The organism is Synechococcus sp. R50.1, from assembly GCF_047462115.1.
Classification (GTDB): domain Bacteria; phylum Cyanobacteriota; class Cyanobacteriia; order Thermostichales; family Thermostichaceae; genus Thermostichus.
In genome coordinates this window covers 1-57,671 of the sequence record NZ_JANSIN010000009.1, presented here as the reverse complement: position 1 = coordinate 57,671, position 57,671 = coordinate 1, and the positions used below count along the sequence as shown (strand labels likewise).

Here is a 57,671-nt window from a genome sequence, read left to right as displayed (position 1 = left end):
CCGCCACAAGCCTGCAGTTAGGCCGAGCCGGGGGATCCCAGACCATCCAGCCCATAGACGCGCCGCCACATGGAGTCGGCCAGAGAGGCCGGCAGCAGCCGCATCAGCCCCAACGCCACCTTGCCCCCTGTGAAAGCAGTGTAGCGGTCGGAAGGGTGAGGATCGGTCATCGCCCTCAGGATCGGCTCCACCACCTTCTCCACCGGCCAGGCCATTTTGTTAAACGAGCTGGCCAGCTCGGCAGTCTTGTCCAAGATCGCTTTGTAGGGGCCATTGGGGTTGACAACAGCGGCAGAGGTTTCTTCCGCCACGCGGCCAAACTCGGTGGCTACCGGCCCCGGCTCGATCAAGATGACCTTGATGCCGAAGGGGGCCACCTCCACCCGCAACGCATCGCTGAGGGCTTCGACAGCAAACTTGGTGGCGCTGTAAACGCCACTGAAGGGCATCGACATCTGGCCGGCCACCGAGCTGAGGTTGAGGATGCGGCCACTGCCCCGTTCCCGCATTTGGGGCAAGAGGGCACGGGTGAGGGCGTGCAAGCCAAATACATTCACCTCAAACTGGCGCCGCATGGCCGCCACATCCACCTCTTCCACCGGCCCCATCTGGCCATAGCCGGCGTTGTTCACCAGGATATCCACCCGGCCAAAATGATCCAGAGCCTTTTGGGCCAGTGCCTCCACCTGGGCCGTATCGGCCATGTCGGTGGGCACCACCAGCGCCTCCGCTCCCCGACTCTCCACCAAGTCTTTGACGTTTCGCAGCAGCCCTTCCCGGCGGGCCGCCAGCACCAAGCGAGCCCCGCGTTTGGCCGCCTCCAGAGCGACTGCTTCCCCAATTCCAGCAGAGGCGCCGGTAATCAGCACCACTTGATTGGCAAGTGAAGGCATGGTTTCCTTGATCCAAACTCTTCAACATCCTAGAAGAACGACTGGGATCCCTGGAGAGGGGCAGCCTCGCCTTCCGAACTTCTGGATTCGGCATCCGGTATTATGGCTATGATGGGGTGAGCTCAAAAAACAGCCGGGACAAAGCCCGATGGAGAAGCTTCCTCTTGGGCTGAGGTCTTGCGGCGCTTTGACCAAAGTCTAAAGTGTAGAGAATGGGGTATAGGGTGCAGCGACTGTGAAGTACTTCTGCAGACGAATTGGCCGAGGTCGATCTCTGTCGCCGGAAGAGCGTTGGGTTGTTACTGAGGTTCGATTGGCTCAATTGCTCAGGGCAGCGGAAGCCAACTTGCGGGCCAATTCTGAGTTGCGCCAACAGCAGCAGGAGCAGCAAAAGCAACTGGAAGCCGAGCGCCGCCACAGCGAAGCCCTGAGAGACTCGACCGCCGATTTGCGCACCAGCGTGATGGAGCTGCGGGAAGGACAGGCCCTTTGGCAGAGCCATGTGGAAGAGCTGCGCTCTTGTCTGCGGGAGCTGCTCAAGGAACAAAGCGAACTGGTGCAGATTGTTGCCCAGCAGCAGCACATCCTGAAGGATTGTCAGGAAGTCATCCGCGCCATGCTGGAGCAAATGCGAGATGACCACCGAGACTTCCGCTCTGCCATCAGCATTTTGCTGGAGGAGCTGCACCAAACCGTGCGCTGTTTGGTTATCAGGTCAGGTGGCACCCTACCCAAGCCCGTTCGCCATCCCGAAGTGCCGGAGACGGATCCCGGCTCCCCGCCGACCGATTCGGCCTCGCCTGGGGAAGGCTCTTCGTCCTAGGGATCTTCTGCTCCCCCAAGAGCTATCCCACATCGCCTTCCGGCAGCCACTGCGGCCAGAACAGGCGCAACTCCCTGACCCGCTCCCCTTTGACCAGGAGGGATCCGTCCCCGGATCGGCTTTGCAGCGGGATCTCGGCAGGAGAGAAGGAGTACACCTGTTCAGACTCCGTGAGCACATCCAGTTGCAGATGGGGATGCTGCTCCAAATCGGGGGGGAGACCCACCAAGCTCGCCAAGCCATCTCCCCGGTCGGAGAAGTGAAAGGCCGGCACGCCCACTTGACCCCGCTCCAGGATGGGGATCTCCTCCAGAGACAAGCGCTTCAGATAGCCCGACCGGCTGGCCAGAACCAGGATCCCTTGCGGGGGCAGCAGCGCCATACCTGCAATCTGTTCGGCGCGCCCCAGGCGCAGGGCCGGCGATCCCATAGCCGCTCGACCCATCAGGGGAATCTGTTGGACATCCAGCCGCAGCACCCGTCCCCCTGAAGTAGCCAGGACGACGCTGTAGCCTTGGTGGCCGGGATCCCAAAGGGCTGCCCAGCCCAGCTCATCTCCCTCTTTTAGCTTTAGGACAGTGGATCCCCGTTGGGTAAGGCCCATCAACTCTGCCAGGGCCAGCCGCTTGATCCGCCCCTGCCGGCTGAGCACCACCAAACTTGCCTTGCCCGGATCCGGAGCCAACGTGAAGGTGGCAACCATCGGCTCGGGGTTGGGGAGAAGGGTAACCAGAGGCACCCCCCGTGAGGACCCAGTGCTGAGGGGGATCCCTGCGATGGGCACGGTAAAAGCCTTGCCGCCGGCGGTGAGCACCAAGATTTCCTGCTCCAGCGTGACGCATTCCAGGCCGACCAGCACATCTTCCCCCAGTTCCCGTTGCGCCGGGTTGCTGCGGGAGCGACGGCCAGGCAGAGGCAGGCGGCGCACATAGCCCTTGCGGGTGAATTGCAGCAAGAAGTGGGTCTCTTCCGTCTCTTCGCCGCTGGGGATTTGGGCCACTTCCGCTTCCAGCTCCGAGGCCGAGAGGATCTGGGTGCGCCGGGGATCCCCGAAGGTCTTTTTCAGGTGTCGCAGCTCTTTTTTCAAATAATTCAAGAGCTTGCGGCGGTCGCTGAGGAGCCCCTGCAGTTCTTCGATGCGGGTCTGCAACTGGGCGTGTTCCTGGTGCAGCCGTTCCCGCTCCAATCCCGTCAGGCGACGCAGAGGCATGGCCAAAATCGTCTCTGCCTGCTGGGGGGTACAGCCCAGGCGAGTTTGCAATTGGGCTTTGGCCGTGGTGCCATCGGGCGCTTGCCGCAGCAGCTCGATCACCCCCTCCAGATCCGCCAACGCCAGCAACATTCCTGCCACCTCTTCCGCCTTGCGCTGCACCTGCTGCAACTCGGCACGGAACATCCGGTTGAGGGTGGCCTCGCGAAATTGCAAGAAGTGTTGCAGGATGTCCTTGAGGCTGAGCTGCCGCGGTTCCCCGTTCACCAAAGCCAGCAGGATGGCTCCAAAGTTGCTTTGCAAAGGGGTGAGCTTATACAACTGCTGCAAAACCGCCTGCGGGTTGGCTTCTCGCTTGAGCTCCACCACCACGCGAATGCCGCTGCGATCCGACTCATCCCGCAGATCGGCGATGCCGCTGATGCGGTCTTGGTTGGCCAGCTCGGCCACTTTCTCGATCCAGGCGGCTTTGTTCACCTGATAGGGAAACTCGCTGATGACTAGAGCAGGCCGCCGGTGGCGTCCTTTGCCCGGCTGGATCTCCTCAAATCGGGCTACCCCCCGCAGGGTGATGGAACCGCGCCCGGTGAGGTAGGCTTCGCGGATCCCTTGGGTGTCTAAGATTTGGCCGCCGGTGGGAAAATCCGGCCCTGGGATCCACCGCAACAGTTCCTCAGGGCTGAGGTCGGGATGGTCGATCAAAGCCAACAGGCCATCCACCACCTCCCCCAGGTTGTGGGGCGGGATGTTGGTGGCCATGCCCACGGCAATGCCGGAAGAGCCGTTGAGCAGCAAAATGGGCAAGCGGGCCGGAAGAACGGTGGGCTCCGCCTGGGATCCGTCGAAATTGGGCATGAAATCGACGATCTCTTCCGACACCTGCTCCAGAAGCGCTGTGTGGCTCAGCTCCGCCAGCCGGCACTCCGTGTAGCGCATAGCCGCCGGTGGGTCATCATCCACAGAGCCGAAGTTGCCGTGTCCCGCCACCAGGGGATAGCGGCTGGAAAAGTCTTGTGCCATGCGCACCAGCGCGTCATAAACTGCCTGATCCCCGTGGGGGTGATATTTCCCCAGCACATCCCCCACCACCCGTGCGCATTTGCGGTAGGGGCGATCCGGCGTCAGGCCCAGCTCGTGCATGGCGTAGAGGATGCGGCGGTGTACCGGCTTGAGGCCATCCCGCACATCCGGCAAGGCCCGCCCCACGATCACGCTCATGGCGTATTCCAGGTAGGAGCGCTGCATCTCCCCCTGCAAATCGGTTACAATCACCCGCCCTTGACGCGGCCCCCCGTTCGATTCGGATCCCAGTCCGTCGAGAGTCAGTTGCTGAGTCATGGCACAAAGGAGCGGAACGCTTTCCAGGTTACTCTATCCGCTTCTGCGGGCCCCGCGAGAGGGATCCCATCTCATCCCATCTCACATCCCATCTCAATAGAGATAGAGAAGAAGCGAAGAAGTTGAGAGCAGACCGAACCCCGCAACTCCCGCCTCGTGCTATGACTTGAAGCGGCAGCACCCACCGCAACACCACTATGGCCGATACCCCGATCCGTTTTGGCACCGACGGCTGGCGAGCCGTGATTGCCGATGCCTTTACTTTCCAAAACTTGGCCCTTGCAGCCCAGGCCAGCGCCCAAGTCTTGGCCCGCACCTACCCCGGCGAAGGGATCCTGATTGGCTACGACAACCGCTTTCTCTCGGAGCGCTTTGCCGCCCACGCTGCCGAAGTGGTGGCCCGCCTGGGGATCCCAGTTTACCTCTCCACCTGTGTGGCCCCAACGCCGGCCTTTAGCTGGGGTGCCAAGGAGCGGGGCTGCCACGGCGCTTTGGTGATCACCGCCAGCCACAACCCCCCCCACTATTCCGGCCTCAAGGTCAAGGGAGGATTTGGTGGCTCCGTGCCGCCGGAAGTTACCGCCGCCATCGAGCAGGAGCTGCAAAGCCTCCAGCCTCTTGGATCCCACAAGGCCCCCATCCACACCTGGGATCCCTGGCCCGGCTACCTGGCTCAGCTCAGCCGCTTTGTGGATCTGGAAAAGCTCAAGGGATCCCCGGCCAAGATTTGGGTGGATGTCATGTTTGGCTCTGGCGCTGGCGGCCTCAAGCGCCTCTTGGGGGAGAAGGTCATTGAGTTGCAGGCGCATCGGGATCCCTTGTTTGGGGGATTTCCCCCCGAGCCCTTGCCCCAAAACCTGCAGGCTTCTGCTCAGATCATCGCGGCGGATCCCGCCCCCTTGAAAATGGGTTTGGTCTTTGATGGGGATGCCGACCGCATTGCGGCTCTCGATGGGCAAGGCCATTTCCTCAGCCCGCAGATCCTGATCCCCATCTTGATCGACCACCTGGCCGGGCGACGCGGCTTGCGGGGCGAGATTGTCAAAACCATCAGCGGCTCCGAACTGTTTGTTAAAGTTGCGGGGCACTATGGCCTACCGGTTACGGAAATGCCGGTGGGCTTTAAGTACATCGCCGAGCGCATGATGAGCACAGAGGTGCTCTTGGGTGGAGAGGAATCGGGCGGCATCGGCTACTTGGGCCACATTCCCGAGCGGGATGCCCTGCTTTCGGCCCTGTATCTCATCGAAGCGGTTACGGAAACCGGCCAAGATCTCAGCACCATCTACCGGGCTTTGCAGGAACGGGAAGGGTTCACCTCTGTTTACCTGCGCCGCGATCTCCACCTCGCCGATCAAAACCAACAAACCCAGCTCTTCCAACGGCTGCAAATGGATCCCCCGGCTGAGATTTTGGGGCAGAAGGTGATCAAACATTTCGACAAAGACGGCCACAAATTTACCCTTGCCGACGGCAGTTGGGTGATGATTCGCGGCAGTGGCACCGAGCCTCTGCTGAGGTTGTACTCGGAAGCCAAAACCCCGGAAGAAGTGAATCGCCTGCTGGATTGGGCAGCCGGCTTGAACAGCACAACAGCTTAATATCCCAGATAATCTTTTGCGCAAAGCTGGATCCCTTTGACTCTTGAGTGCAGAGACTGAGAGGCTGCCAAACTGCGGCAGCCTACAGGGTTGGCCTCTCCCCCCAAGCTCTGCTGAGCAGCATAGGAATGCTCACAGCTTGACCCATCTGCCTCACTTTTACTTGGGTCAAGGGTAAGAACTCTAATTAAAAGTTACAGTAGCTGGATCTGGAACAGAAGTCACTGGCGGCGCGCCATTGCTCAAGAGAGTAACTGGTGGGTTGGTGTAGATCGCTGATGGTGGTGTCACAGGCAGGGGCGGAGGTTGCCTGACCGATACAGAAACCACGCAGGAGGCACCCGCGGCTAGGCTTCCGTTCATGAGAGAAATCGTGGTCCCACCACCAGTTACTGCCAGCATGCCACCGCAGGTGTTTGAGGTAACTGGTGGAGTCGTAATTTGTAACCCTAAAGCCGGAGTGCTGGGCAAAATGTCGATGAAACTGAGGCCGGTTATGGGAACAGTTGCAGTGTTCGTAATTGTGAAGACAACAGCCACGACGTTGCCGTTTGTAGTCGAGTTAGGAACAAACTGCTTATTAAACCCTGGAGCAGGAACCGACAGGGGGCCTGGAGGCAGGCCAACGATGCTGGGAGAGGGATTGGGAGTGGGCAGGGGCGGGATCGTCGGTGCCGACACAGGAGGGGGCACAAGAGGGCTGGGTTGACCTGGGGGAACAGATCCAATCGGAGGAGTGGATGGCAGCCCTACCCCCGTTCCTCCGGGTTCTGTATTCGGGTTTTGCACAGGGATGATTGGCCCTGGCAGCGAGCTGATTGGATTCCCCTCTTTAGTTTGTTGACAAGCTGTTAACAAGCCCAAACACAGGCAAGCCAAAACCCCAGCTACTTTTCCCGTTTTCATTCCCTCATCCTCCTGCCATTCAACTCTCTCGTGGCACAAACCCAAACAGCCTTACTCAGCTCTAGCTTAGGGGGCTTGGGCGTCCGCTTCCAGACTCAGAGCTTGACCAAATGAATCTCGAATGACCACGATTACCAAAACCCTTTCTCCTGTAGCAACATTGGCAGTATAGGCAGCCGGGTCAGCCGGAAAGGTAAAGCCGCCGGTGAGGGTGATCCCGTTGATTCGGTCGTCGTAGCTATTGCCTCTGCCTATCAGCGTATTTCTAAACTGCTCAATTGCCGTCGGCAAAAAGATGCTGGTAATATCCGTGCCGCGACTGATGTTAAAAAACTGAACCTCTACGCTCCTGATCACTCCTGGAGCAAATAAGCCGCTCAAGGTGATAGTTACAAAGGCGGATCCCACTGATGAAAGATTAAACCCCCCAGTTAGACTAGGCGGATCCGGAAGGTCGGGTTGAACCGGCGGCGGGGTGATGGGGGCAAAGTCCGGCCCTGGGCGAAAGGTGATGGGCGTGAGATTGGGGGCAATCGTGGGGGCAACGGCCACAGGAGGAGGCGTGGCACCGCTAGAAGCCAGTAGAGGCGGCACCCCGCTGGTGGTCTCGCTACTGCAGCCGGTAATCAGCGCAACCGAAGCACAGGTTGCCCAAAGAGAGAGGCCGCCACGGCCAAGGGCTGAGCCAAAACGTCGTCTCATCGAAAAATCTCCACTCACTCACACCACAGCAAACGTCTTAGGCAGCGTCCAGCGGGGATCCACCGAGCTTGCTCAAGTCTTATGCATCTGCACAATTTCAAGGGGGATGCCTGCTGTTAGTTCTACTGCATCCTAGAGCGTTGTCAAGCGAGCGGCAGAGCAAATGCAAGAAATTGTTCTGGAAATGGCCCATCCCCTAGATATGGGGTATCATAGCCTCGAGCAGGGGCGGCCAGCTTACCTGTAGCGTTAGGGGTTGGGTGCCTTCTCCCCATTTTGTGTGGATTTGCCCAGATTTAAGGTGTGTGAGGAAGTGCCGTATGAACTTCAAAGGTCGCTCGTTGGCGGTTTTGTGTGGAGTCTTGCTGCTAGGCGGCTGCGGAGAAGTTAATGAGTCTCCGACCTTGCCTGGGCCCGTCCAGGTAGATCCGGCTGCCTTTGTCTCGGCCCAGGAGTATCGCTTTACCCCCGGCTCGGTGCTGGAGACCACCAGCCTCCGCTTGGACTATGTCAATCCGAGGTTTGACAACGGGATCCCTGTGCGCACCAACCCCCTCCAAGGCAGCGGTGAAGCTCGCATCGCCAATGTTGAAGCCCGCATCTTGCCTGTGAACGAGTTGCCTGTGAACGAGATCCCAGCCAGTGACTTGACGATTGACTCCACCCTTCGCTCCAGCACCCTGGCCATCCAAATTGGGCGAACCACACCGCTGGTGAATATCACTGCCTTTGGACCCAACGACGGCAGGCTATCTACGCAATTCAATATCGCCGGGCTGGTTGCAGTTTCAACCCTCCCCAACGACCAGCGCATTCGGGTGAATACCACCTTCAGGGCTATCCGAGATGACGGCACTGTTTTAACGCTTTTAACGCTCACCGTGCGCCGCATTTTGGTGAACAGGAATGGCAATCAGGTCGTTCTCGAGGGAGATTCTTCTCTCATTGTCCCTACCACAGGGGTACTCTATGAAGATCCTGGCCCAGGTGGCAACCCGCCAGCAGGAAGCTTCGTGAACCCAACAGAAGGAGTATCTGCCATTCTCCAGACAGGTAGTTTCTCCGCCAGCTTTGTGGTGCGGCAGCGGGGGGTTGCGGGCGATGGCACTCCCGAGGATGCCTTGGCCCTGTTTGCACGCCTGAACTTCCGTCCCAACCAGGCGGAGATTGTCTATCGTCCTGCCCAGGTGGGTACGCAGTCGGTGCTGTTTGCTCCGGATCCGACTCGACCGAACATCTTGCCCAATCAGTTGGTTCGCATCCGCCGCCTGTTGAACGGTCGTGTTCAAGCGGAGTTTGATCCGGCCAACACCAGCACAGTTCTCAACTTTGTGCAGGTTAGCCCGCCGCCGCGACCTTTCCCCACCCCGATCCCGCAGTTGCCCGTCCCTGAGCGTCCCGGTGCCCCTACCGCGTTTGACTACTTCTTCTCCTTGCGCACCGAGCGCTCCACAGGTACGTTGCCTGGATCCCCTGTGGAGGGAACTAATCTCAGTCCTGTTATCCTTCAGGGCATTGTCCCCACCACGGGAGATTTTGTCTTCCGCACCTTAGCTGGGGCACAACTGGCCGGGCCGTTTAATAGGGCAGATATTGGCGGTTCTCTGCTGCGAGGCAACTTGAATTTGGTTTTCGATCCAACCACCTCTGGCTCGAATATCTCTGGGCAATTCTTTATTGAGCAAGAGTTCCCCACTGACAACCAAGTTATAGGCCCGAACTCACCAATTGGCGACGGAAATACGGGTACTCCTGATGCAGGGGGAGTTATTCTCATTATTCGTGGATTCTTTGAGGGCACGCAGGTGCGGCTGTAACCCAGGCAACCCGTTTGATCCCAGAGCAGGGATCCGCTCTGGCTTGGCCTTTTCGTCGGTCAGAGCTTGGGTAGATCGCTGAGCACCACCTGTGCGCAGTTGTGGCCAGGGATCCCGGTCACTCCGCCTCCTGGGTGCGCCCCTGAGCCGCAGAGGTAAAGGCCGGGAATGGGGGATCGATAGTCGGCCAGGCCGGAGATGGGCCGCAGGTTGTAGCTTTGATCCGGCGTCATTTCCCCGTGAAAAATGCTGCCCCCCACAAGGCCGAAGCGGGCCTCCAGATCCACGGGCGACAACATCTGCCGTGCGATCACGGCGTTTTTAATGTTGGGGGCAAATTGGGCAATTTTGTCGATCACCCGATCGGCAAATTCCTCCCGCAGGCCATCGTTCCAGTCCCGCCCTTTGGGTTGGTAAGGCACAAACTGGCAGAAGCAGGAGAGAATGTGCTTGCCTGGGGGAGCCATTGTTGGGTCGGTGGGGGATTGGCTGTAGATCTCGATAAACGGATCCCGGGAAGGGATCCCGTACTTGCAGTCATCCCAAGCCCGCTCCAGATAGGCCACCGAGGGAGCAATGTCTACCGTGGCGGAACTGACCACTTCTGGGGGCACTTCAGCAGGGGCCGCCGTGTAGCGGGGCAGTTCCTCCAGGGCCAAGTTGAGCTTGTACACCGGGCCTGAGGTGCGGTAGTGCCGTTCTAGCCGGTCACGCAAGTCTGGGGGCAAAGAGGAGCAGAGCCGCAAAAAGGTGATTTGGGGATGGGCATTGGAGAGAACCGCCCGCGCCCGCACGGTTTCCCCCGATTCGAGGATAACCCCAGCGGCCTGCCCACTCTCCATCAAGATCTCCGCCACTGGAGCAGACGTGCGGATCTCCACCCCCAAGTCCAGAGCTGCCTTGGCCATCGCTTGGGTAATGGATCCCATCCCACCGCGCACATAGCCCCAGACCCCACGCGAGCCAATAGCCCGACCTACCGCATGGACTAGCCAAATGTAGGGCGTACCCGGAGTCATCGGCCCGGCTGAGGTGCCAATCAAAGATTGGGGAGCCATCGCCGCCTTGACCTGCTCCGACTCGAAGAACTCATCCAAAAGATCGGTGGTCGAGAGGAGCATGATGCGGCGGAAATCGTCTTCATAGCCAGCAGCTGCAAAGCGATCCGCCAGTTGGCCCAGTGAAATTGGCGGCTGCATTAAGGTTGGCTCCACCACCTCGTTCACCCGATCCCAAAACTCCTCCCAGCGGTCGTAGGCTTCCGCATCTTTGCGAGAAAACTTGGCAATTTCCGCTTTGCTCTTGGCGCGGTTATCGGCATACAGGAAGAGGTGCTGCCCATCCGGGAAAGGCATGAAATAGGAAGGTTGCTTGGCATAGACCTCAAAGCCATAGTCCGGCAGGCGCAGATCGCGAATGATCTCCGGTCGCAGCAAACTACAGGAATAGGAAGCCACCGACACGCGAAAGCCCGGGTGAATTTCTTCTGTAATGGCAGCCCCACCAACGGTGTGATAGCGCTCCAGCACCAGCACTTTTTGCCCGGCCTTGGCCAAATAGCAAGCGCTCACCAGCCCGTTATGCCCGGCCCCAATCACCACTGCGTCGTAGCTCATCAACAATCCTTTTGCAAATGCTTCCCCACCCACAATACTCCTGCCAGGCAAGACTCGATCTGCCGGCAAGGGATCCCTGCCTTCACCTGATTGAAAAAAACCGATCCAGACTCAGTTCTCCAGCCCGGATCCCTGGGATCCCAACTTTTTCCTTGGGGGTGTAAGCCTCTCTTTTTTGGTAAACTCCCGACTCTATTGGCAAGCTGTACGTCTCTAGGCAGTTCTCTTGCAAGTTCAAGATCCAGTAGTTGGGGATCCCGGCTTTGGCGTAGAGTCCGAGTTTGACTTCCCGATCATAGGTAAGGGAAGAATCAGCCACTTCGATGATGAGATAGATGTCTTCGGGCTGAGGATGCCGAGAGCGGTACTCATCCTGCTGAAAGCGCACAATGGCAAAGTCGGGCTCTGGCTCGTGATTGGGGGGCAGTTGCACCGGATCCTGGGTGCGCACAATAGCTTGCTCCTGCACAAGGCCCACCAACAGTCGGTACAGGCGGCTACAGTAGGCGGCGTGCCTCTCCCCTTTCGTCATCTTTTGAACCAGGAGCCCGTCAATCAGCTCCAACTGATTGGGCTCTTCAATCTGTCCAGACTCAATCAGTCGATGAAACTCCTCAAAGGTATATCGCCTGATATAGGGATCCAATTGGGCAGCTAGAGTCATCGACCAAACTCATCAGACCCTAAACTTCATATCACCACTCTACCAACTCACAAAAAAGGGATCCCTGGACCAGCCGAGGGATCCCTATTCAGCAGGTTATGGGCTTGCTACCCCGACTGAGAGGCTGTCGAGGCGATAACAAAGGCCGCGTAGGTCAGCACGTAACCCACCGTGAAGTGGGCCAGACCCACCAGACGACCTTGGACAATCGACATGGCCACCGGCTTGTCTTTCCAGCGGATCAGCTTGGCCAAGGGAGTGCGCTCATGCGCCCACACCAAGGTCTCGATCAGCTCTTGCCAGTAGCCGCGCCAGGAGATCAAGAACATGAACCCCGTCGCCCAGACCAAGTGGCCAAACAGGAACATCCAGGCCCAAACCGCCAGGTTATTCATCCCGTAGGGGTTGTAGCCGTTGATCAACTGAGCAGAGTTGGCCCAGAGGTAATCCCGCAGCCAGCCCATCAGGTAGGTGGAGTTCTCGTTGAACTGGGCAGTGTTGCCGCTCCAAACCCCAAGCTGCTTCCAGTGCCAGTAGAAGGTAACCCAGCCGATGGTGTTCAGCATCCAGAACATGGCCAGGTAGAAGGCATCCCAGGCGGAGATGTCGCAGGTGCCGCCCCGACCCGGGCCATCGCAGGGGAAGCTGTAGCCAAAGTCCTTCTTGTCCGGCATCAGCTTAGAGCCGCGGGCATCCAACGCCCCCTTGACCAAGATCAAGGTGGTGGTGTGCAAGCCCAGCGCAATGGCGTGGTGCACCAGGAAGTCACCCGGGCCAATGGGCAGGAACAGGGATCCATTGGGATCGTTGATGGCCTGCAGCCAGCCCGGCAGCCACACGTTGCCGTAGTTGGGCCAAGCGGTAGAAGCAAGGCTGTCGGGGTTGGACAACAACACATCCATGCCGTAGATCATCTTGCCGTGAGAGGCCTGGATGAACTGAGCAAACACCGGCTCGATCAAGATCTGCTTCTCCGGCGTGCCAAAGGCCTGCATGACGTCGTTGTGGACGTACAGCCCCAGGGTGTGGAAGCCCAGGAACAGCGATACCCAGCTGAGGTGGGAGATAATCGCTTCCTTGTGATCCAGCACCCGCGCCAGCACGTTGTTCTTGTTGGCCTCAGGATCGTAGTCCCGCACCAGGAAGATGGCCCCGTGGGCAAAAGCCCCCACCATCAAGAAGCCAGCAATGTACTGGTGATGGGTGTAGAGAGCCGCCTCCGTGGTGTGATCCATGGACATGAACACGTAGGGGTTAAGGGCGTACATGTGCTGCGCCACCAGCGAGGTCACCACCCCCAGACAGGCCAAGGCCAGAGCCAACTGGAAGTGCAGGGAGTTGTTGACCGTGTCGTAGAGACCTTTGTGGCCTTCTCCCAGCAGGCCTCCAAAGGGAGTGCCCTTGGGGGGGTTGTGGGCGCCAAGGATCTCCCGGATGCTATGGCCAATGCCCCAGTTGGTGCGGTACATGTGGCCGGCCACGATGAAGATCACCGCGATGGCCAGGTGGTGGTGGGCCATGTCCGTCAGCCACAGGGACTGGGTGTTGGGGTTAAAGCCACCCAAGAAAGTGAGGATGGCCGTGCCCGCCCCTTCTGCCGTGCCCCAGACATGGTTGGCCGTGTCCGGGTTCTGGGCATACACCCCCCAGTTGAGGGTAAAGAAGGGCTTCAGACCTGCCGGGTGGGGCAGAGTGGTAAGGAAGTTGTCCCAGCCTACGTGCTGCCCGCGGGACTCGGGGATGGCGACGTGTACCAGGTGACCAGTCCAAGCCAGGGAACTGACCCCAAACAAGCCGGCCAGGTGGTGGTTGAGACGGGCTTCAGCGTTCTTGAACCAGCTCAGGCTAGGCCGGAAGCGGGGCTGCAGGTGCAGCCAGCCGGCAAACAGAAACACTGCCGCCAACAACAGCAGGCCAATCGCGCCGGTGTAGAGATCGCCGTTGGTGCGCAGGCCAATGGTGTTGAACCAATAGTACAGGCCAGAGTAGGCCGCGTTGACGGGGCCGCCGCCCCCCGGTTGGGTAAAGGCTTCCACCGCTGCCTTGCCAAAGTGGGGATCCCAGATGGCGTGGGCGATGGGGGTGACACCCGTGGGGTTGGCTACCCATTGCTCATAGTTGCCTTGCCAGGCGATGTGGAAGACGTTGCCGGAGGCCCACAGGAAGATGATTGCCAGATGGCCAAAGTGGGTGGCGAACAGCTTTTGGTAAAGCCGCTCCTCCGTCATGCCATCGTGGGTCTCGAAGTCGTGGGCGGTGGCAATGCCATACCACAGCCGACGCGTGGTGGGATCGCTGGCCAGGTCTTGGCTGAATTGGGGAAAACGAGTTGCAGTTGTCATGATTCTCTCTTCCTCCTTGCCTTAGCCGAGTGCGCCGAACCGTGCCAGGAAGAACGCCCAGGTGGTGACGATCCCTCCCAACAGGTAGTGGGCCACACCGACCGCCCGACCCTGAATGATGCTCAGAGCGCGGGGTTGAATGGCCGGAGCGACTTTTAGCTTGTTGTGGGCCCAAACGATGGACTCAATCAGCTCCTGCCAGTAGCCGCGACCGCTGAACAGGAACATCAGGCTGAAGGCCCAGACAAAGTGAGCGCCCAAGAAGAGCAGCCCATAAGCCGACAGAGCCGAGCCGTAGGAGTTGATCACCTGCACCGATTGCGCCCACAGGAAGTCCCGCAACCAGCCGTTGATGTTAATGGCGCTGGTGGCAAAGTTGCCGCCGGTGATGTGCTCAATGGTGCCATCGGCGTTGACGGTGCCCCAGATGTCGCTCTGCATCTTCCAGCTGAAGTGGAAGATCACGATGGAGATGCAGTTGTACATCCAGAACAGCCCCAGGAACACGTGATCCCAGCCGGAGACCTGGCAGGTGCCGCCGCGGCCTGGGCCATCGCAGGGGAAGCGGAAGCCCAATTTGCCTTTGTCCGGGATCAACCGGGAAGAGCGGGCAAACAACACCCCCTTGAGCAGGATCAGCACCGTAATGTGGATGGTCATGGCGTGGATGTGGTGCACCATGAAGTCCGCCGTGCCCAGCACCATCGGCATCATGGAGACCTTGCCGCCCACAGCTACCACGTCGCCGCCAAAGATGGGGCTAACCGAAGCGCCCACATAGGGAGCGGTGCTGGCAATGGCCGAAGTGTGCAGCGACTGGATCCACTGGGCAAAGATGGGCTGCAGTTGGATGCCGGTGTCCGAGAACATGTCCTGCGGACGGCCCAGGGCTTGCATCGTGTCGTTGTGGACGTAGAAGCCAAAGGCGTGGAAGCCCAAGAACAGACACACCCAGTTGAGGTGGCTGATGATGGCGTCGCGGTGGCGCAATACCCGATCCAACACGTTGTTGCGGTTCACCGCCGGGTCGTAGTCCCGCACCATGTAAATGGCCCCGTGGGCAGCACCCCCCACCACGAAGAAGCCGCCTATCCACATGTGGTGGGTAAACAGGGAGATCTGGGTGGCGTAGTCGATGCCCATGTAGGGGTAGGGGTTCATGGCGTACATGTGCTGCGCCACGATGATGCTCAGGGATCCCACCATGGCCAGGTTGATGGCCAGTTGGGCATGCCAAGAGGTGGTGAGCACTTCGTAGAGGCCCTTGTGGCCTTCGCCGGTGAAGGGGCCTTTGTGGGCTTCCAGGATCTCTTTAATGGAGTGGCCGATGCCCCAGTTGGTGCGGTACATGTGCCCGGCCACGATGAAGAGCACGGCAATGGCCAAGTGGTGGTGGGCTTGGTCGGTCAGCCAGAGGGCACCGTTCTGCGGATCCAGGCCACCCTTGAAGGTGAGGAACTCCGCGTACTTGCCCCAATCCAAGGTAAAGAAGGGCACCAACCCGCTGAAGATGCCCCAATCCACGCTGGGGAACATCTCCTTCATCAGGGCCGGCTTAAGGATGAACTCGTGGGGCAAAGGCACCTGATCCGCCGGCACGCCCGCATCCAACATCTTGTTGATGGGAATGGCCACGTGGATTTGGTGACCGGCCCAGGCCAAAGAACCCAGCCCCAGCAGGCCCGCCAGGTGGTGGTTGAGCATCGATTCCACATTTTGGAACCACTCCAGCTTGGGAGCCCGCTTGTGGTAGTGGAACCAGCCGGCGAACAGGCACAGCCCGGCCATCACCAAGCCACCGATGGCGGTGCAGAGGAGTTGAAACTCATTGGTGATGCCGGCAGCTCGCCAGAGGTGAAATAGACCAGAAGTAATGCGGATCCCTTCGAAGCCGCCGCCCACATCCCCATTCAGGATCTCTTGGCCGAAGATGGGCCAGACCACTTGGGCGCTGGGCTTGACGTTGATCGGATCCGCCAGCCAAGCGGAATAGTTGGAGAACTGAGCTCCGTGGTAGTACATGCCGCTCAGCCAGACGAAAACCACTGCCAAGTGGCCGAAGTGAGCGGAAAAGATCTTACGAGAGACGTCTTCTAAGTCGCTGGTGTGACTGTCGAAGTCATGAGCAAGAGCATGGAGGTTCCAGATCCAGGTCGTGGTCTTGGGGCCACGGGATAGGCTGCGGTCGAAGTGCCCCGGCTTGGCCCATTTCTCAAATGAGGTGGGAACCGGATCCACATCAACCGACACCTTGACCTTCGGCTCTCGCTCCTTTGGCGTAGTTGTCATCAAGAACTCCTCTCTTGCGACAAGGAACGAAGCATCCCTACCCCTTGGCAGAAGATTCCCCCAGGGCAGGACTTACCTGGCATTATAGGTCAGGGTTTGTGAGCCCTCAGTTGCTTCACAATAATTAAACGAGGGATCCCTTGTCCCATCGAGGCTGGAGTCGATTGGCAATTGTTCTTTCGATCATAGATGTAAATATATGTAACGAATTTTCAGCCAACCCAATCCGTTCTCAGGAAGGGTTGGAACTGAACAATAGACAGCAAGGGATCCCCTGGGTGGGGATGTGTGGTAAAACCCTGGCAGCCCTTTTGCAGATACCACCCTATGACCCTAGAGATTCCCCGTCGCCAATACGTCAGCAACTACGGCCCCACCGTAGGGGATCGGGTGCGCCTGGCGGACACCGAGCTGATCATCGAGGTGGAGGAGGATTTCACCACCTATGGTGAGGAGATTAAGTTTGGGGGCGGCAAAACCATCCGCGATGGCATGGGGCAATCGCCGACGGCCACCCGCGCCAATGGGGCCTTGGATCTGGTGATCACCAACGCCCTGATCCTGGACTGGTGGGGCATCGTCAAGGCGGATGTGGGCATTCGCGATGGCTACATTGTCGGCATTGGCAAAGCCGGCAACCCCAACATCCAAGCGGGGGTGACGCCGGGCATGGTGGTGGGCCCCAGCACTGAGGTGATTGCCGGGGAAAACCTGATCCTGACGGCGGGAGGGATCGATGCTCATGTGCATTTCATCTGCCCGCAGTTGTGCGAGTTTGCTATCGCTTCGGGAGTGACCACCCTTTTGGGGGGCGGAACCGGGCCGGCCACCGGCAGCAAAGCCACCACCTGCACCCCTGGAGCTTGGAACTTGGGCAAAATGTTGCAGGCGGCGGAGGGGTTCCCCGTCAATTTGGGCTTCTTTGGCAAGGGAAACGCGGCTTTTCCCGCAGCTTTGCGGGAACAGGTGGAAGCGGGGGCCTGCGGCCTCAAGATCCATGAAGATTGGGGATCCACGCCGGCGGTGATCGACAGCTGCCTGCAGGTCGCGGATGAGTACGACATCCAAACCCTCATCCACACCGATACTTTAAATGAATCGGCTTTTGTGGAAGATACCATCGCCGCCATCAATGGCCGCACCATTCACACCTTTCACACCGAAGGGGCCGGGGGTGGGCATGCCCCCGATATCATTCGCATTGCCTCGGAGCCCAACGTGCTGCCCAGCTCCACCAATCCCACCCGCCCCTTTACCCGCAACACCATCGAAGAGCATCTGGACATGCTGATGGTGTGTCACCACCTGAGCAAGAATGTGCCGGAGGATATTGCTTTTGCCGAAAGCCGCATTCGCCCCCAAACCATCGCCGCCGAGGACATCTTGCATGACATGGGGGTGTTCAGCATCATCTCTTCCGACTCGCAGGCTATGGGCCGGGTGGGGGAGGTAATCATCCGCACTTGGCAGACGGCTCACAAGATGAAGGTGCAGCGGGGGCCTTTGCCGCAAGACAGCAGCCGCAACGACAACTTCCGGGCCAAGCGTTACGTAGCCAAGTACACCATCTGCCCTGCCATCGCCCAAGGACTCAGCCACGTCATCGGGTCGGTGGAGGTGGGAAAACTGGCGGATCTGTGTCTGTGGAAGCCAGCCTTTTTCGGGGTTAAGCCGGAAATCGTCCTGAAGGGGGGCCTGATTGCCTACGCCCAAATGGGGGATCCCAATGCTTCCATTCCAACCCCGCAGCCGGTGTACCCCCGCCCCATGTTCGGCAGCTTTGGCCGCGCCCTGACCGAGACCAGCCTGCTCTTTGTCTCCCAGGCTGCTCTAGACTTGGGGATCCCGGAAAAACTGGGGATCCAGCGCCGGGCCGTAGCGGTGAAAAATTGCCGCGAGATCGGCAAAGCGGACTTGAAACTCAATACCGCCACTCCCCACATTGAGGTGAACCCGGAGACCTATGAAGTGCGGGCCGATGGAGAATTGCTCACCTGCGAGCCGGCAGAGGTGCTGCCCATGGCACAACGGTACTTTCTGTTCTAATTTTGGGAGAGTTTGAGAGCTCTATTGAGCGTTTGATCGGTAACCCAAGCATGGGCCACCTTGTTCTCCGCCACCTCAGCAAGCGCTTCCACAAGGGAGGGATCCCTGTCCTCAGGGATTTGTCTTTGAGCGTGGAGGCAGGGGAGATCTTCGCCCTGCTGGGGCCGTCGGGCTGCGGCAAGTCCACCACCCTCAATCTCATCGCCGGCCTGCTGGAGCCGGATCCCTTGCCCTATCCGGGGGAAATCTGGCTGGATGGGATCCCCCTCAACCCTCTGCCGCCGGAACGGCGCGGCGTGACTTTGCTGTCCCAACACAGCCGCCTGTTTCCCCACCTGAGCGTGGGGGAAAACGTCGCTTTTGGCCTGAAAATGCGGGGTATTCCCCGGGCAGAGCGGGAGGCTGCCGCCTTGGGCATGTTGGAGCGGGTGCAATTGGCCGGCTTTGCTCAGCGTCGGCCCAGCCAGCTCTCTGGCGGACAAGCGCAGCGGGTGGCCCTGGCGCGGGCTTTGGTGATTCGGCCCAAGGTGCTGCTGTTGGATGAACCTTTATCGGCCCTGGATGCCAACCTGCGCCAAGAGATGCAGGCTCTCATCCTGGAGCTGCAGGCGGAAACAGGGGTGACGACGGTGCTGGTTACCCACGATCAAGCAGAAGCCACAGCCATGGCCCAACGCATCGGCCTGATGTTTGAGGGGCAGCTACACCAGGTGGGATCCCCTGTGGAGTTCTATCAGCAGCCGCGCTCCGAGCGCATTGCCCGCTTTTTTGGCGGGGTCAATTTTTTCGATGCGCAGGCGGAGGGTCACCAACTTCGCCTCAACGACGGGATCCGCTTGAAAAGCGCCGTGCCACTTCAAGGTCAGGTGCGGCTGACGGTGCGTCCGGAACAGGTGCAGGTGTTTTCGCATCCGCCCGGCTTGGCCGACAATGTTTTCTCCGCTCAAGTGATGGCGGAACGCTTTGCGGGCACCCAGCGACGGCTGACCTTACAAACCCCTTGGGGCAGTCTGCAGGCTTGGGTGGCTCCCCATCAGGTGTTTGCGCCGGGGCAGGCAGTGTGGATCCATTTGCCGCCAGAGGCTCTGTGGCCTGTGGGGGTTGGCGGGGATCCCTCACCCCCGGCCCCTTTCCCCAAGGAAGAGGGGAGAGTTTAAGTTGAATCTGGAACCTGAAAGTTGGATGGGGATGGTGGCAAGGCTATGCAACCCAAAAGCGTTTTCTGGAAGCGGCGGCAGGTGTTGGCCGGCCTGGGATCCCTGGGGGCTTGGGCGTTGAGTCAAGGCTCTCCGTTTGCCCAGAACACCTCCCAGAACATGGTGGATCTGGGATCCGTGAGCTGGGCAGACATTCTGGAGCGGGCGCGGGGCAGCTCTGTCAACTGGGCCATGTGGAGCGGCAGCGAGGCCATCAATGGCTTCGTGGATGGCTGGGTGAAAAGCCAGTTGCAGGAGCGTTATGGCATTCGCTTGAACCGGATCCCGCTCACGGATACCGTTGAAGCAGTCAACAAGGTGATTGGGGAGGTACAGGCCGGGCTGCGCAGCGGCGGCAGCATCGATCTCATCTGGATCAATGGCAACAACTTCCGCACCCTCAAGCAGGGGAATTTGCTCTTCGGCCCCTTTGCTGAGAAATTGCCCAGCTTGACCTTCTATGATCCCGCCGATATTGCAACGGATTTTGGCCTGCCCACTGAGGGCTATTCTGCACCCTACACCGGCAACTACTTTTTGATGGCCTATGATGCCGAACGGGTGCCCAAGCCCCCCCAGAGCCACGCCGAACTGTTGGCTTGGGCAGAGGCCAACCCAGGGCGATTTACCTACGTGGCCCCGCCGGATTTTCATGGCAGCCGCTTTTTGTTGAGCGCCTTCTATGGTGTGACCGGGGGCTATGCCCAGTACAGCGGGCCGGACTTCGATGCCGATCTCTGGGCGCGACAATCCCCTGCCCTGGTGGAATACCTGAGAAAGCTGGATCCCTTCCTGTGGAGACAGGGCCAAACCTACCCGCCCACCTTTGCCCGCCTGGCGGAGCTCTTTGCCAATGGCGAAGTGTGGCTCATCCCCACCTTTATCGATCAGGTGATCTTACGCAAGGGCAACGGCCAATTTCCCCCCAGCACCACCCCCTATGGGATCCCGGGCACCAGCTTGATCGATCCCTCGTTCACGGCCATTCCCATCAATGCGGCCAATCCTTGGGGGGCGATGGTCTTGGCGGAGGTTTTGGCCAGCCCGGAGGGGCAATTGGAAAAGTTCAAGCCGGAGGTTTGGGGGGATCTGCCGCTCATTGATGTCAGCCGGTTGTCTGCCGACTACCAAACAGCTTTTGCCCAACTGGAGGCTGCCGCCGGGATCCCCATTCAAGAGGCCATTGCTGGGGCAGTGCCCATCGTGAACTCCGAATACACGGTGCAACTGGAGGCCCTCTGGCAGCAACAAGTCTTGCCGGGATAGGGGTCACCCAGCCTCTCTCTCTTGGGGATCCGACATTGCGGGCAATGGCGGAGCAGGATCCTCACCTTGGGGCAACCAAACTTGGAAATGCGTCCATCCATCCGAGCTGTTGACGGAGATATTCCCCCCCATGTGCTCCACCAGTTGCTTCACCAAAGCCAGCCCCAGGCCGGTGCCGCCGTGCTTCCAGCGATCCGATTGCGGGATCCGGTAAAACTTTTCAAAGATGCGGGGCAGCTCTGCTGTTGGGATCTCGCTGCTGTTGCTGCAGACGAAGAGGATCCCCTGCCCTTCTGAGACAACCCGCAGGTGGATGGATCCCTCGGGGGCCGTGTACTTGATGGCGTTGTGCAGCAGCTCGCGCAGAATGCGCCCCAAGCAGGTGGGGTCGGCCCAAAGCGAGGGGATCCCTGCCTCCAGGTGCAGTTGCAGGTGTTGATGTTTGGCTTGGGCCAAAGGCTGAGCCCCGTCCAGCAAATCTTGTAAATACCGCGGCAGAAAAATATTCTCTGGTTGCAGCAGATACGTCCCGGCTCCCAGCCGTCGCATATCCAGCAGGTCGTTAATGAGCTCGATTTGCCGGTTGCACTCTTTCAGGGCAATGGTGAAGTAGTGCCGCTGTTTCTCGGGGTTATCGCGGGTCATTTGCAGCATTTGCAAGGCCATGCGCACATTGGTCATGGGGGTGCGCAGCTCGTGGGAGACGGTGCTGAGGAAATCATCCTTCAGCAGATTCAGCCGCTCCAATTCCTTCACCTGCGCTTGGGCTGCTTGGTACAAACGGGCTTGGCGGATGGCCAGGGCACATAGGTTGGCCACCTGATAGGCCAGTTGAATCTCGTCTTGGGAAAACTCTTGCTCCGGCAGCCGCTCCAACAGCAAAGCTCCCAGCCGCTTCTCTTTGTCCCAAAGGGTGCAGACCAGCAGCCGCACCCAGCGTCCCTCTTTCCCTGTGCGACAACAGCAGTGGATTTCCCATTTCTGCTGCGAGGAAGAATGGGACTGCAGCAGGCGCAGGAACTCCGGGTCGCTGGCGTAGTCTGGCCCATGCAAGGGATCCGCCCTGTCGCCCTGAGCTGCATCAGAAGAGAGAAGGGGGGAGTAGCAGTAGCCAGGGATCCAGGTTGACCCATCTTCTAAAAGCAGCAGGATTTGGCAGCAGGTTAGGCCTAGTGCCTCGGCAAGGGCTCTGACCACTTCTTCAAGAATTTCCCCCTCGTTTAGGCTGACCACCATCCGGCTGCTGATGGCGCGCAGCACCCCCTCAAAATGCAAGGCTTGCTGCAGCTTGGCCGTGCGCAGCTCCACCTGGGCTTCTAGCTCCCGGTTGAGGGCTTGCAACTGTTGTTCTGCCCGTTTCTGCTCGGTGATCTCCCGCCCCACCGACAGGATCTCCACCAAGCGGCCTTGGCTGTCGAAAATGCCCTGATCCACCCAGCTAATCCAGCGGGACTGGCCGTTTTCTCCGGGATACTCCCGCTCGCTGCAGTAGAAAGGATGCTCAGGCGTGAGAGCAGCAAAAGCTTGCAACACCTTAGCCTGCTCTTCTTCCGGCAGCCGATCCCGCCAAGGTTGGCCCACCACCTCCTCTGCCCGCCGACCGAAGAAGCGCAAACAGGCAGGATTGACGAAGGTGATGCAGGTATCGGGCCGAAAGCGGCAAATGAGCTCTGTCTGCTGCTCCACCACGGCGCGGTATTCTTGCTGCTGCTGCCAGAGACGATCCAGCAGGGCCTGCTGAGCTGCTGCCGCCTGCTGCCAGGCTTTGGTTAGCGTCTGCACCTCCTGGATGGGGCCGGGATCCAAAGGAGGCCAGGGCTGGAAACCGCTTTGGATAAATTGCTCGGCTACTTGGGTGAGGCGGCGCAGGGGACGGGAGAGAGCTTCGCCGAGGAGGATCCCTGTCCCCAGCATGCTCAGCAATAGCCCACCCCCCAGCAGCGCAGCCTGTTGGGCGCCCCGATGGACTTCGGCCAGAAGGGTTGCCTCTGGGATCCCATGCACAAAATAAAAGCCCAGCCTCCCTTTACTCTGAACGGACTCCACCTCCACCCAGTAGGGGATCCCGCCAACCACGAGGCGCAGCGAATTCTGAGAAGAGGCCGTCTCCCAGGAGCCCACCTGCTCTTGCACAGCCACCAGCAGCGGATGGGGAGCAGGCCCCGCCGTACTGGCCACCACCTGTCCTTCCTCGTCCAGCAGAAAACTCACCTCTGCAGGAGAACGGCCTTCCATCTGTTCCAGAAAGGCTTGAAGCTGCCGGACGGAGAGGGAAGCCACTAAGCTGCCGTAAACCCGCCCCCCCGAGTCGGTCAGGGATAGGGACGTCATGATCAGCCGCTCTGGATCCTGGGCAGGAAGCTCCGCAAAAAATCGGGTTACCACCCAAGTGTCGCGGATCCCTTCCGACTGCAGGAGCTGGGGAAACCAGAACAACCGCCTCAAATCCACAAAGCCTAACTGCCTCCTCAGGCCAGTGGGATCCCCTGTTTCCGGATCCCGTTGGCAGCCCTGGACGGATCCCGGCAACAGGCCGAGTGTATGGTAAGTCCAAATTGATCCGTCGGCGTGACGGCGGGCGATCACAAACCCCCCTTGAGCCGAGACAAAGCCGACATAGCTGAGCTCAGGAAATGGCTGCAACTGGCGGGCAAAGTGAGCTTCCAAAAGCTCTAGATCGGCTGGGCTGGGGGTTGTCAAATCGGGCAGCAGCCCCCCCCTCACTGCCCCTTGATTGAGGACATTGATCTGAAGGGGAATTTGCAAATATCTGGCAAGATGCTCTTCGGTGCGGTCGGTAACTTCCCGCCTCAGTTGCTCCGTCAAGCGCAGCGCCAGGTGTCGCCCGCCCTGCCAGGAGAGATAGGCCACTCCCCCCACTCCCCCTGCTACTGAGAGCACTAGGGGCAGCAGCAACGCCACCCGCAAAGGAATGGAGCGGAAAGGCCACCGGGATCGCACTTCAGAAGAACTAGAGGAAGACAGCATGGGATCCCTCACAGAACCTCAGGCTTGGGGAGGTTCCAAAGCCCGCTGCAGAGTGCCAAGGCCGATCTCGGCCGCAATAGCCAGAAGGGCCACCGGAATCGCCCCCACCAGCAAGATGGCGTTGTCATAGAGAGCAAACCCTAGGGTAATGAAAGTACCCAGCCCTCCTGCGCCGATAAACGCTGCCAGAGTAGCACTGGCAATCACCTCAATGGTAGCCGTTTTAACACCGGCCAAGATCACCGGCAAGGCCAAAGGGATCTCCACGTGCCGCAGTACCTGGGCAGGAGTCATGCCCATGCTCAGGGCAGCTTCCCGTAGGGCCGGCTCAAGGCTGCGGAAGGCCACATCCGTGCTGATCAGAATGGGGGGCAGAGCCAGAAGGGTTAGAGCCACAACTGCCGAACGAAAGCTGAGGCCGAAATAGGGGATGGCCAAAAACAAAATGGCCAAACTGGGGATCACCCGCAGGCTGCTAAACGCATTGATCACCACCAGGGAAAGCATCTGGGAGCGGGAGCTGAAAAAGCCCAGCGGCAAACCCAACAGCAGCCCCATTCCCAAAGGCACCGCCACCAGTTGCAGGTGTTGGACGAAAGCTTGAAACAGCATGTCGCTGTGGTTCTGGGCGTAGCTGAGGGAGCGGGCCAAAAGGCTCATTGCCAATCCGAGTTGCCGTCTGTATCCTGCCTATCTTCCCTAATGGTGTCTGGATCCCTGCTTGGGGCCTGGTTGGCTTCTCGCTCTTGTAAGCGGCGGATTTGGGAGCGCACCTGCAGAGCAATCTGTAAAGCAGTCTCTAGGATACGACCCTGTTCGCTGGCCTGCTCGCTCACCTGCAGAGCTGTCAACGCTGCCAAGTTATCGCCGAAGAACTCGCTCTGCTGCTCGATCAGGTCTTCGTTTTGCCGCAAGATCCGTTCGGTTTTCAAGGCACGGATGAGATCGGCCCGGGTCAGTTTCAGGGCTTCGATCACCTCAGCCCTCTGGGCCAGCTTCACCTCGGGGTTGCCCGCTTCCACCAACTGGTCGTTGACGTGGATGGCCTGGATGATTCGGTTGTAGCGATCCACCTCCCCCAGCAAATTCAACAGCAGCGGCATGCGGCGGCTGCGGAAAATCCAATAGGCTTGGCCCAGGGCGGCAATAGCCGCCAGGATCCCCCATTCCACCAGCCAAGTGCCCCAAGTGGCCTGTAGGCCAGGGATCCAAATCCGCCCCACCAGGGTAAGTAGGGATCCCCCTGTCCAGAAGGTCAAGAAACGCAGGAACAAGTCCAGCGTCACCAGCAAGCGTAGGAGATCCCAGAAAGCGGAGAACTGGCGCAGGCGATCCTTAAAGCGACGAGCAGGCTGAGGCCGATACAACCAAGCCACCGGCACTTGAGAGAGGCTTTCAACTTGAGCTGGGGAGATGATCAGCTCTTGTAAGTCCCGCTGCATCGCCATTTGCTCTGCTGAGGCTGGGAAGTTTTCCCATTGTACTTGCGACCTTGAGCAGCTTGGGCTTGCTCAGGGATCCCTTCCCAGAAGGGAAGCTGCCTGGCCAAGTCTCGATAGAATGGGGTTCGCTGGGCTGTTTGCGTCTTCACGCCCTCGTGCTCACGTTGTAGGGCAACAGTGAGACACAAGACAGCTCGTCAAACGCAAAGGAGAAGAGCAGGGTGACCAGCCAATTGCGCCAACTGAAGGCCCATCTCGCTGAACCGGAAAACTTTGCCCCCTACGGACAGGTCATTTGCCCCACTCCCGATCACAAACCCTTCGACAGTCAAGATGCTCAGTTGTTCTTGAATCAAGGGCAGCCCCGCTTTTACATCATGCGCTTGCCTCGCCGCGGCCTCAAGTTTACTCAGATCACCCACCACATCCGCTGCACCCAGTGCCTGGGATCCCTCAATGGCAAGGAGTGGTTTATTGGTGTTGCACCCCCTGCCGATGAGCTGCGCGTGGATCAGATTCAAGCCTTTCGGGTGCCTGGGGATCGCTTTATCAAGCTGGAGATGGGCACTTGGCATGCCGGCCCCTATTTTGACCACGAAGAGTTCATCGATTTCTACAACTTGGAGCTGGCCGACACCAACATCACCGATCACGAAACCATAAACTTACTCCAAACCTACAACCTGGAGTTCCAGATCACCCCCTGACAAGCTTTTGGGGATCCCTTATCAATCGGGCAAAAAGCAGCATTGATCACAGCAATCTTTCGCTTGAGCGCAAGAAGAGCATGCCTCTAACCCCCAAAACCCTGAACTTTGCTGAATTTACTGAGCTTTAGGCGGTTTGGCAAAAGTCATTGAGAGGGATATAGTAGACCAAGTTTCCCCCTGATCCTTGAGTCCACCGCAACGGTTGCCGGGAAGTGAAGGGGGAAAGCGCTCGGGGGGTATTCCTCAGGGCTTTGCGGGATACCGCCTTCCTGCTTGGACTCCGTCCCGCTGACGCGAACAGAGATAGGCAGGATGCGATCGCTTCTTTCCTGAACCATGTTCAGGAGAGTTCAGCGTGAATGTATCAGTTGTGGGGATCCGTACTCCACTATGGGTGGAGAGAAAAAGTGGGCTTGGATCCCAGTCCTAGTGGATGTAGCCGACTTGGGTGAGCATTCCTTGACTTGGGCTTAAGTTATACCCTTGTCGGCATGAGTTTTGACGCTGTGGCCCACTCGGCCAGGTGATAGAACAGAGTCAAACCCAACAGCATTTGGGAGGTTTGTTGTCATGGCTACGTTGCAACCCAAAGTGACCCACCAGCTTTTGGCGGCCTTAGCCCTGTTTGCCTGTCTGGGCTTGTTGCCTGCTTGTGGCGAGAGCAGCAGCAGCACCGTCAGCCCCCCCAGCATCACCCCCACCCCCACCGGCTCATAATTCGGCTGGTTTTTGCATGCCCTTGCAGCGGTTGCCCAAGTTGGTTCAGCTTTGGGCTTTGAGGATCGCGGGGATCTTTTGTCTTTGTCTGCTGGCGGCCTGTGGAGGATCCCCTACCTCGATGGAGCCACCGCGGGCAGGGGAAGTGCCGATTGCCAGCTTCCTGTGCCGGTTGGATCGCCAGACCCGCAGCTTCACGGGGCCTATTTACGCCGAACAGCCCCAGGTTGCTACCTGCAACCCCGGTCGCCTTACGCCTGCAGCAGCCCAAAAGATGATGGATCGGCTGAATTTTCTACGGCTGTTGCACCAGTTACCGCCGGTGAAGCTCAATCCTCAGTTCCTAGAAGCCGCCCAGCAAGCGGCCTTGATGCAGGTAGCCAATGGTACTCTCAGCCACCAGCCGCCCCCTTCTTGGCGCTGCTTTACCCCTGCTGGGGAGGCGGGATCCCGCTTCAGCAACCTGGCGGTTGGGCCCATCCTAGAGCTGAACGGCCCCGATCCAGGCCGGGTGTTGGCGCGGCAGGTGGACATCTATTTTGCCGAGCCAGGTCGAGAAAACTTTGTGGATGTGGGGCATCGCCGCTGGAACCTGTATCCTCAGTACGCCCAGGGGGCCTACGGCATTGTCTTTGACCCACGGGCTGGACGGGTGACCCAGGCCAACGCCAACTGGATCTTCGGTTTTGACGAGTCCGTGCCAGATCCAGAGTTCATCGCCTTCCCGGAGAAAGACGGCTACCTCTACCGCCTAGAAGGGTTTTCCGGCCAGCCCCTGTCTGCCTACCGCTGGTCTTTCTCGGTGCCCAGCCGTAGCGGCAAGGCTGATCTCAGCCAAGCCCAAGTCCGCATCACCGATGCCCTCAGCGGCGAGCCGGTGCCTGTTGGAGATCTCCGCGTGGGGGATCCCGCCTATGGCCTGGAAACTTTGACCTACTCCGTGGGTTCGATCCAGCCCAATCGCAACTACACCTTTGAAATTAGCGGCATTCGCCTCAACGGTGGCCCCCCCCGCAGCTACCGCTACACCACCGCTCTCTACGACTGCGATCCCCAAACTTCCCAACGGCCCGCACCCCTCACCGAAGGGCTGGGGATCCCGCCCCGTCTGCTCTGGCAGATGGAGCCTTTCAACTCTTTCAACCCTCTCAACTAGCTTTTCCTCACCCCCAGCCCCTTTCCCAAAGGGGAAAGAGGGGTCTGCTGCTCCTAGAAGCCTGACTTTATGCATAAAGCGCAATTCGAGAATGACAAAACTGCATAACTTGTTACAAAGTGTAACGGCCAATACCAAAGTTAACGGTTCGTCATCGCTAGGGTAGCCAGTGTTCACCCCACGGCAGCGATCATGGCGAACCAATTTGAACGCCTCAAAAGCGAAAAGGATGGGCTGGCGGTCAAGGCCGAGCTGGAGGCGTTTGCCCGGATGGGTTGGGAGAACATTCCTGAAGACGACCGGGATCACCGCCTCAAGTGGCTGGGGATCTTCTTTCGCAAGCGCACCCCAGGTCAGTTCATGCTGCGGCTGCGCCTGCCCAATGGGATCCTAACCAGCGGCCAAATGCGGATGTTGGGCGCAATCATCCACCCCTATGGAGAACAGGGCGTAGCCGACATCACCACCCGGCAGAACCTGCAACTGCGGGGCATCCCCATCGAGGAAATGCCCCAGATCCTGGGCTACCTGAAAGAGGTAGGCCTGACCAGCATCCAGTCGGGCATGGACAACGTGCGCAACATCACGGGATCCCCTCTGGCCGGTATTGACCCGGACGAGCTGATCGACGTGCGCGGCCTCACTCGCAAGGTGCAGGACATGGTTACCAACAACGGCGAGGGCAACCCTTCCTTCAGCAACCTGCCGCGCAAGTTCAACATCGCCCTCTGCGGTTGTCGTGACAACTCCGTGCATGCGGAGATCAACGACCTGGCCTTTGTGCCCGCCTTCAAAAATGGCCGTCTGGGCTTCAACGTCCTGGTGGGGGGCTTTTTCTCTGCTCGCCGCTGCGCCGAGGCTATCGGCCTGGATGTCTGGGTGGATCCCCGCGATGTGGTTCCCCTGTGTGAGGCGGTGCTGCTGGTCTACCGGGATCACGGCCTGCGGGCCAACCGGCAAAAGGCGCGGTTGATGTGGCTCATTGACGAGTGGGGCCTAGAGAAGTTCCGGGCGGCTGTGGAGCGCCAGACTGGCCACCCTCTGCTCAGGGCAGCGGAAAAAGATGAGGTGGTCTGGCACAAGCGGGATCTGCTGGGGGTGCATGCCCAGAAGCAGCCGGGCCTCAACTTTGTCGGCCTGCATGTGCCGGTGGGGCGGCTCAACGCCCTGGAGATGATGGAGCTGGCCCGCTTGGCGGAGGTGTACGGCTCCGGGGAGCTGCGGCTGACAGTGGAGCAGAACGTGCTCATCCCCAATGTGCCCGACTCCCGAGTGGCCCCGCTCCTCAAAGAGCCGCTCTTGAAGAAGTTCTCTCCCAACCCAGGGCCATTGCAGCGGGGGCTGGTGTCGTGTACGGGCAACCAGTTCTGCAACTTTGCCCTTATCGAGACCAAAAACCGGGCTGTGGCCTTGATGGAGGAGCTGGAGGCGGAGCTGGAGATCCCCCAAACGGTGCGCATCCACTGGACGGGCTGCCCCAACTCCTGCGGCCAACCCCAAGTAGCCGATATCGGCCTTATGGGCACCACTGCTCGCAAGGACGGCAGGGTGGTGGAGGCCGTGGACATCTACATGGGGGGAGAGGTGGGCAAAGACGCCAAGCTGGGCGAATGCGTGCGCAAAGGGATCCCTTGCGAAGACCTCAAGCCGGTCTTGGTGGAGTTACTCAGGGAGCACTTTGGGGCCAGGCCGCGTCAGCATCCGTCCGCCGCCCAGGCTTCTGTTTTGGTAACCCGCTAGCGGTTCTGTTGCCGTCCTGAAAGTTTTTCTTTCTTCGTCGTTGTAAATCTTGGAGGTTTCGATGTCTAAGCTGTTCAGCACTTCCTCTCCCGTCTCCCGTCGGCAATTTTTGGCCGGGGTGGCTGCTCTCACGGCTGGGGCGGCCACGGCTGGGATCCCGCGCGCCCAATCGCAATCCTTGGGCAAAGGCTACTGGGTGGCGCAGGCCGATACTCCCGAAACCACCAGCGCCAAGCTGGGGTTCATCGCTCTAACCGACGCGGCCCCCCTGATCATCGCCAAAGAAAAGGGGTTCTTTGACAAGTACGGCATGAAGGACGTAGAGGTGGTCAAGCAGGCCTCTTGGGGCACCACCCGCGACAACTTGGTGCTGGGATCCGCCGCCGGCGGCATCGATGGGGCACACATCCTCACCCCCATGCCCTACCTCATCACCACCGGCAAAGTTACCGATGGCAAGCCGGTGCCTATGTACATTTTGGCCCGTCTCAATCTGGACGGTCAGGGCATCAGCATTTCCAACGAGTATCGAGATTTGCAAATCGGCCTGGATAGTTCCCCCCTCAAGGCCAAGTTTGCCGAGCTTCGAGCTGCCGGCAAAGATCCCAAATGCGCGATGACCTTCCCTGGTGGCACCCACGACCTATGGATGCGCTACTGGCTGGCCGCAGGCGGGATCGATCCCACTAGCGACGTCTCCGTCATTGTGGTGCCGCCGCCGCAGATGGTGGCCAATATGAAATCCAGAACCATGGAAGCCCTCTGTGTGGGCGAGCCTTGGAATGCCCAGCTGGTGAACCAAAAAGAGGGGTATAGTGCCCTCACCACCGGCGAGCTGTGGAACGGCCACCCGGAAAAGGCCTTTGCCCTGCGGGCCGACTGGGTGGATGCGCACCCGAAAGCCACCCTTGCCCTGTTGAAAGCGGTGCTAGAAGCCCAGATCTGGTGCGACCAGATGGAAAACAAAGAGGAGATGTGTCGCATCATCGGCGACCGCCGCTGGCTGGGGGTGCCTGTGCCCGATATCTTGGGCCGTTCTCGGGGCACTTTTGACTACGGCACTGGCAAGGTCGTTGAAAACAGCCCCCACCTGATGAAGTTCTGGCAGAACTACGCTTCCTACCCCTTCAAGAGCCACGATCTCTGGTTTTTGACCGAAAACATCCGCTGGGGCTATCTGCCTGCCGACACCGATACCAAAGCCTTGGTGGAGCGGGTGAATCGGGAAGAACTCTGGCGAGAAGCTGCCAAAGCCATTGGTCAGGGGGCAGCCATTCCCCCCAGCACCTCTCGAGGAGTGGAAACCTTCTTCGACGGGGTGCAGTTCGATCCCGAAAATCCTGCCGCCTACCTGGAGAAATTGGCGATTAAGAAGCTGGCCTAATTTCCCAACTTTCCCCAGCAAGTTAGCTGCAAACCCTCTGTCCAGGAGAGAAGGGATCCCATAGTCCCCACAAAGACTGTTCAACTGAAACCCCTTCTCTCTTGGGATCCTCTTAAGTTGACTTCAACCTTACTCCCAGCAAGCCATGAGGATTTTCCACTCTGCCCTACAGTTGGGCTACCACCTCTTTCGGATCCTGCTTCCTCTATTGGTTAACCTAGGCCACTGGCTGCTGAAAACCGGCCAAGGTTCTGTTCTTCAGTCCAGTACCGGAATCGGTTCTCCCGCCAGTTCTGCACCTTCTTCTGCTTGGCGGCAAAGAGTCCAAATCCACAAAGCGCTGCGTCGCATTCTGTTGCCCGCTACGGCCATTTTGCTCGTCCTGATTCTCTGGCAAATCATTTACAGCCGTCCCGGAGCCAATTTGCCCACGCCTCTCCAAGTTTGGCAGGACACCTGGGATCCTCTCATTAAAGATCCCTTTTTTGACTATGGCGGCAATGCCAAAGGGCTGTTCTGGCAAATTTGGGCCAGCTTGCGGCGGGTGTTCATTGGGTTTGCCCTGGCTGGCCTGGTAGGGGTTATGGGCGGCATGATCATCGGGGTCAATCGCTGGCTGTACGAGGCTTTGGATCCCATTTTTCAGGTGTTGCGCACGGTGCCGCCTTTGGCCTGGCTGCCGATTTCTTTGGCTGCCTTTCGAGATGCCAACCCTTCCGCCATTTTTGTAATCTTCATTACGGCCCTCTGGCCCATTTTGATCAACACCGTTGTCGGCGTACAGCAGATCCCTCAGGACTACCGCAACGTGGCCAGAATTGTGCGCATGTCCGGCTGGAAGTACTTTTTCAAAATCGTTTTCCCGGCAACTGTGCCCTACATTTTTACCGGCTTGCGCATTGGGGTGGGCTTGTCTTGGCTGGCCATTGTGGCAGCGGAAATGTTGATTGGCGGTGTGGGCATCGGGTTCTTCATCTGGGATGCCTGGAATAGCTCCCGCATCAGCGAAATCATTCTGGCTTTGATCTATGTCGGGATGGTGGGTCTTCTGCTGGATCGCATCACAGCTTGGATTGGCTCGCTGGTGGTGGCTGAGGATCACTAAATGAGCTTGGCCGAGTTTTAGATTGGTTGCTGACAATTTCTCCATGCTCTCAGAAATCATCTCAGGGGAATCATGAAGACTCAGCCTTACATTGAAGTGGATCATGTCGACAAGGAATATCTCCTCGACAACGGAGAGGTCTATCCTGTCCTGAAAGACATCCACCTGGAGATCCAAAAAGGGGAATTTGTCTCGCTAATTGGCCACTCCGGCTGTGGCAAATCGACCCTGCTCAACATCATCGCCGGCCTGGAAAAGCCTTCCCGAGGGGGCATTCTCCTGGAGGGCCGACAGGTTACGGATCCCGGCCCAGATCGCATGGTGGTGTTTCAGAACTATTCCCTGCTGCCCTGGCTGACCGTGCGGGAGAACGTTGCCCTGGCCGTGGACGAGGTGCTGGGATCCCTTCCCAAAGCGGAGCGGGACCGGATTGTGGAAGAGCACATCCGCCAGGTGGGGTTGCAGGGGGCAGCCGACAAGCGACCGGCCCATCTGTCAGGAGGGATGAAACAGCGGGTAGCCATTGCCCGGGCTTTGGCCATTCGTCCGCGAGTGCTGCTGTTGGATGAGCCCTTTGGCGCTCTGGATGCCTTGACGCGCGGCAACCTGCAGGAGCAACTGATGGAGATTGCCCAGGCGGAGCAGCTCACCTGTGTCATGGTTACCCACGATGTGGATGAGGCGCTGCTGCTTTCGGATCGGGTGGTAATGATGACCAATGGCCCGGAGGCCCGCATTGGCCAGATTTTGCGGATCCCTTTTCCTCGACCCCGCCATCGTTTGGAAGTGGTGCGTCACCCCGACTACTACAGCCTGAGGGGAGAGATGATCTACTTTCTCAACCAGCAAAAGCGGGCTCGCCAAAAAACGCCTGTTCGCGTGGCCATTGCCAAACACGGCCTGGAGAAGGTCAATTTGGAGATTGGCTTTGTGCCCCTCAACGACTGCGCGCCTCTGGTGGTGGCCCAGCAAAAGGGCCTGTTTCAAAAGTACGGCCTGGAGCAGGTCACCCTGGTGCGAGAGCCAGGCTGGAAGACCATCTGGGAAGGGATCCGCTCCGGTCGGCTGGACGCGGCTATGGTGGTGGCCGGGATCCCGTTGGCTTCCACCTTGGGAGTAGGGGGAGTTCCGGTGCCTTTGATTACCGCGCTAACCCTCTCCCGCGGCGGCAACGCCATTACCTTTGGGCGCAGACTTTTGGAGCGAGGCGTTCAAAGCCTGGCGGATTTTCGCCAATACCTCAACCACACCCCCGACACAGTCCACACCCTGGGAGTGGTTCATCCGGCTTCCATGCAAAACTTCCTGTTGCGGCACTGGCTGGCCGGTGGGGGGGTGGATCCGGATCGGGACGTTACGTTGACGGTGATCCCACCCCCGCAGATGGTGGCCCATCTCAAGGCCGACAACATCGACGGCTACTGCGTCGGCGAGCCCTGGAACTCCCGCGCTGTGCGGGAACAGTTGGGATTTATCGTCACCACCACTCCCGAAATCTTGCCCAGCCACATTGAAAAAGTGCTGACAGTGCGCCAGGATTGGGCGCAAAACTACCCCCGCACCCATGTAGCTCTGGTCAAGGCACTACTGGAAGCTTGCCAATACTGCGATCAGCCGCAGCACCGTTCTGAGATCTTGGAGTGGCTGGCTCAGCCCCAGTATGTGGGCGTGGCCCTGGAGGATCTGCAGCCGGGGTGGACGGGTATTCTGCAGCGGGGAATTGCCGATGAATCCCAAGCCCTCACCGGTTTTCACCAGTTTGCCAACGGGCGCAACACCTGTCCGGAAAGGTTGGAACACCTCTGGATCCTGACGCAAATGGCTCGCTGGGGACTCTGCGCTTTTCCCCGCAATTGGGTTTCGGTTCTCGACCAAGTTCTGGACAGCGAAACCTACGCCCTAGCCGCCAGAGAACTGGGCCTGCCGGATCGGGCCCATGACCGCGGAGCTTTGCTCTTTGGCGATGGATCCCGCTTTGACGGAGAGGATCCCGTTGCCTACCTAGAGTCTGTAGCCATACGGCAGAACCTGAAACTGCAGGAGTACCGGCTCAGCGAAGTTTAGCTTTTGTTACCTTAGCCCCTCAATTGGAAAACACCATGATGACCAGTTCTCGCCTATCTTCCTCACCGCTATCTTCTGCATCTCCGGTTGCAGGACTGCCCCTTCTTTGTCTTCAGAATGTGGGCAAGACCTACTTCACCTCAGCAGGGCCTTTCGTTGCGCTGGAAAATATCAATCTGGAAGTGGCTGCCGGTGAGTTTGTTTGCATTATTGGCCACTCGGGTTGTGGCAAATCCACCTTGATCAACATGGTGGCGGGTTTTTCGACTCCCACTTCGGGATCCATTACCCTCAAGGGCCAGCCCATCACTTCCCCAGGGCCAGATCGGATGATGGTGTTTCAACATTATTCCCTTTTGCCCTGGCTGACTGCCTTTGAAAATATTTATCTGGTGGTGGATCAGGTTTACCCAAACAAATCCCGGCGGGAAAAAAGGGAAATTGTTCAAGAACATCTGGAATTGGTAGGTTTGGCGGAAGCAGCCCACAAGCGGCCCAAGCAGCTTTCTGGAGGCATGAAGCAAAGGGTAGCCATTGCCCGTGCTCTTGCCGTTCGTCCAGAAGTTTTGCTCTTGGATGAGCCTTTTGGGGCCTTGGATGCCATTACCAAGGAAGATCTACAAGATGAGCTGCTGGCCATTTGGCGGGATCACCGCTGCACAGTTTTGATGATTACCCACGACATCGACGAGGCTCTCTACTTGTCAGACCGTGTGGTGATGATGACCAACGGCCCCGCTGCCCATATCGGCGAGATCTTGACCATTCCCTTCGAGCGACCGCGCATCCGCTCCCGCATTATGGAAATGCCCGAGTTCTACGAATTGCGCAACCGCGCCCTTGACTTCCTCTATCGCCGCTTTGCCCATGGAGGGGATTGAGCTAGGGTTCAAAATACTTGGAGAGGGAAGTTGATGGCCACTGCTCCGGTTCAGGTAGTTCCAACCGATCTCCCAATGGAGGAGCGGGTCTCTAGCTTGCCCAAAACCCTTGCCGACTATCTGGCCAATCCAGTTGCCCAAACCGAATGGGTAGATGGCTACATTGTGGAGAAAGTGGGGCAAACCTTAGTGCATGCCAAGATCCAAACCCGACTTCTCTTCCGTTGGCTCGGTTATGTTGAATGTCAGCCATTGGGGGGTATGGTTTTGGTGAAGGCTCCCGGCCAAACCAAAGGCAGAGTCAGAAGACCTGATGCTGCCTACTCATCTCCAGATTTAATCCAGCAATTTGGAGAGGATATTGCCACACTGCCACGGAGCTATCCTCTGGTTGAGGAGATCTTCTCTCCAACCGACTGTGGAGAAGATATTTTCCTAAAAGCCCAAGAGTATCTCAGCTCCGATGTACTGGAAGTCTGGCTGATTTTTCCCAGAAGCAAATACGTTTTTATCCAAACTCAAGATGGCCATCTTTGGCTAGCTGAACAGGACACTGACAAGAGCTAGGTTGTATTACCTGGCTTGGAGATCCAAGTTGCCGCTCTTCTCAGCTAAGGGATCCAAAATGCGAGAGAATTGGGCGTTTAATAGGGATCCCAACTCATGGTGACCGCGATGGAGTCGGAAAAAGCTGTCATCAAAACCCTATGTCCCTATTGCGGTGTGGGATGTGGATTGGAGGCGGTTTCGACAGCCTCAGGTGACTGGAAAATGAGAGGCGACCGGGAGCATCCTTCCAGCTTGGGGATGGTCTGTGTAAAGGGGGCTACGGTTCTGGAGGCAGTTGGTCGAGATCGGCTGCTCTCTCCCCTGTTTCGGGAGAGCTTGGGCCAGCCCTTTCGTCGCATTTCTTGGGATCAGGCTTTTGAGGAGATGGTTTCTCGGCTGCGCTGCCTCAAAGACAACCCTCACTCCATGGCTATGTATGGATCGGGGCAGTTGCTCACTGAAGACTATTACGTTGCTCAAAAGCTCATTAAGGGCTGCCTGGGCACCAATAATTTTGACACCAACTCGCGCCTGTGCATGTCCTCAGCCGTCTCGGCCTACACCCAATCCCTGGGATCCGACGGTCCCCCCTGCTGCTATGAGGATCTCGATCTCTGCAATCTGGCTTTTCTGGTGGGCACCAACACCGCCGAGTGCCACCCCATTCTTTTTAATCGCTTGAAGAAGCGGCACAAGCCCGGATCCCCCCTCAAAATGGTGGTCGTGGATCCCCGGCGCACTCAGACAGCAGAAGCTGCCGATCTCCACTTAAAAATTCGCCCCGGTACGGATATCGATCTTTTCAATGGGATTGCCCATTTGCTGTTGAAGTGGGGATCAATGGCTACCGATTTTATCGAGGGCTGCACCCAAGGTTTTGCCGAATATGCAGCTTTGCTGGCCGATTATGAGCCGCAGATTGTAGCCCAGCGCTGTGGAATTGCCACCGAGGATTTGATCGAAGCAGCCAAGCTTTGGCAGGGATCCCAGAGAGTTCTATCCCTTTGGTCGATGGGCCTAAACCAGTCCAGTGAGGGCACCGCCAAGATCACCAGCTTAATCAACCTGCATCTCCTGACTGGGCAAATTGGCCGACCGGGGACCGGCCCCTTTTCCTTGACCGGCCAGCCCAATGCCATGGGCGGTCGAGAGGCAGGGGGGTTATCCCATCTGCTGCCGGGATATCGGCTGGTGAGCCAGCCCCAGCATCGGGCAGAGGTGGAGCAGGCTTGGGGTTTGCCCGGCGGCTCCATCTCCCCCCACCCAGGACTGAGGGCCACCGAGATGATTGCCGCTCTGGAGACGGGATCCCTGCAGTTCTTTTGGATTGTGGCCACCAATCCTTTGGTGAGCTTCCCCGATCTGGAACGGGTTAAAAAAGCCCTGAAAAAGTCTCCCTTTACCGTTTATCAAGAGGCTTATTACCCTACAGAAACGGCAGAATATGCCCATTTGCTTTTGCCCGCCTGCCAGTGGAGCGAGAAAACCGGGGTGATGACCAACTCCGAGCGCAGGGTTACCCTTTGTCAAGCCTTTCGAGATCCCCCTGGCGAAGCCCGACCCGATTGGGAGATCTTTGCTGAAGTGGGGCGCAGGTTGGGCTTTGAAGCGCAATTTTCCTTCCAAACCGCGGCAGAGGTTTATGCAGAATTTGCCGCCCTTACCGCAAATCGCCTCTGCGATCACTCCGGCCTCAGCCATGCCCTTTTGGCAGAACAAGGCCCTCAGCAATGGCCTTATCCCAAAGAAAGAACCTCGGCCCCTAAGTCCACTCGCCTCTACACAGATTGGCGTTTCCCGACCCCCGATGGCCGCGCCCGCTTTATCCCCCACCCTTCCCGTGGCCTAGCAGAGCCGCCGGATCCCCAGTTTCCCCACGTATTAACCACGGGCAGGCTTTACGGCCATTGGCACACCCAAACCCGTACCGGCAGGATTGAAAAAATCAAGCACATGCACCCCCAACCCTTTATTGAAATCCATCCTCGCGATGCGGAAAAGCTGGGCCTCCAAGATGGAGATTGGGTTCAAGTGCGTTCTGCCCGCGGACGGGCCTATTTCCCGGCCAAGATAACTGCCAACATCGCCCCTGGAACAGTGTTTGTGCCCATGCACTGGGGATCCCTCTGGGCAGAACAAGCCGAGTGTAATGCCCTTACCCATGACATCAGTTGTCCCGATTCCGGACAGCCGGAATTAAAAGCCTGTGCCGTTGCTCTTGAGAAAGCCGACCCACCGCTCAAGCAATCCCCTCAACTCTAGATTTGGTTCCTAATCGAGGTTCCCATGACTCTGTTTCAGTTTGAGCAAGATTTTGCCGACTCTCTGCGATGCATCCCCATGACCTTGCGCCTAAAGCTGGATTTGTGCGGGATCAAGCTCAAGCTCCATCAATGGGCCAAGTTTTCCTTAGAAGAGCGGCGGAAGTGTGTTGATTGGCCCTCTGAATCTCCACAGGATCTAGAAGAACTCCGCAACCATCTGCGCCATTTGGTTCGCTCCATCTGCCACGAAGAGGCGCAAGAGATTCCCATTGACCCCCAGCCTGAATGGCAAAATCCCAACCAGATCCCAATGGCTGTCCAACAAAAAGCTCAAGACCTGGGGATCCGGCTTGCCCTCGATTTCTGGAGAAACTTGCACGATATCCAGAGATTTGCCTTGCTGAAGTTGAGCCGATCCCATCACGAAAACAAAAATTTCTTGCCCGCTCTGCGAGAGTTTGGCCTGAAGATGGCGAGGGATGGTGATTGCAGTTACTCTGAATCTATTTGAGAGAGATAGTCTCCTCTGCCATGCGCTGCCCCAGACGACCACCCCCAACCCCTCTTCCACCCTGGGAGAGGAAATGCCTGCTCTAGGGGATCCGGGTCCGCAACAGTTCAAGTGGGCTAATGGGGGATCCCCCTCGAGAGGGGAGAGACTCAGCTCAGCAATATCCGTGCCTAGTCAAAGCAGAGGGCTATTGTTAAGGAATCTAAAGTAAAGTTGAGCTTTTGATATCACTGTTGCCGTCTTGTTACCGAAAGCGCTATCGTCTAAGCATCAAAGCTTTTTTCAAAGCTGCTTTATGGGCCCTGGAGGAGCGACCCCTCTGGGGCTTCTTCCATCCGGCTGCAGCTGAGAGGGCAAGGGATGGCTTTATGGGGTAGGGATCACTCCTCGGCGGACGGCAGGCCCCAGGGCGTGGCTGCCGATGTCAGAACGGTAGTAGGCCTTGGGAAACTGCACTTGCTCCACAGCTGCGTAGGCTTGGCGCAGGGCCTCGGATAGGGTTGCCCCTTGGCCGGTAAGACAGAGAACGCGCCCGCCATCGCTCAGGAGCTGCTTGCCTGCCTGGCGGGTACCCGCATGAAACACCAACGCCCCCGTGGTGGCAGCTGCATCCAAGCCGGAGATGGGGATCCCTCGCTCGTAGGCATCGGGATAGCCTGGGGCTGCCATCACCACGCAGGCGGCATAGCCGGGTTTCCATTTGAGCTGGATTTGGGCCAGCCGTCCTTCTATACAGGCCAGCAGCACCTCGTCCAAAGGGTTTTCCAGCAAGGGCAGGATGACCTGAGCTTCGGGATCCCCAAAGCGGCAGTTGTACTCCAACACGTAGGGATCCCCACTGGGCGTGATCATCAAACCGGCATAGATCACCCCCTGGTAGCGGATGCCCCGCCGTTGCAAAGCCTCCAGGGTGGGATCCAGGATCTGGGTTTGGATGCGGGCCAACCCTTCTGGAGTGACCAGGTGATCGGCAGGGGCATGAGCTCCCATGCCGCCGGTGTTGGGGCCGGTATCGCCCTCGCCAAGGCGCTTGTAGTCCTGGGCAGGTGGCAGCAGCACACAGATCTGGCCATCGGTTAGAGCCAAAACCGACACCTCCTGGCCGGGGATAAACTCCTCGATCAGCACCTGATCGCCCGGCTTGGCCAGGGCTGCTTCCAGGGCTTGCACGGCTTCTTCCCGGTTTTGGGCAACGGTTACCCCCTTGCCGGCAGCCAGTCCGTCTTTTTTGATGACCACTGGGAAACTCTGGGAGTCGAGATAGGCCACAGCGGCAGATAGCTCAGCAAAGCCGGTAGCGCGAGCAGTCGGGATCCCCGCCTCTTGCATCAATTGCTTAGCCCAGAGTTTGCTTCCTTCCAGTTGGGCAGCGGCGCGGCTAGGCCCGAAAATGGGCAACCCTGCTGCCTGGAAGGCGTCCACGATCCCCTGCACCAAGGGCAGCTCTGGCCCTACCACCGTCAGGCGGATCCCTTGTACGGTAGCAAACCGCACCAGGCCTTCAATGTCGGTAGCCGCCAAAGCCACGGATTGACAGCGGGGCAGCTGCTGCATGCCGCCGTTGCCGGGGGCACAGTAGATCCGAGTAACCTGGGGAGACTGCAACAGCTTCCAGGCCAGAGCGTGTTCTCGCCCCCCAGATCCGATGACCAGAGCCTGCATGGTGTGCTATTCCGCTGTTTCTAAACCCAGCTTGCCTGTTTTCCGAACATCCCCCATTAGACCATGTTCTTGTACCATTTCTGGGGTGTTGGCGCACTCCGGTCAGTGGACGGCGAGAGAACGGCCCCGCCAAGTCCAGTTGCGGCCGGTGGTGGTGCGGATGGCCGAAGCCAAGATGATGGCCGCTGTCGCCCAACCCCCCACTGCCGTTAGCCACCAGTAGCAGAGGGGCAGATGCGCCCAATGCCGGAGCAGAAGCCGGATGGCCAATTGGGCCAGGATCCCTGCCAAGCTGGCCAACAGCACCTCCAGGGATCCCGTAGCCCCAGCCAGGATCACCCCCAACCAGGGCAAGCTGCAGATCCCCAAGACCGTACCCATTGCCAACACCGCCAAGGCCCAGTTGCGCTCCAGGCCCAGGAACCAGTTTTTGGTCCACCCTTCCCAAAGGGCAGCCCCGTTGGCATACATGCGGCTGCGCACCCGCGGCCCTCCCAGGCAAATCCGCAGGCCCAACCCCTGGGCTTTGATCCGTTGCCCCAGGGCCACATCCTCGATCACCACATCGGCCACTCCGGCGTGCCCGCCAACTTGCTCGTAGGCAGAGCGCCGAAACAGCAGGAAGGGACCAAAGGCAAAGGCTTTGGGGTTGTCGGGATCGTTCACGGCGGCAAAGTTGTAACCCACCGCCAGGATGGTCATCATGATGGGTTGCACCAGCCACTCCGCTAGGCAACCGCACACCAATTGCGGCCCTACACTCACCAAGCCGCTGCCGCTTGCCAGCAAATGTCCTAAGGCCGCTTCAATGGCACCGGATCCCAGCCGCACGTCGCAATCCAGAAACAGCAAGTAGTCGGCTTCTACGCGGGCGACGGCTTGGGCACAGGCCCAGTTTTTGCCCACCCACCTTTGGCCTTTGGGACGGGGATCCCCCTTGAGCAGGTGTAGGCGCGGATCTTGCCGTTCGGCAGCCAGGGCTTGGGCCAGCTCCCAGGTGGCATCCGTGGATTCATCGTCCACCAACCACACCTGTAAAGGGGCAGAGGTGCTGTCCAGAATGCTGCTCAGGCAGCCCACCACGTTCTCCGCCTCGTTGTAGGCGGGCACGATCACCGCCAGCCGCTCCATCCCGGCCGCGATTTCCCCTGCCTGTTCCGCCGGGGGATCCCTCAGCCAGGGGGAAGCCCGCAACGCTCGCCTCAGTTGCAGAGCCACTAGGGCAATCGCCAAAGCTGTTAAGGACAATACCCCCGTTAGGATTTCTCGGATCCCCACTCCTGCTTCCCTCGTTGTTTAGATGTGCTCAGGAACAGATTCCCACCTCTAATGCTCTAGCTCTGGGATGGCCCAATGATTTTCTAGGCAGACAAAACCCCCTCTACGATATCGCCATAGGGCCGGGGAAAGATTAGCCAGACCTGGCGCTGGGTTTCCACCAAGGCACGCACCAAAGGGGAAAGATGGGCAATTTCTTCATAGCCACGCTCGGTTTTGAGCTGGATCCCTTGGTCATAAAAGCTATAGCCCTGGACATGGGCAGAGCGGATGCCCAAGTAACTCTCAGGATCCAGCCCGTCCTGCAGCATTTTGGCCTGCACGGCGGCCACCAGGGTTTGGCGTTGTTCCTCAGACAACTGGGTAATGTTGCGGGCCTTGAACAAATCCCGCTCCAAGTAGCGCCGCGACAGATCCGCCAAGATGGGATCCTTCCCCGACATGGCCCAGAGGCGCATGGGGTAGCTGAAGATGATATCGTCGGCAGCCAAGTAGAGGGGGAGCGGCAACTCGAAGGGATCCCCTTTTTGAGCCGCCAGCGAGGCCCAGCACCAAGCGCTGAGGATGGGATCCAGCTCAATCTCCCCCCTTTGCAGGAGCGCCTCTGCCCGCCTGAATAGCCGCTCCAAGATAAAACGGGCACAGAGGCTCTTGGGGTGCTGGTACACCTGGGTGTACATGAAATAGCGCACCACCAGGTAGTGCTCGATGGCCCCCAGGCCTTTGCGGGCGGGGATGGACAGGGATCCCGTCTCCGGGTCATAATCCAGCACCGTTAGGATGCGATCCAAGTCCAGGTGGCCGTATTGGGCACCCGTGAGCAGGCTATCCCGCATCAGGTAATCGAAGCGGTCGCAGTCCAGTTGGCTGGAGATGAGTTGCCCCACCAGCGGCAGGGGAAACTGCTTCTGCAGCACTTGCTGCATCTGGGCCGGCAGTTGGGAATCAAACTCCGCCAGCAGCGTCCTCACCTGGGGATCCTCCCGGAGAATGCGGGCCGTCCAAACCTCGTGCCGGCAGCCGAAGATCTCTTCCCCGGCATGGCTAAAAGGGGCATGGCCAATGTCGTGCAGCAGAGCCGAGGCCAAGGTTACCGCCCGATAGGGACGCAGCTCCGGGTGGCGATGGGCCAATTTGTCGAACAGCCGCCGCGTTACCTGCAGCACCCCCACCGAATGGGTAAAGCGGGATCCCTCTGCCCCGTGGAAGGTAAAAAAGGCCGTGTCCAACTGGCGAATGCGGCGCAGCCGCTGAAAGGCCGGTGTATCGATCAGGCGAATGAGCAGAGCCTCAACCGCGTCCCCTCCATTCAGGCTGATGGCGCCATGCAGGGGATCGTGGTAGGTGCGGGACTTGCAAAACCGTAGCGGCATACTCCCACCATACCTCGCCAATTTTGGGATCCTTGGCTAGCCTGTCTGGGGGTGCTTCCCGCCTCGCCCTATCTATGCCCGCTTTCCCATGCCTCTCTCTGCAAAGGATGCCAGCACCCGAACCCCAGAAAACTCGACTCCAAGACAACAAGACAGCTGGGTGTTCCTCCTCTCCCTGCTGATTTTGATACTCAGTTTGGGGCTAACCGGCTGCTCTGCCAGTTCTGGATCCCCTGTTGTGCCCAGCCCACCCACCCTCACCCGCTACGTTGCCCTGGGAGCCAGCGATGCCGTTGGCTACAACGCCTCCATTTCCTGTGATGGCCCAGCCAACGCCGCCAGCACTCGACCCCAGCGCTCAGAGCCGTTGGACTGCCCCAATGGAACGGGCTATGTGCCCCGCCTGGCCCGGTCTTTGCCGGCCCCGGTTGAGCTGGTCAATTTGGGCCGTTCGGGAGCGGTGCTCAGCCCCGCCATTCAAGCCCTGAGGCAGGGGATCCCGGCCAATTTGCTGCAGGACCAAGTGCCGCGCATTCCCCCCGATGCCACCCTGATCACCATTTGGGTGGGCGGAAACGATACCAACGCCATCGCTCTGGCAGCAGCTCAACAGGCTCTCCGAGGTGAGGATCCCTTGCCCTTCGTCGATCAGCAGATCCGACAATTCGCCGCCGATTACCAAACCCTGCTGCAAGCGGTGCGTGCCCGTGCCCCTCAAGCTCGCCTGGCGGTGGCCAACCTGCCCAACTTCGCCCTGATCCCTCTGGGTCAGCAGCAACCCAGCAGCGTGCGCCAACTGCTCTCCCTGATCTCGGTTGGCCTCACGCAACGGGCCATCAACCCCTTAAGCCAACAGGGGATCCCAGTGGTGGACTTGCTCTGCGATCCCCGCTCCTACCGACGCGAGTCCTTCTTTCCCGGCCCGCTGGCCGACGGCTTTCACCCCAACGACCGGGGCTACGCCGATTTGGCCGATGCCTTCTTGAGCGCCCTTCGGCAACCGCTCCCTCCCCAAACCCGCTGCCCTCCCTTTAGCGAGGTGGGATCCCTGCAACCAGATGCGGCGGCAGAGTCTGCCCTCCGCAGTTTTCTCACGGATGGATACAAGCCGGCACAACAGGAAGGATCCTTGCGCTCGGCAAGGGATCCCAAAGGCGCTTAGACGATCCAGCCACGGAGAACGGGCCAGTTTTAGGAAGCAGCTACCGCTGCCGAGGAACGCCGCCGCCGGCCCAGAGCACCCGCTACCGGCTCCGGTTGGGTTTCCACGCTCAGGGAAGACACAGACTCCTCTTCAGGGGATTGCACAAAAACCGCCACCGTGGGCTTGCCGGGCAATTGTTCTCGCAAGAAACGGCGCACCACCCGCTCCACTTCGCCCTTAAGGCCGGCCCAGTCGATGTCCAGGCTGCCCCGCTCCAGCGAGCGAGCAAATTGGGGCCACGCTTGCCGAAGGGTGTTCTCCAGAAGGGGTTTCAGGTCGGATCCCTTGAGTTGGTTCCCTTCCCCCGCCAAGCCAAAGGTTTGCACCTGCGGGGTGCAGAGCAACTGGCCGCTGCCGTCCAGGCTGATCACCACCGTCACCATGCCATCTTTGGCGATCTGCTGCCGCTCCTGCATCATCTCATCCATCACCACTCCATCGTGGGAAGCGGCGATCATCTGCAGGCCAGAGGGGACGCGGCCCGTGATGGCAATGCGCTCCCGGTTCACCTCCACCACATCGCCGTTGTCGATGATTACAATGTTTTCCCGCGGGATCCCCATGCTCATGGCGGTTTCGGCGTGCTTGACCAGCATGCGGTATTCCCCGTGGGTGGGAACGAAGAACTTGGGGCGGGTGAGGGCAATCATCAGCTTCTGGTCTTCCTGGCAGCCGTGGCCGGAAACGTGCAGGCCCTTGTCTTTGCCGTAAATGACATTGGCTCCCAGCTCCATTAGCTTGTCAATGACCCGCGAGACTGCGATCGTGTTGCCAGGGATCGGGTTGGCCGACCACACCACCGTGTCTCCTGGCTTGATTTGCAACTGCGGGTGCTCACCGTTGGCGATGCGGGTAAGAGCAGCCAGCGGTTCTCCCTGGGATCCGGTGGTGAGGATGATCACCCGGTCATCCGGCAGGCTGTTGATCACATGCATCGGCTGCAGCGTCTCGTCCTTGCAGCGGATGTAGCCCAAGCGCCGCGCATGAGCCACCACGTTTAGCATGGAGCGGCCCAGCAGAGACACCACCCGACCTTGCTGTTCGGCGATCTGCAGCACCAAGTTGAGACGATGTACCGAAGAAGCAAAGGTGGTGATGATCACCCGTCCCTTGGCTCCCGCAATGGCCTTGGTGAGACCGGGCACCACTGAGGCTTCAGAGGGGGTGAACCCCGGCACTTCCGCGTTGGTGGAGTCGCTGATCAGGCAGAGCACTCCCTTTTCCCCATGTTCGGCCAACCGCTGCAGGTCGAAGTACTCCCCATCCACGGGGGTATGGTCGATCTTAAAGTCGCCGGTCTGAATAATGACGCCCACAGGCGTGTGCAGAGCCACCGTAAAGCTATCGGCAAAAGAGTGGGTGTTGCGAATGAATTCGGCAAAAAAGTGCTTACTCAAGGGAACGATTTCACGGGGGCCAACAGGACGCAGCTCTGTGCGGTTGAGCAGGCCCACTTCCCGCAATTTCTCTTCCAGCAGCGCCAGCGCCAATCTGGGGCCGTAGATGACCGGAATATCAAATTCCCGCAGGTGATACGGGATGCCACCGATGTGATCTTCGTGGCCGTGGGTAACCACCATCCCCCGCACTTTGTCGCGGTTTTGCTTGATGTAGGTCATGTCCGGCAGCACGATGTTCACGCCGTGCATGCTCTCATCGGGAAAAGCCAAACCGGCATCCAAGAGGATAATGTCGTCCTCGTAGCGGAAGGCCCATGTGTTTTTGCCGATCTCCCGCTCGCCGCCCAGCGGAATCATCTGAACGGAAGAGGTGGATTGTGGGATTACAGAACGAGAAGCAACTGAAGAACGTGGTGTTGGCATATGGGTTTAGATCCTCAACAGTAAAAAAACAAAAACAGAAATGGGCACAAGCTATCCCCAACAAGGCTGTGGGTGAAAGCTGAACTCAGCCGCCGCAACTTATTTGCTTCCCAAGCTGGGAAAGAGCTTTTCGGGGAAAAAGCCACTTACCCACAGGTCAAACGCCACAAAAGAGCCCCTTGCAAACCCCTGAAAACCGTGGTCATGGCAGAAGCAAAGCCTAAAAATGCAATCATGAAACTTTCGTCGCCATTTGTTCGGATCCCTTCGATTCAGCCAGTAGGCCCATCTCTTCAAGCACCTGTCGCAAAACCTGCAGAGAACTGGGCTGTAGAGGCGCTAGGGGAAGGCGCGCCCGACCCACTCGCCAACCCTGCATCTCCAATGCGGCCTTAATTGGAACTGGGTTGGTCTCGATGAATAAAACCTTGAACAACGGAAACAGGCGCAGGTGGTGGGCCAAAGCTTGACCGTGTTGCCCCCTGATGTAGCTCTGGATCAGCTCCTGCAACTGCAACCCAACCAGGTGGCTGGCTACACTGACCACCCCGCTCCCCCCCAAAGATAGGAGCGGCAACGTCAGAGAGTCATCCCCCGAATAGATGGCGAAACGCGAGGGAGTGAGTCGCCGAATTTCCGAAGCTACATCCATCATACCACTGGCTTCTTTGATGGCGACAACCGTTTCCAATTCTGCTAATTGGGCTACAGTCTCCGGCTGTAAACTGGCCCCTGTCCGACTGGGAATGTTGTAGAGCAAGATGGGCAGGTCACTGGCTTGGGCGATGGCCTTGAAGTGCTCATAAAGGCCGGCCTGGGTAGGCTTGTTGTAGTAGGGCACCACCTGCAGAGAGCCATCCAAACCGAGTTGAGCGGCCTTTTTTGTGGCTTCAATGGCCTCACGGGTGGAGTTGGATCCCGTCCCGGCGATCACCTTAGCCCGACCGGCTACGGCATCTCGCACCACGCGGAACAGCTCATACTCCTCTTGCCAGGTTAGGGTGGGAGATTCGCCTGTGGTGCCACAGACCACCAAGCCGTCACTGCCGTGGGTTGCCAAGTAATCGGCCAAACGAGCGGCCTCATCGTAGTTAAGCTCCCCCTCATCAGTAAAGGGGGTAACCATGGCCGTCAGCACTCGACCGAAGTTCACCGATTGCTTCTCCCCATCAACCACACCAATCCGACGATTAACCGGGCGACCCAGATGAGACCAGTTTGTTTTTCCATCATACCTGCCTTTGCGTTAGGGATCCCGCTTGCCTGCCCTGCCAAGGCCCAGTTTGTGCCTCACCCGGTTGCCACAGGCTGGATAAAAGGGAGATAACAAAGAAGACAGACCGTTTGAACACGGAATGTATAGCCATTTGCCAATCCTGCCCCTACCTTTGGGGGGAGCAGCCTTTCTACCGACACTTGAGGATCCCTATGGACGCCCTAACTGCCCTGAAAGAGCGCATTTCCGCCGACAAATTGGATCCCAGCCGCCGTTTATCGGAAGCGGAGATCCGAGAGCTGGTGGCTTATGCTACGGAAGCTCCTTCTTCCTTCAACATTCAGCACTGGCGGTTTGTTGCGGTCACCGACCCGGAAGACAAAGAGCGCCTCAAATCTCTGGCCTATAACCAACAGAAGGTGGCGGATGCATCGGTGGTGTTTATCATCCTGGGGGATCTGCGGGGGTATGAGAAACTGCCTGAAATTGTGCAAAGAAGCGTTGCTGCCGGGATCCTCCCCCCCGAAAAAGCGGAAGGCTGGGTGAACATGGCCCAGGCAACCTATCTCCACAATCCCACCTTGGCGCGGGATGAAGCGATTCGCTCTGGGGCGATGGCTGCCATGGCGCTGATGATCGCGGCTCAGGCCAAGGGTTTGGTGAGCGGGCCGATGATCGGCTTTGATCCGGAAGGGGTAAAGCGGGAGTTCGGCATTGCCGACCGCTACGTGCCGGTGATGCTGCTGGCGGTTGGATATGCGGCAGCGGGTAACCTGCCGCGCAAGCCTCGCTTGGGGGTGGATGAAGTTCTGGCCTTTGGGCGAGGGCGGGAGTTTTAGCCCTAGGCTCAGGTGGGATCCCTGTCGCCCTCTCCTGGGCTCCTACCGGCATCAAGCCTTGAGAAAATGAACCAGCTGTTGCAAGCGATCCCAAGCGGCACCCCTGGCGAGAATCTCGCGAGCTTGGGCGATCCCGGCTCTCCAATCGGGGGCCACTCCGGCCACCTGCAGGGCCAAAGCAGCATTCAAGGCCACCACATCCTGCTGGGCAGGCGTCCCGGATCCCTGGAGAACTTGGGTGAGGATGGCGGCATTTTCCGCCACATCCCCCCCCTTGAGAGCTTGGGTGGGTGCCAGGGTCAGCTCGTAATCTGCAGGGTTCAAGACTTCCGTCCGTACCAGCCCACCGGACAGGATGCCCAGATCGGTGGGTTGATCCAGACCGGCCTCGTCGAGACCTTCGCGGCTGTGCAACACAATGGCCCCTTCCCGTCCCAACAGGCGCAGGGCCTCTGCCATTACCGGCACCAGCTCCTGGGCGTAAACCCCGATCACCTGGCGGTTGGGATAGAGGGGGTTGACCAAGGGCCCCAACAGGTTGAAAATGGTGCGAACCTTGAGGGCCCGCCGATAGGGGATCACCGCCCGCATGGCCGGGTGCCACTGGGGAGCAAACAAAAAGGTGATGCCCACTTCCGCCACAGCCGCCCGCACCCGCTCTGGCTCAGCCCCCAAGTTCACCCCCAGGGCCTCCAGCACATCCGCCGAGCCAACCTTGCCAGAGGCGGAACGGTTGCCATGTTTAACCACCGGGATCCCGGCTGCACTGACCACAAAGGCCACCGCCGTGGAAATGTTAAAAGTGCCGGCCCCATCGCCGCCGGTGCCACAGGTATCCACCAGGAGAGGCAAGTCCAGCGGGGATCCCAGCGAAGCCCGCTGTAGCACTCGTGCCATGCCGGCCAGTTCACCAGCGCTCACACCCTTGGCTTGCAGGGCCGCCAGAATCGCCCCCGACACCACATCTGGCACTTGGTTCTGGAGCCAACCGTTCATTAACTGTTCAGCTTGGGCTTCGCTGAGAGATTGCCGATCCAGCAACTGCCCCAAAAGCTGTGGCCAAAGGTCAGCCGTTTCCGTCATGGGTCGGGATCCTGGGTGTCAGCGGGTACTTATAGTAGCGTATCCCGCCTCTGGGTCACTTGCCTCGTGCAGGTCGGGCCATGCTGAGGGTTAGCTAATCCGCCCAGAAGCTCCGCCCTCCTTATTGCTACGCAACGCGACGCAACCACTTTAGCGGCGCGGAGCGCTATGCCTCAGCGTAAGGGTCGGGATGAAAGGCGGTCTTTGTTCTATAATCAACCTGGCTGTACAAAACGGCTTTGCCGGAATCTGGTACAGCTACGCGGTGGGACATTCCGTGTCTGCTCGCTGAGGGTTCTTGTGATAGCTCCCCGTTGAAGCGAGAAGCGCACACTCTTTCGCTTTAGCAGCGCGGAGTGCTTTGCGTCAGTATGAGTGCGGGAGTATGTCACCATAGTGGGTTTGACCTGAGCCGTTTCCGGCCCTAGCAGGGTGCGCTCCATTCTTCTCTTCCCTCCCGGAGGTTGTGATGAACCCTCCAACTAACCCAAGGGCTTGCAGCCCGCTTGCACGAGCGGGAGCCTTCGCCCCCATCCATGTTGTGGGCGGGGGGTTAGCGGGGACAGAGGCCGCTTGGCAAATTGCCCAGTTAGGAGTGCCTGTCATTCTTTCGGAGATGCGCCCCGTGCGTCAGAGCCCGGCCCATCACACCGATCAGTTGGGGGAGCTGGTGTGCAGCAACTCCTTTGGGGCTGCAGCCAGCGATCGGGCGGCAGGGCTACTCAAGGAAGAACTGCGACAACTGGGATCCCTGGTGATCGCGACAGCGGATTGCCATGCAGTGCCGGCAGGAGGGGCATTGGCGGTGGATCGGGCCCGCTTCAGCCAGGCTCTCACGGAAGCCATTCAAAACCATCCCCGCATCACCCTGCGCCGGGAGGAAGTAACGGAGATCCCGGCAGGCATTGCCGTCCTCTGTACCGGCCCTCTGACCAGCGATCCCCTGGCCAAGGCGCTGCAAGCTTTTACGGGCCTGGAGTACCTGAGCTTTTTCGATGCTTCTAGCCCCATTGTTACCGGGGATTCCTTGAACCGGGCGGTGGTGTTTCAGGCTTCCCGCTACGACAAGGGGGAGGCAGCCTATCTCAACTGCCCCATGACGGAGGCGGAGTATGAACGGTTTTGGCAGGCACTGGTGGAGGCGGAGCAGGCACCCCTCAAGGATTTTGAACGAGAGGAACGCAAGTTTTTCGAGGGCTGCTTGCCGATTGAAGAAATGGCGCGACGAGGCAAAGACACCCTCTGTTTTGGCCCCTTGAAGCCGGTGGGGCTGGTGGATCCGCGCACGGGATCCCGTCCTTACGCGGTGGTGCAGTTGCGGCAAGAGGACAAAGCAGGGCAGCTGTGGAACTTGGTGGGCTTTCAAACCAACTTGAAATGGGGAGAACAGCAGCGGGTCTTTCGCCTCATCCCCGGCCTGGAACAGGCGGAGTTTGTCCGCTTTGGGGTGATGCACCGCAATACATTTTTGAATTCGCCCCAGCTTCTGTGGCCGACCTTGCAATTTCGTCGCCGACCCACGCTGTTTGCCGCCGGCCAGTTGGTGGGCACCGAGGGCTATGCCTGCGCGGTGGCAGGGGGATGGTTGGCCGGACAGAACGCCGCCCGCCTGGCTCTGGGGTTGCCCTTGATCACGCTGCCCCCCGAAACAATGATGGGATCCCTGTTTCAGTTCATCAGCAGCGCCGATCCCAGGCACTTTCAGCCGATGCCGGCCAATTTTGGGCTGTTGCCGGATTTGGAGGGGCGCAAGCTTCGCAACAAGCAGGAGCGCTATGGCCGTTACCGGGATCGGGCTTTGGCTGCTCTGAGGGCGACTGGGTTGGTGCGCCAAGTGCAAACTGCCTAGGGGAGGCCCAGGCTGGAGCGTGTTACCAACGGTTGCAGTCCGAAGTCAAAGTCGAGATTGAGCGTTAGCTTGAAGTCGATAAGCCTTGCGAAGGCCGACGAAGACACGCTGTGAATATTCTGGTCGTCAATGCCGGTTCCAGCAGCCTCAAATCCTCCCTATTTCTGGCGGTTGAGGGAAGGGTGGAGGCCACGCCCATCTGGCAAGCCCAGGTGGATTTCACCTACAAGCCGGGGGAGGCCCTCATCCAGACCCGTCGGCGAGGCGGTGGGTGGGAACCTTTTCCCTCCGTTTCACCTGAGAGGGGGATCGGCCAATTGGCCCCGCTGTTTCAAAGCCTCTGGCAAGGGGAGGGATCCCTGCTCTCCCAGGCGGCTGAGATCGGCGGCGTTGGCCATCGGGTGGTGCATGGGGGATCCCTGTACCGGCAGCCCACCTTAATTACGCCAGAGGTGGAGAGGGCGATCGAGCAACTGATCCCCTTGGCCCCAGCCCACAACCCTGCCGCGCTAGCCGGCATTCGTCTGCTGAGTCAACTGTTGCCCGGGATCCCTCAGGTGGCCGTTTTCGACACCGCCTTCCACCAGCAAATGCCCCCGGCAGCAGCCCTCTACCCCCTCCCCTATGCCTGGGCTGAACAAGGGATCCGCCGCTACGGGTTTCATGGCATTAACCACGAGCATTGCGCCCGTCGCGCTGCCGAGATCTTGAACCGACCCCTGGAAGAGTTGCGGCTGATCACCTGTCACCTGGGCAACGGCTGTTCGTTGGCGGCTATTCGCGGGGGCAGAAGCGTGGATACCACCATGGGCTATACCCCTCTGGAGGGCTTGATGATGGGATCCCGGTCGGGGTCGGTGGATCCGGGCATTTTGATCCATCAGTTGCGCCAGGGCATGAGTGTGGATGAACTGGATCGGATCTTGAACCGAGAATCAGGGCTGAAGGGCGTTTCCGGCCTAAGCAGCGATATGCGGGTTGTGTTGGAGGCAATGGAGGCAGGCCATGCCCGGGCGGAGCTGGCTTTCGATCTGTTTGTCCACCGTCTGCGCAGCCAGATTGGGGCGATGCTCATGAGCTTAGATCGGCTGGATGCGCTGGTGTTTTCTGGGGGGATTGGGGAAAACTCAGCACCGGTGCGGGCGGCAGCCTGTGCAGACCTAGGTTTTTTAGGGATCCAGATCGACCCGGTTTTGAATGCCGGATCCCCCCGCAACTGCGATATCAGCACTTCGGATGCTCCGGTGCGGGTTCTGGTGATCTCAGCCCAAGAGGACTGGGCCATTGCCACAGCTTGCCAAAACCTTTTGCAAGGGGAATAGACGAAGGATTCCAGGCTGCTTCTCGCCAGGTTCTCTCCTTTCCGCCCGCTGGCTTGGTGGAGACAAACTCTAGACAATAAGCTCAAAAAAAGAAGACCTTTTGGAGTGGAGGAAAACCATGCAGCGAAGGCATGAACGGATCCCATTGCTGGTGCTGCTGAGCAGTGTTCTGGTGGGGTGTGGGGGCACGACCGGCAGCAGCGATCTTCTGCCCCTGCCGCCTCCCATACCTGCTCCATCCCTCACCATTACCGATCTCTCTCCGCGCACCGTCTTGGTGGGGCAAACTCCAACCTTTGTGGTGTCTTTCCGGGTAGAGGCCCCTGCCGGGATCCGGGGTTCCAACGCCTTTTTGGCTTCCGTCACCACCCCACTGGGCAATTTCGTAACCCTGGGAGCTTTTGATGCTGCTCAGTTGCCCGGCTGCTTCGTTGGGGCGACCACCTGCACCGTTACAGGGCTGACCCTGACCCAGAATCGCTTTACCCTCACTCAAACGGGATCCCATCAGCTCACCATCAGTGTGTTCGATCGGCAGGAGCGGCTGGGCAGCGGCAGTTTCCCATTTACCGGAGTGCTTTGAAAACGGTTTGGATAAAGACACAGAGGATACTAGTCTTGCAGGATCCCCAGAAACTCAAAACTCACTCTAGGCCCTATCTCTCAGGTGGATTTCTGAGGCTTCCGGCCAAGGGATCAGGCCACCTCGGTCAAACTTGAACGGCCTCGCCGTTCCTGAGGAGATCGAGTTTTGTTGCTTCAAATCGGGTGGGGATAAAGTCGAGTATGTAGTCACTCTAAACATCATGGTCTAAACATCATGAATGAAACCTTTCCGTCTGGCTCCCCTCTCCCTCTGGAAGAGGAGCTGAGGGTGGTCGCGGAAGCGGCGCGGAGCGTTTGGGCACGGTCTCCAGCAGGAATGTAACTCGGAGATCCCAACTCAGGTGATCCGGATCAGCGCAAGCCTTTGGTCAGGGGAGTAGGTTATAGTTATCCAAAAAGATAACAATTTTGACGAAAAAGACATCTTCTGCTTTCCCCAAGCTGACCTTTCGATATGCTGAAGCCGATCTAGGGAATGGAGGCGCTGAACTGTGGAGAATGGGATCGTGTGTCAACTCACTTTAGAATGGACCGAGGCCGACCGGCGCCGATCGCAAACGGTTTCGCCTGTTCCCTCCAAGCTGGTTACCATTGGACGGGATCCCAGCTGTGATGTGGTGCTCAATGACCCAACTCGCTCGGTCTCAGGAGTTCACGCCGGGCTTTATTTTGATCCCAAAACCTTAAACTTTCACATTCGCAACTTAACTCGGGATCGTTTGCCTCCTAAGCAGCCCAACCCTGTCTGGGTGAATGGCCGAAAAATGATTCAGGAGGAGCCTGCGCTTGAGGCCAATAGCCAAATTCAGTTGGGGCACATTGTGCTGAGGGTGAAGTCCATAGAAGTTGCCAGGAAGGATCAGGGGGATCTCCTCAGCCGCGGCACTTTGGACACCCTCAAGGTTAAGTGCAGCCGCCTGGAAAACCCTCACTACCTGCCCCCAGAATATCAGGGTCAGAATTGTCCCTACTGTGGACATTTGGTCTTGAGCGCTACCTTGGTGATCCCTCCTCCAGAAGCTGGCAAAGCCCCACAACCTCCTCTCTAGAGGACCAACCCTTTCTATTCTTCTTAATTCTTCTTACAGATCCCAGTGGCTGATCCAAGTCCGTGGGGGATAGAAAAAAGGGATCCCGGGCAAACCAAAAGTGACCTGTGAGGTCGCGCTGTTCTGTGTTTTCTCAATGGCCTCTTCATGATCTTTGTATTTGTAAAGGTAAGCAGAAGCTATGCAAATTCAACTGAGCTGGGAAGATCCCATCACCGAAGAACAGCAGGAGCTGATTTTTCCATTGCCTCTTGCCTTGGGCAGGGAGCTGGCCCAATTGCCACAGGAATGGCAAGGTCGAGAAGTGGCGCGGGCTGTGTTTGCCAGCCAGGAGATCTCCCGTTATCACGCCCTCGTCTATCTCGGTGAGGATGGCCAGGTCATCTATGAAGATCGCAGTGCCAACGGCAGCCGCATCAATGGGGAAAAAATCCGTCAGGCACGCCGGGTGCTCCAGGGGGGAGAAGTGGTGGAGCTTGGCCCCTACAGCATCACCGTGGGTTTGGTGTCCCCCAGGGATCCCAATGCCACCCTTCTGACCGCCACCCCTACTCTTTTGCTGGAGCCGCGCACCGAACTGATTCGCCCGGCCACCCAACCCGACACTGCATTTGAGGTTCCCCCGGCTTCCACGGTGGTTTTCGCCCCAGAGCAGCTTCCTGAAGTGCGGGCTGGCTCGGATTTTCCCCCGCCGGATTTGTTTCGAGCCGAGCAAATTGCCCTGAGCGCCCTCAAAGCCACCGGACTGCCTGTGGAGGAGACCCTCTATTTGGCCTTGGGCGGCGGTATCGGCAGCTTTGTCTGGGTGGATACCCTGCGCATCTACGGGGTCAGACCGGAACACATCCGCGTCATCAGCATTGCCCGCAAACCCTACGAACGGTATGAACGGCTTTTGACCAACTGCCAGATCCCCCGCTGGAAGCGAATTCGCTCTGGCTCCGATTCTTGTCCAGACAACATTTGGGGCTGGCCTGGCTATGCTCTGCGGGATGCTTGGCGTTCCTTTTTCTCCGGCCGATTGTTGGAAGCATTCGGCTTTTTGTGGCAGGTATTTAGTGAGCCCTTGTTGGCAGATACCTATACGCCGCGGGCGGGGGATGTATTTGCCTCAATGGATCGGGAGGCAGCCCGAATTGGTTGGGAGCAAATGTTGTGTTACGGCCATATTCGCGCCATTCGCAAAACGGAGGATGGGCGATATGTGGTGGCCTATTCGGCAACGCGGCCCGGCCATACGGATCACCGTTTTATGGTGGCCAAGTATCTCCATTTGGCAACTGGATATCCGGCCATCAAGTTGCTCAACGACCTGCAGGAGTTTCGCGAAAAAACAGGAGATTTGAGATCGGTGGTACACGGCTATGAGCCTCATGATCACGTTTATGAGCAGTTGGAGAAACAAGGTGGCACCGTCCTAATTCGGGGATTTGGGATCGTCGCCTCTCAGGTGATGGAACGCCTTTACGAAGCCCGCAAAGTCAACCCCCGCATCTCGGTGGTGCATCTGAGCCGTGCGCCCAAAAGCGGTAATCGCTTCGGACGAGCCAAACGGGCAGTGGATAACCATTGGGAGTTTCAGCCCTTCAACTGGCCCAAGGGCACTTGGGGAGGAGTTCTGCGTGCCAAATTGGAAGCGGCGACCCCCCTGGAACGGCGCGAACTGCTGGAAGCTTGGGGCGGCACCACGACAGCAAGTCGGCGGAAATGGCGGCGGATCGTGCGGCAAGGGTTGCGAGAGGGCTGGTACTCGATTGTGTTCGGCAAGGTGGAGTCGGTGGTTCCCGGCGACAAGGGTAAGCCGGTAACCTACATTCGAGGTACCCACAACAACACGCAATTAAAGGTGGAGGCCGATTTCGTTATCGACTGTACGGGTTTGGTTTCGGATCCCATGACCAATCCTCTCCTCAACGATCTAATTACCCACTACAACCTGCCCCTCAATCCTCACGGGCGCTTGCATGTCTCCAACGACTTTGAGCTGGTGGAGATGCGCAACCGGGATGGGCGAATGTACGCCGCTGGGATCATCACCTTGGGCGGGCCCTATGCGCCGGTGGATACGTTTTTGGGTTTACAGTACTGTGCCCATCGCTCGGTGGAACACCTGGCTCGACTGCGGGCACCGGGGGTCAAAGGCTTAGAAGGGATCCGATCCCTGTGGCAATGGTGCAAGTGGGCCCTAAACATCAGCCCCTAGCTTGCCGACATTGGGCAACGCTCCTGGATTTTGCCGGATGTTTATGGTTATCAACGCTATTGTTGGCGACACATCATGGCTATTCCCCATCCCGTTGAACCTGGTGAAAGGGGTGTTGCGTTGATCCCCAACTCTTCTATACCAAAGGGAGAACGGATGGGGGTGAAGGCCAGAAGATTCTCTCAAACAGACCGGGAGCGAAATAGATCCTGATGATCTCGATAGGCAAAACTGCTGGAGGAAAAGATGACTCCGACCCTGATTGGCCGCTGGCAAACTCGCATTTTCTTATTGGCCACCGTTGGTGTTTTGGCAAGTTTACCCTTTTATTTTGGGATCACTGGACATGGCGGCAGCCTCACCTATTTTTGGGTGCTGTTCTACGTAGGTCTGTTTGGCTGTGTTTGGGATGTTGTTTATAACTACCTGATGGGGTGGATGTGGGATCACGATTGGCCTGGGATCCTTCAGCTTTTGGCCGGCATTTGGGAAGGGCTTTTTTTGGGTACAGTCCTGAGGGTGGTGGGTCTGCCTCATATCCCAAGACAACGGTTTGATTTGGGAGATTTTATTCTCCACTACAGTGTGGTCTGGGTTTGCCTTTACCTCAGCGCTTGGGTGGTGATGCGCATTTTGTTTCCCCGCTGGCGCTTTCGCGGTGGAGAGTGGCTGGGGCCATGGCCTCGCTCTGGCAGCTAGAGAGGGGATCCACTGCCGCTAGAATCAGGCTGGGAGATCTCCCCGGATAAGTCTGTACAGGCTGAGGGGAGTTGAAAAGTTGTTGCTGACCCAGATTTTTGCCCCATGCAAGCCTGTACCCTGATTGCCCGCGCCAAGATCAACCTCTACCTGGAAATCCTCGGCTCCCGTCCTGATGGGTATTCAGAGGTGGCGATGGTGTTGCAGAGCATTCATTTGGCGGATCGACTGCAGTTGAAGAGCCGTCCTCACGGGATCCACCTCACCTGCGATCGCCCAGAAGTGCCCACAGATGCCCGCAACCTTGCCTATCGAGCGGCTGAGCTGCTGCAAAAAGAGTGTCACTCTTCCGCCGGGGTGGAGATTCACATCGAAAAGCACATTCCGGTGGCAGCAGGTTTGGCGGGGGGCTCGGCTGATGCGGCAGCGGTTTTGGTGGGGTTGAACCAACTGTGGGGGCTGGGCCTGACGGTGGGAGAGTTGCAGAGTTTGGCAGCCCGCTTGGGATCCGACATTCCCTTCTGTATCCAGGGGGGAACGCAACTGGCCACCGGGCGCGGGGAAGTTTTGGAGCCGCTGGCCGATTGGGAAGGGATCCCTGTGCTGCTGGCCAAGCCCAAGCACCTGGGGGTTTCCACCGCCTGGGCCTATCAAGCCTTTCGTTCTCGTCAGGGGAGCTTGGGAGGGGATGCCCTACCCAAACCCACACTGCCCACCTTGCCGCAGGCGTTGGCGGCTCTCAGCCGTCAGGATCCGCCGGCGTTAGCCAGGAGTTTGCGCAATGACTTGGAACAGGTGGTTTTGCCGGAGTACGCGATTGTAGGGGAACTGCGCCAAGCTCTTCTCTCGGCGGGGGCCCTGGGATCCCTGATGTCGGGGTCGGGGCCAACGGTCTTCGGAATCATGCCCAGCCTGGAGCTGGCCGCCCAAGTGCGCAACACCCTGCGTCACCAGTTTCAGGATGTAGAGTTTTGGGTGACGCAGTTTGCCCCCACTGGGATTCTGCTGCAGCCGGATCCCTGTAGCCTCAGCTAGAAATCGCAGGAGCCCCGCACTGTACCCGTAGGGTCAGTGCCGGGAGGAATGCGCTTTGATGAAGTACAATGGACTTATGAGCCAAGTCCTGACCATATCCTGTAAGCTCAAGGTGTTCCCGTCACAAGCCGCCAAATTGGACGCGACGATGGAGGCTTTTGGCCAAGCCTTGAACTGGGTCAACCAGAACACGCCGGAGAAGATCGTCAA

General features: G+C 58.7%; 42 protein-coding genes and 1 pseudogene. 27 read left to right on the top strand and 16 right to left on the bottom strand.

What is annotated here, in order from left to right:
• Positions 1 to 17 precede the first annotated feature (17 nt).
• On the bottom strand, positions 18 to 893 hold the full coding sequence (locus tag NW870_RS04245) for an SDR family NAD(P)-dependent oxidoreductase (RefSeq protein ID WP_414374069.1): 876 nt from the start codon (positions 891 to 893) through the stop codon (positions 18 to 20).
• A 235-nt stretch (positions 894 to 1,128) separates the two neighbouring features.
• Between NW870_RS04245 and NW870_RS04240 the strand changes: the two genes are divergently transcribed.
• Positions 1,129 to 1,716, top strand: a complete 588-nt coding sequence (locus tag NW870_RS04240; RefSeq protein WP_414374067.1) for a hypothetical protein — start codon at positions 1,129 to 1,131, stop codon at positions 1,714 to 1,716.
• A 22-nt stretch (positions 1,717 to 1,738) separates the two neighbouring features.
• On the opposite strand, the gene NW870_RS04235 is transcribed toward NW870_RS04240, so the two are convergent.
• Complete coding sequence (locus NW870_RS04235) at positions 1,739 to 4,171, bottom strand: DNA gyrase/topoisomerase IV subunit A (RefSeq protein WP_414374093.1); 2,433 nt, start codon at positions 4,169 to 4,171, stop codon at positions 1,739 to 1,741.
• 290 nt (positions 4,172 to 4,461) lie between these two features.
• Here NW870_RS04235 and NW870_RS04230 point away from each other — a divergent pair, with 290 nt between their 5' ends.
• The gene (locus tag NW870_RS04230; RefSeq protein WP_414374065.1) at positions 4,462 to 5,865 is read left to right on the top strand and encodes a phosphoglucomutase/phosphomannomutase family protein; all 1,404 of its coding nucleotides are present in this window, start codon (positions 4,462 to 4,464) and stop codon (positions 5,863 to 5,865) included.
• Positions 5,866 to 6,837: 972 nt separating this feature from the next.
• Here the strand turns inward: NW870_RS04230 and NW870_RS04225 are convergent.
• Positions 6,838 to 7,473, bottom strand: a complete 636-nt coding sequence (locus tag NW870_RS04225; protein WP_414374063.1) for a hypothetical protein — start codon at positions 7,471 to 7,473, stop codon at positions 6,838 to 6,840.
• A gap of 320 nt (positions 7,474 to 7,793) precedes the next feature.
• Here NW870_RS04225 and NW870_RS04220 point away from each other — a divergent pair, with 320 nt between their 5' ends.
• Positions 7,794 to 9,290, top strand: coding sequence for a hypothetical protein (locus tag NW870_RS04220; RefSeq protein WP_414374061.1), 1,497 nt, complete (start codon positions 7,794 to 7,796; stop codon positions 9,288 to 9,290).
• Positions 9,291 to 9,349: 59 nt separating this feature from the next.
• Here NW870_RS04220 and NW870_RS04215 read toward each other — a convergent pair whose 3' ends face one another.
• The 4 genes from NW870_RS04215 to psaA form a co-directional block, all read right to left on the bottom strand.
• A complete protein-coding gene (locus tag NW870_RS04215; protein ID WP_099812798.1) occupies positions 9,350 to 10,906 on the bottom strand; it encodes a phytoene desaturase family protein in 1,557 nt (518 codons plus the stop codon).
• Positions 10,907 to 10,988: 82 nt separating this feature from the next.
• A complete protein-coding gene (locus NW870_RS04210; RefSeq protein WP_414374059.1) occupies positions 10,989 to 11,570 on the bottom strand; it encodes a Uma2 family endonuclease in 582 nt (193 codons plus the stop codon).
• 107 nt (positions 11,571 to 11,677) lie between these two features.
• Positions 11,678 to 13,912, bottom strand: coding sequence for a photosystem I core protein PsaB (gene psaB / locus NW870_RS04205; RefSeq protein WP_414332634.1), 2,235 nt, complete (start codon positions 13,910 to 13,912; stop codon positions 11,678 to 11,680).
• A 21-nt stretch (positions 13,913 to 13,933) separates the two neighbouring features.
• Positions 13,934 to 16,201 (bottom strand): photosystem I core protein PsaA, encoded by a 2,268-nt coding sequence (psaA, locus tag NW870_RS04200; protein WP_414344621.1) that lies wholly within the window; start codon positions 16,199 to 16,201, stop codon positions 13,934 to 13,936.
• A gap of 327 nt (positions 16,202 to 16,528) precedes the next feature.
• Here psaA and ureC point away from each other — a divergent pair, with 327 nt between their 5' ends.
• The 3 genes from ureC to NW870_RS04185 are packed head-to-tail and all read left to right on the top strand — an operon-like array spanning position 16,529 to position 20,709.
• Positions 16,529 to 18,247, top strand: a complete 1,719-nt coding sequence (gene ureC / locus NW870_RS04195; RefSeq protein WP_414374057.1) for an urease subunit alpha — start codon at positions 16,529 to 16,531, stop codon at positions 18,245 to 18,247.
• A 50-nt stretch (positions 18,248 to 18,297) separates the two neighbouring features.
• Positions 18,298 to 19,404 carry an ABC transporter ATP-binding protein gene (locus NW870_RS04190; protein ID WP_414374056.1) on the top strand — a complete coding sequence of 369 codons (1,107 nt, stop codon included), beginning with the start codon at positions 18,298 to 18,300 and terminating at the stop codon, positions 19,402 to 19,404.
• Positions 19,405 to 19,449: 45 nt separating this feature from the next.
• Entirely contained in the window at positions 19,450 to 20,709 is a 1,260-nt protein-coding gene (locus NW870_RS04185) for an ABC transporter substrate-binding protein (protein ID WP_414374055.1), read from the top strand.
• Positions 20,710 to 20,712: 3 nt separating this feature from the next.
• On the opposite strand, the gene NW870_RS04180 is transcribed toward NW870_RS04185, so the two are convergent.
• From NW870_RS04180 to NW870_RS04170, 3 genes are read right to left on the bottom strand one after another with little or no spacing between them, the layout of a single operon-like run.
• The gene (locus NW870_RS04180; protein ID WP_414374053.1) at positions 20,713 to 23,697 is read right to left on the bottom strand and encodes an ATP-binding protein; all 2,985 of its coding nucleotides are present in this window, start codon (positions 23,695 to 23,697) and stop codon (positions 20,713 to 20,715) included.
• Positions 23,698 to 23,715: 18 nt separating this feature from the next.
• Positions 23,716 to 24,357: an ABC transporter permease gene (locus NW870_RS04175; RefSeq protein ID WP_414374051.1), complete on the bottom strand. Its 642-nt coding sequence runs from the start codon at positions 24,355 to 24,357 to the stop codon at positions 23,716 to 23,718.
• A complete protein-coding gene (locus tag NW870_RS04170; protein ID WP_414374050.1) occupies positions 24,354 to 25,145 on the bottom strand; it encodes a hypothetical protein in 792 nt (263 codons plus the stop codon). The genes NW870_RS04175 and NW870_RS04170 overlap by 4 nt, the downstream gene beginning before the upstream one ends.
• A 215-nt stretch (positions 25,146 to 25,360) precedes the next feature.
• On the opposite strand from NW870_RS04170, the gene NW870_RS04165 reads away from it, so the two are divergent.
• The 11 genes from NW870_RS04165 to NW870_RS04115 all read left to right on the top strand — a co-directional run bounded on the left by NW870_RS04165 (position 25,361) and on the right by NW870_RS04115 (position 38,220).
• Positions 25,361 to 25,846, top strand: a complete 486-nt coding sequence (locus NW870_RS04165) for an ureidoglycolate lyase (protein WP_414374049.1) — start codon at positions 25,361 to 25,363, stop codon at positions 25,844 to 25,846.
• Positions 25,847 to 26,419: 573 nt separating this feature from the next.
• On the top strand, positions 26,420 to 26,566 hold the full coding sequence (locus tag NW870_RS04160; protein ID WP_187147246.1) for a hypothetical protein: 147 nt from the start codon (positions 26,420 to 26,422) through the stop codon (positions 26,564 to 26,566).
• A gap of 16 nt (positions 26,567 to 26,582) precedes the next feature.
• Positions 26,583 to 27,722, top strand: coding sequence for a CAP domain-containing protein (locus NW870_RS04155; protein ID WP_414374048.1), 1,140 nt, complete (start codon positions 26,583 to 26,585; stop codon positions 27,720 to 27,722).
• A 192-nt stretch (positions 27,723 to 27,914) separates the two neighbouring features.
• Positions 27,915 to 29,462: a ferredoxin--nitrite reductase gene (locus tag NW870_RS04150; protein ID WP_414374046.1), complete on the top strand. Its 1,548-nt coding sequence runs from the start codon at positions 27,915 to 27,917 to the stop codon at positions 29,460 to 29,462.
• Between the two features lie 61 nt (positions 29,463 to 29,523).
• Complete coding sequence (locus NW870_RS04145) at positions 29,524 to 30,846, top strand: CmpA/NrtA family ABC transporter substrate-binding protein (RefSeq protein WP_414374044.1); 1,323 nt, start codon at positions 29,524 to 29,526, stop codon at positions 30,844 to 30,846.
• A 145-nt stretch (positions 30,847 to 30,991) separates the two neighbouring features.
• On the top strand, positions 30,992 to 31,951 hold the full coding sequence (gene ntrB / locus NW870_RS04140; RefSeq protein WP_414374042.1) for a nitrate ABC transporter permease: 960 nt from the start codon (positions 30,992 to 30,994) through the stop codon (positions 31,949 to 31,951).
• Positions 31,952 to 32,023: 72 nt separating this feature from the next.
• Positions 32,024 to 34,015, top strand: a complete 1,992-nt coding sequence (locus NW870_RS04135; RefSeq protein ID WP_414374041.1) for a nitrate ABC transporter ATP-binding protein — start codon at positions 32,024 to 32,026, stop codon at positions 34,013 to 34,015.
• Between the two features lie 38 nt (positions 34,016 to 34,053).
• Positions 34,054 to 34,896, top strand: coding sequence for an ABC transporter ATP-binding protein (locus tag NW870_RS04130; protein WP_414374091.1), 843 nt, complete (start codon positions 34,054 to 34,056; stop codon positions 34,894 to 34,896).
• 33 nt (positions 34,897 to 34,929) lie between these two features.
• Positions 34,930 to 35,463 carry a Uma2 family endonuclease gene (locus NW870_RS04125; protein WP_414374040.1) on the top strand — a complete coding sequence of 178 codons (534 nt, stop codon included), beginning with the start codon at positions 34,930 to 34,932 and terminating at the stop codon, positions 35,461 to 35,463.
• Positions 35,464 to 35,571: 108 nt separating this feature from the next.
• On the top strand, positions 35,572 to 37,707 hold the full coding sequence (locus NW870_RS04120; RefSeq protein WP_414374090.1) for a molybdopterin oxidoreductase family protein: 2,136 nt from the start codon (positions 35,572 to 35,574) through the stop codon (positions 37,705 to 37,707).
• A 24-nt stretch (positions 37,708 to 37,731) separates the two neighbouring features.
• Entirely contained in the window at positions 37,732 to 38,220 is a 489-nt protein-coding gene (locus tag NW870_RS04115) for a nitrate reductase associated protein (protein WP_414357823.1), read from the top strand.
• 366 nt (positions 38,221 to 38,586) lie between these two features.
• Here the strand turns inward: NW870_RS04115 and purD are convergent, their stop codons facing one another.
• The 3 genes from purD to NW870_RS04100 form a co-directional block, all read right to left on the bottom strand.
• On the bottom strand, positions 38,587 to 39,882 hold the full coding sequence (gene purD, locus NW870_RS04110; RefSeq protein WP_414374038.1) for a phosphoribosylamine--glycine ligase: 1,296 nt from the start codon (positions 39,880 to 39,882) through the stop codon (positions 38,587 to 38,589).
• A gap of 102 nt (positions 39,883 to 39,984) precedes the next feature.
• Positions 39,985 to 41,160, bottom strand: coding sequence for a glycosyltransferase (locus NW870_RS04105; RefSeq protein WP_414374036.1), 1,176 nt, complete (start codon positions 41,158 to 41,160; stop codon positions 39,985 to 39,987).
• 83 nt (positions 41,161 to 41,243) lie between these two features.
• Entirely contained in the window at positions 41,244 to 42,533 is a 1,290-nt protein-coding gene (locus NW870_RS04100) for an HD domain-containing protein (protein ID WP_414349558.1), read from the bottom strand.
• A 160-nt stretch (positions 42,534 to 42,693) separates the two neighbouring features.
• Here NW870_RS04100 and NW870_RS04095 point away from each other — a divergent pair, with 160 nt between their 5' ends.
• On the top strand, positions 42,694 to 43,695 hold the full coding sequence (locus NW870_RS04095; RefSeq protein ID WP_414374034.1) for an SGNH/GDSL hydrolase family protein: 1,002 nt from the start codon (positions 42,694 to 42,696) through the stop codon (positions 43,693 to 43,695).
• 29 nt (positions 43,696 to 43,724) lie between these two features.
• On the opposite strand, the gene NW870_RS04090 is transcribed toward NW870_RS04095, so the two are convergent.
• Entirely contained in the window at positions 43,725 to 45,560 is a 1,836-nt protein-coding gene (locus NW870_RS04090; RefSeq protein ID WP_414374032.1) for a ribonuclease J, read from the bottom strand.
• Positions 45,561 to 45,792: 232 nt separating this feature from the next.
• Positions 45,793 to 46,713: a 4-hydroxy-tetrahydrodipicolinate synthase gene (dapA, locus tag NW870_RS04085; RefSeq protein WP_414374031.1), complete on the bottom strand. Its 921-nt coding sequence runs from the start codon at positions 46,711 to 46,713 to the stop codon at positions 45,793 to 45,795.
• 275 nt (positions 46,714 to 46,988) lie between these two features.
• Here dapA and NW870_RS04080 point away from each other — a divergent pair, with 275 nt between their 5' ends.
• Positions 46,989 to 47,615 (top strand): nitroreductase family protein, encoded by a 627-nt coding sequence (locus tag NW870_RS04080; protein ID WP_011431721.1) that lies wholly within the window; start codon positions 46,989 to 46,991, stop codon positions 47,613 to 47,615.
• A 51-nt stretch (positions 47,616 to 47,666) separates the two neighbouring features.
• Here the strand turns inward: NW870_RS04080 and trpD are convergent, their stop codons facing one another.
• On the bottom strand, positions 47,667 to 48,698 hold the full coding sequence (trpD, locus tag NW870_RS04075; protein ID WP_414329730.1) for an anthranilate phosphoribosyltransferase: 1,032 nt from the start codon (positions 48,696 to 48,698) through the stop codon (positions 47,667 to 47,669).
• A 469-nt stretch (positions 48,699 to 49,167) separates the two neighbouring features.
• Between trpD and trmFO the strand changes: the two genes are divergently transcribed.
• The 8 genes and pseudogenes from trmFO to NW870_RS04035 form a co-directional block, all read left to right on the top strand.
• A complete protein-coding gene (trmFO, locus tag NW870_RS04070) occupies positions 49,168 to 50,547 on the top strand; it encodes an FADH(2)-oxidizing methylenetetrahydrofolate--tRNA-(uracil(54)-C(5))-methyltransferase TrmFO (RefSeq protein WP_414374029.1) in 1,380 nt (459 codons plus the stop codon).
• A gap of 110 nt (positions 50,548 to 50,657) precedes the next feature.
• On the top strand, positions 50,658 to 51,869 hold the full coding sequence (locus tag NW870_RS04065) for an acetate kinase (RefSeq protein ID WP_414374027.1): 1,212 nt from the start codon (positions 50,658 to 50,660) through the stop codon (positions 51,867 to 51,869).
• A gap of 118 nt (positions 51,870 to 51,987) precedes the next feature.
• A complete protein-coding gene (locus tag NW870_RS04060; protein WP_414332256.1) occupies positions 51,988 to 52,452 on the top strand; it encodes a hypothetical protein in 465 nt (154 codons plus the stop codon).
• Between the two features lie 529 nt (positions 52,453 to 52,981).
• The gene (locus NW870_RS04055) at positions 52,982 to 53,524 is read left to right on the top strand and encodes an FHA domain-containing protein (protein ID WP_414374025.1); all 543 of its coding nucleotides are present in this window, start codon (positions 52,982 to 52,984) and stop codon (positions 53,522 to 53,524) included.
• A gap of 181 nt (positions 53,525 to 53,705) precedes the next feature.
• Complete coding sequence (locus NW870_RS04050) at positions 53,706 to 55,727, top strand: FHA domain-containing protein (protein ID WP_414351294.1); 2,022 nt, start codon at positions 53,706 to 53,708, stop codon at positions 55,725 to 55,727.
• A gap of 246 nt (positions 55,728 to 55,973) precedes the next feature.
• On the top strand, positions 55,974 to 56,426 hold the full coding sequence (locus NW870_RS04045; RefSeq protein ID WP_414344702.1) for a hypothetical protein: 453 nt from the start codon (positions 55,974 to 55,976) through the stop codon (positions 56,424 to 56,426).
• A 105-nt stretch (positions 56,427 to 56,531) separates the two neighbouring features.
• The gene (gene ispE / locus NW870_RS04040; RefSeq protein ID WP_414374023.1) at positions 56,532 to 57,461 is read left to right on the top strand and encodes a 4-(cytidine 5'-diphospho)-2-C-methyl-D-erythritol kinase; all 930 of its coding nucleotides are present in this window, start codon (positions 56,532 to 56,534) and stop codon (positions 57,459 to 57,461) included.
• Positions 57,462 to 57,537: 76 nt separating this feature from the next.
• Positions 57,538 to 57,671, top strand: a pseudogene (locus tag NW870_RS04035) (RNA-guided endonuclease TnpB family protein); the annotation flags it as partial.

Coding starts and splice junctions, on each gene's coding strand:
- NW870_RS04245 (WP_414374069.1), bottom strand. CDS start 893: ATGCCTTCACTTGCCAATCAAGTGGTGCTGATTACCGGCGCCTCTGCT.
- NW870_RS04235 (WP_414374093.1), bottom strand. CDS start 4,171: ATGCAGCGCTCCTACCTGGAATACGCCATGAGCGTGATCGTGGGGCGG.
- NW870_RS04230 (WP_414374065.1), top strand. CDS start 4,462: ATGGCCGATACCCCGATCCGTTTTGGCACCGACGGCTGGCGAGCCGTG.
- NW870_RS04225 (WP_414374063.1), bottom strand. CDS start 7,473: ATGAGACGACGTTTTGGCTCAGCCCTTGGCCGTGGCGGCCTCTCTCTT.
- NW870_RS04220 (WP_414374061.1), top strand. CDS start 7,794: ATGAACTTCAAAGGTCGCTCGTTGGCGGTTTTGTGTGGAGTCTTGCTG.
- NW870_RS04215 (WP_099812798.1), bottom strand. CDS start 10,906: ATGAGCTACGACGCAGTGGTGATTGGGGCCGGGCATAACGGGCTGGTG.
- NW870_RS04210 (WP_414374059.1), bottom strand. CDS start 11,570: ATGACTCTAGCTGCCCAATTGGATCCCTATATCAGGCGATATACCTTT.
- psaB (WP_414332634.1), bottom strand. CDS start 13,912: ATGACAACTGCAACTCGTTTTCCCCAATTCAGCCAAGACCTGGCCAGC.
- psaA (WP_414344621.1), bottom strand. CDS start 16,201: ATGACAACTACGCCAAAGGAGCGAGAGCCGAAGGTCAAGGTGTCGGTT.
- ureC (WP_414374057.1), top strand. CDS start 16,529: ATGACCCTAGAGATTCCCCGTCGCCAATACGTCAGCAACTACGGCCCC.
- NW870_RS04190 (WP_414374056.1), top strand. CDS start 18,298: ATGGGCCACCTTGTTCTCCGCCACCTCAGCAAGCGCTTCCACAAGGGA.
- NW870_RS04185 (WP_414374055.1), top strand. CDS start 19,450: ATGCAACCCAAAAGCGTTTTCTGGAAGCGGCGGCAGGTGTTGGCCGGC.
- NW870_RS04180 (WP_414374053.1), bottom strand. CDS start 23,697: ATGCTGTCTTCCTCTAGTTCTTCTGAAGTGCGATCCCGGTGGCCTTTC.
- NW870_RS04175 (WP_414374051.1), bottom strand. CDS start 24,357: ATGAGCCTTTTGGCCCGCTCCCTCAGCTACGCCCAGAACCACAGCGAC.
- NW870_RS04170 (WP_414374050.1), bottom strand. CDS start 25,145: ATGGCGATGCAGCGGGACTTACAAGAGCTGATCATCTCCCCAGCTCAA.
- NW870_RS04160 (WP_187147246.1), top strand. CDS start 26,420: ATGGCTACGTTGCAACCCAAAGTGACCCACCAGCTTTTGGCGGCCTTA.
- NW870_RS04155 (WP_414374048.1), top strand. CDS start 26,583: ATGCCCTTGCAGCGGTTGCCCAAGTTGGTTCAGCTTTGGGCTTTGAGG.
- NW870_RS04150 (WP_414374046.1), top strand. CDS start 27,915: ATGGCGAACCAATTTGAACGCCTCAAAAGCGAAAAGGATGGGCTGGCG.
- NW870_RS04145 (WP_414374044.1), top strand. CDS start 29,524: ATGTCTAAGCTGTTCAGCACTTCCTCTCCCGTCTCCCGTCGGCAATTT.
- ntrB (WP_414374042.1), top strand. CDS start 30,992: ATGAGGATTTTCCACTCTGCCCTACAGTTGGGCTACCACCTCTTTCGG.
- NW870_RS04135 (WP_414374041.1), top strand. CDS start 32,024: ATGAAGACTCAGCCTTACATTGAAGTGGATCATGTCGACAAGGAATAT.
- NW870_RS04130 (WP_414374091.1), top strand. CDS start 34,054: ATGACCAGTTCTCGCCTATCTTCCTCACCGCTATCTTCTGCATCTCCG.
- NW870_RS04125 (WP_414374040.1), top strand. CDS start 34,930: ATGGCCACTGCTCCGGTTCAGGTAGTTCCAACCGATCTCCCAATGGAG.
- NW870_RS04120 (WP_414374090.1), top strand. CDS start 35,572: ATGGAGTCGGAAAAAGCTGTCATCAAAACCCTATGTCCCTATTGCGGT.
- NW870_RS04115 (WP_414357823.1), top strand. CDS start 37,732: ATGACTCTGTTTCAGTTTGAGCAAGATTTTGCCGACTCTCTGCGATGC.
- purD (WP_414374038.1), bottom strand. CDS start 39,882: ATGCAGGCTCTGGTCATCGGATCTGGGGGGCGAGAACACGCTCTGGCC.
- NW870_RS04100 (WP_414349558.1), bottom strand. CDS start 42,533: ATGCCGCTACGGTTTTGCAAGTCCCGCACCTACCACGATCCCCTGCAT.
- NW870_RS04090 (WP_414374032.1), bottom strand. CDS start 45,560: ATGCCAACACCACGTTCTTCAGTTGCTTCTCGTTCTGTAATCCCACAA.
- NW870_RS04080 (WP_011431721.1), top strand. CDS start 46,989: ATGGACGCCCTAACTGCCCTGAAAGAGCGCATTTCCGCCGACAAATTG.
- trpD (WP_414329730.1), bottom strand. CDS start 48,698: ATGACGGAAACGGCTGACCTTTGGCCACAGCTTTTGGGGCAGTTGCTG.
- trmFO (WP_414374029.1), top strand. CDS start 49,168: ATGAACCCTCCAACTAACCCAAGGGCTTGCAGCCCGCTTGCACGAGCG.
- NW870_RS04060 (WP_414332256.1), top strand. CDS start 51,988: ATGCAGCGAAGGCATGAACGGATCCCATTGCTGGTGCTGCTGAGCAGT.
- NW870_RS04050 (WP_414351294.1), top strand. CDS start 53,706: ATGCAAATTCAACTGAGCTGGGAAGATCCCATCACCGAAGAACAGCAG.
- NW870_RS04045 (WP_414344702.1), top strand. CDS start 55,974: ATGACTCCGACCCTGATTGGCCGCTGGCAAACTCGCATTTTCTTATTG.
- ispE (WP_414374023.1), top strand. CDS start 56,532: ATGCAAGCCTGTACCCTGATTGCCCGCGCCAAGATCAACCTCTACCTG.